This is a genomic window from Acidobacteriota bacterium (assembly GCA_039028635.1).
Classification (GTDB): domain Bacteria; phylum Acidobacteriota; class Thermoanaerobaculia; order Multivoradales; family JBCCEF01; genus JBCCEF01.
Map to the genome: position 1 here is coordinate 1 of JBCCHV010000008.1, position 57,671 is coordinate 57,671.

The 57,671-nt window shown below is 65.7% G+C and carries 46 protein-coding genes and 1 pseudogene (1 of these 47 running past the window's edge); 13 read left to right on the forward strand and 34 right to left on the reverse strand.

Annotated features, from left to right (window positions below):
- Nucleotides 1–127: 127 nt before the first annotated feature.
- Both AAF604_05165 and AAF604_05170 read left to right on the forward strand, forming a co-directional pair.
- Nucleotides 128–1,201, forward strand: a complete 1,074-nt coding sequence (locus AAF604_05165; GenBank protein MEM7049024.1) for an L-dopachrome tautomerase-related protein — start codon at nucleotides 128–130, stop codon at nucleotides 1,199–1,201.
- An 80-nt stretch (nucleotides 1,202–1,281) separates the two neighbouring features.
- Nucleotides 1,282–1,863: a hypothetical protein gene (locus AAF604_05170; GenBank protein ID MEM7049025.1), complete on the forward strand. Its 582-nt coding sequence runs from the start codon at nucleotides 1,282–1,284 to the stop codon at nucleotides 1,861–1,863.
- Nucleotides 1,864–1,881: 18 nt separating this feature from the next.
- Here AAF604_05170 and AAF604_05175 read toward each other — a convergent pair whose 3' ends face one another.
- Nucleotides 1,882–4,149: an ABC transporter substrate-binding protein gene (locus AAF604_05175; protein ID MEM7049026.1), complete on the reverse strand. Its 2,268-nt coding sequence runs from the start codon at nucleotides 4,147–4,149 to the stop codon at nucleotides 1,882–1,884.
- Between the two features lie 159 nt (nucleotides 4,150–4,308).
- On the opposite strand from AAF604_05175, the gene AAF604_05180 reads away from it, so the two are divergent.
- Nucleotides 4,309–4,713 carry a PIN domain-containing protein gene (locus AAF604_05180; protein MEM7049027.1) on the forward strand — a complete coding sequence of 135 codons (405 nt, stop codon included), beginning with the start codon at nucleotides 4,309–4,311 and terminating at the stop codon, nucleotides 4,711–4,713.
- A 66-nt stretch (nucleotides 4,714–4,779) separates the two neighbouring features.
- Here the strand turns inward: AAF604_05180 and AAF604_05185 are convergent, their stop codons facing one another.
- A complete protein-coding gene (locus AAF604_05185) occupies nucleotides 4,780–7,212 on the reverse strand; it encodes a DUF305 domain-containing protein (GenBank protein ID MEM7049028.1) in 2,433 nt (810 codons plus the stop codon).
- A gap of 152 nt (nucleotides 7,213–7,364) precedes the next feature.
- On the opposite strand from AAF604_05185, the gene AAF604_05190 reads away from it, so the two are divergent.
- Nucleotides 7,365–8,378, forward strand: coding sequence for a spondin domain-containing protein (locus AAF604_05190; GenBank protein ID MEM7049029.1), 1,014 nt, complete (start codon nucleotides 7,365–7,367; stop codon nucleotides 8,376–8,378).
- Nucleotides 8,379–8,512: 134 nt separating this feature from the next.
- On the opposite strand, the gene AAF604_05195 is transcribed toward AAF604_05190, so the two are convergent.
- Nucleotides 8,513–9,403 (reverse strand): hypothetical protein, encoded by an 891-nt coding sequence (locus tag AAF604_05195; GenBank protein MEM7049030.1) that lies wholly within the window; start codon nucleotides 9,401–9,403, stop codon nucleotides 8,513–8,515.
- A 304-nt stretch (nucleotides 9,404–9,707) separates the two neighbouring features.
- Between AAF604_05195 and AAF604_05200 the strand changes: the two genes are divergently transcribed.
- The gene (locus AAF604_05200; protein ID MEM7049031.1) at nucleotides 9,708–11,642 is read left to right on the forward strand and encodes a hypothetical protein; all 1,935 of its coding nucleotides are present in this window, start codon (nucleotides 9,708–9,710) and stop codon (nucleotides 11,640–11,642) included.
- A gap of 29 nt (nucleotides 11,643–11,671) precedes the next feature.
- On the opposite strand, the gene AAF604_05205 is transcribed toward AAF604_05200, so the two are convergent.
- Nucleotides 11,672–12,706, reverse strand: coding sequence for a hypothetical protein (locus AAF604_05205; GenBank protein MEM7049032.1), 1,035 nt, complete (start codon nucleotides 12,704–12,706; stop codon nucleotides 11,672–11,674).
- Between the two features lie 223 nt (nucleotides 12,707–12,929).
- Nucleotides 12,930–14,087 carry a cyanophycinase gene (locus AAF604_05210; protein ID MEM7049033.1) on the reverse strand — a complete coding sequence of 386 codons (1,158 nt, stop codon included), beginning with the start codon at nucleotides 14,085–14,087 and terminating at the stop codon, nucleotides 12,930–12,932.
- Nucleotides 14,088–14,286: 199 nt separating this feature from the next.
- Here AAF604_05210 and AAF604_05215 point away from each other — a divergent pair, with 199 nt between their 5' ends.
- From AAF604_05215 to AAF604_05230, 4 genes are read left to right on the forward strand one after another with little or no spacing between them, the layout of a single operon-like run.
- The gene (locus AAF604_05215) at nucleotides 14,287–15,150 is read left to right on the forward strand and encodes an FAD binding domain-containing protein (protein ID MEM7049034.1); all 864 of its coding nucleotides are present in this window, start codon (nucleotides 14,287–14,289) and stop codon (nucleotides 15,148–15,150) included.
- Nucleotides 15,150–15,659 carry a (2Fe-2S)-binding protein gene (locus tag AAF604_05220; GenBank protein ID MEM7049035.1) on the forward strand — a complete coding sequence of 170 codons (510 nt, stop codon included), beginning with the start codon at nucleotides 15,150–15,152 and terminating at the stop codon, nucleotides 15,657–15,659. Before AAF604_05215 ends, AAF604_05220 begins: the two co-directional genes overlap by 1 nt.
- Before the next feature lie 13 nt (nucleotides 15,660–15,672).
- Entirely contained in the window at nucleotides 15,673–17,940 is a 2,268-nt protein-coding gene (locus tag AAF604_05225) for a xanthine dehydrogenase family protein molybdopterin-binding subunit (protein ID MEM7049036.1), read from the forward strand.
- 19 nt (nucleotides 17,941–17,959) lie between these two features.
- Nucleotides 17,960–18,388 (forward strand): DMT family transporter, encoded by a 429-nt coding sequence (locus AAF604_05230; protein MEM7049037.1) that lies wholly within the window; start codon nucleotides 17,960–17,962, stop codon nucleotides 18,386–18,388.
- Nucleotides 18,389–18,394: 6 nt separating this feature from the next.
- Here the strand turns inward: AAF604_05230 and AAF604_05235 are convergent, their stop codons facing one another.
- Together AAF604_05235 and AAF604_05240 are read right to left on the reverse strand one after the other, a co-directional pair.
- Entirely contained in the window at nucleotides 18,395–18,781 is a 387-nt protein-coding gene (locus AAF604_05235; GenBank protein ID MEM7049038.1) for a PIN domain-containing protein, read from the reverse strand.
- Nucleotides 18,778–19,068, reverse strand: a complete 291-nt coding sequence (locus tag AAF604_05240) for a prevent-host-death protein (GenBank protein ID MEM7049039.1) — start codon at nucleotides 19,066–19,068, stop codon at nucleotides 18,778–18,780. Before AAF604_05240 ends, AAF604_05235 begins: the two co-directional genes overlap by 4 nt.
- A gap of 134 nt (nucleotides 19,069–19,202) precedes the next feature.
- On the opposite strand from AAF604_05240, the gene AAF604_05245 reads away from it, so the two are divergent.
- Complete coding sequence (locus AAF604_05245) at nucleotides 19,203–20,138, forward strand: hypothetical protein (protein MEM7049040.1); 936 nt, start codon at nucleotides 19,203–19,205, stop codon at nucleotides 20,136–20,138.
- Nucleotides 20,139–20,186: 48 nt separating this feature from the next.
- Here AAF604_05245 and AAF604_05250 read toward each other — a convergent pair whose 3' ends face one another.
- The 4 genes from AAF604_05250 to AAF604_05265 form a co-directional block, all read right to left on the reverse strand.
- Entirely contained in the window at nucleotides 20,187–23,780 is a 3,594-nt protein-coding gene (locus tag AAF604_05250; GenBank protein ID MEM7049041.1) for an amino acid adenylation domain-containing protein, read from the reverse strand.
- Nucleotides 23,777–25,945: a CRTAC1 family protein gene (locus AAF604_05255; protein ID MEM7049042.1), complete on the reverse strand. Its 2,169-nt coding sequence runs from the start codon at nucleotides 25,943–25,945 to the stop codon at nucleotides 23,777–23,779. The genes AAF604_05250 and AAF604_05255 overlap by 4 nt, the downstream gene beginning before the upstream one ends.
- Before the next feature lie 143 nt (nucleotides 25,946–26,088).
- On the reverse strand, nucleotides 26,089–27,372 hold the full coding sequence (locus AAF604_05260) for a hypothetical protein (protein MEM7049043.1): 1,284 nt from the start codon (nucleotides 27,370–27,372) through the stop codon (nucleotides 26,089–26,091).
- A 55-nt stretch (nucleotides 27,373–27,427) separates the two neighbouring features.
- Nucleotides 27,428–27,892, reverse strand: coding sequence for an N-acetyltransferase (locus tag AAF604_05265; protein ID MEM7049044.1), 465 nt, complete (start codon nucleotides 27,890–27,892; stop codon nucleotides 27,428–27,430).
- A gap of 1,140 nt (nucleotides 27,893–29,032) precedes the next feature.
- Between AAF604_05265 and AAF604_05270 the strand changes: the two are divergent.
- Nucleotides 29,033–29,674, forward strand: a pseudogene (locus AAF604_05270) (right-handed parallel beta-helix repeat-containing protein).
- Between the two features lie 879 nt (nucleotides 29,675–30,553).
- Here AAF604_05270 and AAF604_05275 read toward each other — a convergent pair.
- The 15 genes from AAF604_05275 to AAF604_05345 form a co-directional block, all read right to left on the reverse strand.
- A complete protein-coding gene (locus AAF604_05275; GenBank protein ID MEM7049045.1) occupies nucleotides 30,554–31,870 on the reverse strand; it encodes an ATP-binding protein in 1,317 nt (438 codons plus the stop codon).
- A 3-nt stretch (nucleotides 31,871–31,873) separates the two neighbouring features.
- Nucleotides 31,874–33,238 carry a sigma-54 dependent transcriptional regulator gene (locus AAF604_05280; protein ID MEM7049046.1) on the reverse strand — a complete coding sequence of 455 codons (1,365 nt, stop codon included), beginning with the start codon at nucleotides 33,236–33,238 and terminating at the stop codon, nucleotides 31,874–31,876.
- A 56-nt stretch (nucleotides 33,239–33,294) separates the two neighbouring features.
- Nucleotides 33,295–34,488 carry an FtsX-like permease family protein gene (locus AAF604_05285; protein MEM7049047.1) on the reverse strand — a complete coding sequence of 398 codons (1,194 nt, stop codon included), beginning with the start codon at nucleotides 34,486–34,488 and terminating at the stop codon, nucleotides 33,295–33,297.
- Nucleotides 34,489–34,492: 4 nt separating this feature from the next.
- Nucleotides 34,493–35,737: an ABC transporter permease gene (locus AAF604_05290; protein MEM7049048.1), complete on the reverse strand. Its 1,245-nt coding sequence runs from the start codon at nucleotides 35,735–35,737 to the stop codon at nucleotides 34,493–34,495.
- 8 nt (nucleotides 35,738–35,745) lie between these two features.
- Entirely contained in the window at nucleotides 35,746–36,411 is a 666-nt protein-coding gene (locus AAF604_05295; GenBank protein ID MEM7049049.1) for an ABC transporter ATP-binding protein, read from the reverse strand.
- Nucleotides 36,408–37,661 carry an efflux RND transporter periplasmic adaptor subunit gene (locus AAF604_05300; GenBank protein ID MEM7049050.1) on the reverse strand — a complete coding sequence of 418 codons (1,254 nt, stop codon included), beginning with the start codon at nucleotides 37,659–37,661 and terminating at the stop codon, nucleotides 36,408–36,410. The genes AAF604_05295 and AAF604_05300 overlap by 4 nt, the downstream gene beginning before the upstream one ends.
- Nucleotides 37,662–37,828: 167 nt before the next feature.
- The gene (locus AAF604_05305) at nucleotides 37,829–39,940 is read right to left on the reverse strand and encodes a winged helix-turn-helix domain-containing protein (protein ID MEM7049051.1); all 2,112 of its coding nucleotides are present in this window, start codon (nucleotides 39,938–39,940) and stop codon (nucleotides 37,829–37,831) included.
- A 445-nt stretch (nucleotides 39,941–40,385) separates the two neighbouring features.
- Entirely contained in the window at nucleotides 40,386–40,907 is a 522-nt protein-coding gene (locus tag AAF604_05310) for a hypothetical protein (GenBank protein MEM7049052.1), read from the reverse strand.
- 100 nt (nucleotides 40,908–41,007) lie between these two features.
- Entirely contained in the window at nucleotides 41,008–41,814 is an 807-nt protein-coding gene (locus AAF604_05315; protein MEM7049053.1) for a hypothetical protein, read from the reverse strand.
- 16 nt (nucleotides 41,815–41,830) lie between these two features.
- The gene (locus AAF604_05320) at nucleotides 41,831–42,583 is read right to left on the reverse strand and encodes a hypothetical protein (GenBank protein MEM7049054.1); all 753 of its coding nucleotides are present in this window, start codon (nucleotides 42,581–42,583) and stop codon (nucleotides 41,831–41,833) included.
- Between the two features lie 99 nt (nucleotides 42,584–42,682).
- A complete protein-coding gene (locus AAF604_05325; protein ID MEM7049055.1) occupies nucleotides 42,683–43,024 on the reverse strand; it encodes a hypothetical protein in 342 nt (113 codons plus the stop codon).
- Between the two features lie 45 nt (nucleotides 43,025–43,069).
- The gene (locus AAF604_05330) at nucleotides 43,070–43,549 is read right to left on the reverse strand and encodes a hypothetical protein (GenBank protein MEM7049056.1); all 480 of its coding nucleotides are present in this window, start codon (nucleotides 43,547–43,549) and stop codon (nucleotides 43,070–43,072) included.
- A 501-nt stretch (nucleotides 43,550–44,050) separates the two neighbouring features.
- The gene (locus tag AAF604_05335; GenBank protein MEM7049057.1) at nucleotides 44,051–45,505 is read right to left on the reverse strand and encodes a hypothetical protein; all 1,455 of its coding nucleotides are present in this window, start codon (nucleotides 45,503–45,505) and stop codon (nucleotides 44,051–44,053) included.
- Nucleotides 45,506–45,509: 4 nt separating this feature from the next.
- The gene (locus AAF604_05340; GenBank protein ID MEM7049058.1) at nucleotides 45,510–47,600 is read right to left on the reverse strand and encodes a cache domain-containing protein; all 2,091 of its coding nucleotides are present in this window, start codon (nucleotides 47,598–47,600) and stop codon (nucleotides 45,510–45,512) included.
- Nucleotides 47,597–48,373: a hypothetical protein gene (locus tag AAF604_05345; protein ID MEM7049059.1), complete on the reverse strand. Its 777-nt coding sequence runs from the start codon at nucleotides 48,371–48,373 to the stop codon at nucleotides 47,597–47,599. Before AAF604_05345 ends, AAF604_05340 begins: the two co-directional genes overlap by 4 nt.
- A 611-nt stretch (nucleotides 48,374–48,984) precedes the next feature.
- Between AAF604_05345 and AAF604_05350 the strand changes: the two genes are divergently transcribed.
- A complete protein-coding gene (locus AAF604_05350) occupies nucleotides 48,985–49,221 on the forward strand; it encodes a hypothetical protein (protein ID MEM7049060.1) in 237 nt (78 codons plus the stop codon).
- A 526-nt stretch (nucleotides 49,222–49,747) separates the two neighbouring features.
- Here AAF604_05350 and AAF604_05355 read toward each other — a convergent pair.
- Nucleotides 49,748–50,428 (reverse strand): response regulator transcription factor, encoded by a 681-nt coding sequence (locus AAF604_05355; GenBank protein ID MEM7049061.1) that lies wholly within the window; start codon nucleotides 50,426–50,428, stop codon nucleotides 49,748–49,750.
- A gap of 9 nt (nucleotides 50,429–50,437) precedes the next feature.
- Nucleotides 50,438–51,145, reverse strand: a complete 708-nt coding sequence (locus AAF604_05360) for an ATP-binding protein (protein MEM7049062.1) — start codon at nucleotides 51,143–51,145, stop codon at nucleotides 50,438–50,440.
- A gap of 181 nt (nucleotides 51,146–51,326) precedes the next feature.
- Here AAF604_05360 and AAF604_05365 point away from each other — a divergent pair, with 181 nt between their 5' ends.
- Nucleotides 51,327–51,779, forward strand: coding sequence for a helix-turn-helix transcriptional regulator (locus AAF604_05365; GenBank protein MEM7049063.1), 453 nt, complete (start codon nucleotides 51,327–51,329; stop codon nucleotides 51,777–51,779).
- Between the two features lie 348 nt (nucleotides 51,780–52,127).
- Here the strand turns inward: AAF604_05365 and AAF604_05370 are convergent, their stop codons facing one another.
- The 6 genes from AAF604_05370 to AAF604_05395 form a co-directional block, all read right to left on the reverse strand.
- Nucleotides 52,128–53,375 carry a mechanosensitive ion channel gene (locus tag AAF604_05370; protein ID MEM7049064.1) on the reverse strand — a complete coding sequence of 416 codons (1,248 nt, stop codon included), beginning with the start codon at nucleotides 53,373–53,375 and terminating at the stop codon, nucleotides 52,128–52,130.
- A gap of 127 nt (nucleotides 53,376–53,502) precedes the next feature.
- Complete coding sequence (locus AAF604_05375; protein MEM7049065.1) at nucleotides 53,503–53,889, reverse strand: PKD domain-containing protein; 387 nt, start codon at nucleotides 53,887–53,889, stop codon at nucleotides 53,503–53,505.
- A 3-nt stretch (nucleotides 53,890–53,892) separates the two neighbouring features.
- On the reverse strand, nucleotides 53,893–54,288 hold the full coding sequence (locus AAF604_05380; GenBank protein MEM7049066.1) for a hypothetical protein: 396 nt from the start codon (nucleotides 54,286–54,288) through the stop codon (nucleotides 53,893–53,895).
- A gap of 284 nt (nucleotides 54,289–54,572) precedes the next feature.
- Complete coding sequence (locus AAF604_05385; protein ID MEM7049067.1) at nucleotides 54,573–56,015, reverse strand: PASTA domain-containing protein; 1,443 nt, start codon at nucleotides 56,013–56,015, stop codon at nucleotides 54,573–54,575.
- 25 nt (nucleotides 56,016–56,040) lie between these two features.
- A complete protein-coding gene (locus AAF604_05390) occupies nucleotides 56,041–56,607 on the reverse strand; it encodes a phage tail protein (GenBank protein ID MEM7049068.1) in 567 nt (188 codons plus the stop codon).
- Nucleotides 56,588–57,671, reverse strand: the end of a protein-coding gene (locus AAF604_05395; protein MEM7049069.1) for a putative baseplate assembly protein. Its footprint extends 1,496 nt past the window's final position; only the last 1,084 of its 2,580 coding nucleotides appear in the window; its start codon lies beyond the right edge, outside the window — the gene reads right to left on this strand; the stop codon is at nucleotides 56,588–56,590. Before AAF604_05395 ends, AAF604_05390 begins: the two co-directional genes overlap by 20 nt.

The following is a 57,671-nucleotide window of genomic DNA, read 5'->3' on the forward strand; positions in this document are numbered from 1 at the left end:
CCCCCACCCCCACCCCCTCCTCGGCGCGAATCCGCCTTTCACCTCGCCGATTGAAATCCCCTTGCTGGCCCCATAGGCTTCGCCTCGTGCCATCGCCCGGACGATCTGACGCCTCCAGGAGCCCGACATGAAGCCGATTTTTCTCGCCGCCCTCCTCCTCGTTGGCCTCACCCCGGCCACCGCCAGCGACCTCGAGCTGGTCGCCGGTCTCGGCGCCGAGACGCCACCGGGCAATATCGCCATCGGCCCCGACGGACGCATCTTTCTCAGCGTGCACGGCTTCTACGGCCAGCCGATCAAGGTGGTGGAGCTACTCGAGGACGGCTCGACCCGTCCCTATCCCAACGCCACCTGGGCCTTCGCGCCCAAGGACGGTGGCAACGGCCTCTATGGGGTGCTGGGTCTCAATGTCGATTCGAAAGGCATCCTCTGGCTCCTCGACACCTCTGGCGAGAACCGCGCCGGGCGTCTGATCGGCTGGGACACTCGCGCCGAGAAGCTGCACCGCATCGTCTACCTGGCGGCACCGGTGATCCGCCCCGAGTCCTTCCTCAATGACCTCGCCATCGATGCCGAGAACGGTTTCGTCTACATCGCCGACACCGCCGGCGCCGACACCGCCGCCCTCGTCGTGGTCGACCTCGACACCGGCCAGGCGCGGCGGGTCCTCGAGGGCTCGCGGTACACCGTCGCCGAGGACATCGACATGGTGATCGACGGCCGCACCATGGAGCTCGGTGGAGCGCCGGCGCGCCTCGGTATCAACCCGATCACCCTGTCGCCGGACAACCAGTGGGTCTACTTCGGGGCCATGACCGGCACCAGCCTCTACCGGGTCCGGGGCGCAGACCTGCGCAATTCCAAGCTGACCTCGAAGCAGCTCGCAGAACGCGTCGAGCGCTACGGCGACAAGCCGATCTCGGACGGCATCACGGTCGACGGCGGCGGCAACGTCTACATCACCGCCATCACCGAGAACGCCATCGGCGTGGTCGGCAGCGACGGCGAGTACCGGCAGCTCTTTCAGCGCCAAGATCTCGCCTGGCCAGACGGCTTCGCCTACGGCCCCGATCATCAGATCTACGTCACCGTCAACGAGCTCCACCGCTCGCCGGTGCTCAATGGCGGCGAGAACGGAAGCCGGGGTGAGCTCAAGGTGATGCGCTTCGACGCCTTGGAACAGGGCAAAGTCGGTCGCTGAGGGCGAGCTCATCCTTTCGCGCGAGGACTCCGTAGTCCCCCCGAGTCACGATCCACAGAGCATTCGGGAAGGAGACGGAGATGGCAGGAAAAAAGGACGACAAACCCAAGGGTGGCGACAAGCCGAAAGGTGGCGGCAAGCCGAAGATCAAGACCGTCGAGCGGCCGCGGTGTGAGCGCAGTCAGAGGGGTCGCCTGCTGGTCTACGGAGATGCTGCCCTCCCACCGAAGAAGCGGCCTCAGAAGCTCAACAAGGGCGCCCTGAGGCCAGCCCGGTTTCGTATCGAAATCACCGTCATCAGTCAGTCCGACTGCGACCCCGCGGAGCCCAAGCGCTGCGAGTACAAGTACCGCGCCATCGTCGAGCTGCAACAAAAGGTCGGCCGCAGGTGGCAGCGGTTCAAAGGAGCCACGGCGGTCATTCAGAGCCTGAAGATCGGCGCTCCGGTCAACCTCACCGCAACGCCGGAGAAGAAGGACCGAACCCAGATCAACGTCGGTACCAACCTGCCCGTCGCCCCGAAGATCGCCAAGGTCGACGTCACCGCGCTGGTGCGGGTCACCAACGGCCCCGGTGGCACCGAGTCGGCGGTCGGCTCGCTGATGCTGGTGGTCCCGGGGGACGTCGAACCCATCTGCCGGGGCAAGGGAAAGAAGAAGTAGGGCTGACGCCGGTGATCGCTAGAGCTTGAGCTCGGAGTAGCGACCGGAAGCGTCGAGGACGGTTCCCCAAACCTTCGAAGAGGCCTGATGGCGCTCGGGCCCGAAGGCCAGCTCGGTTCCGATCCCGGGATCGAGCTGGAGGGACTCGATGGCGCTCAAGAACGACTCCATCGAGAGGGACTCGTCGCTGCGCCGCAGGGCTTCGGCGAAGACCTCCGCCGCCAGGTAGCCCTCGAGGGAAACGAAGCCGGGCTGCTCCGCCGGGAAGTGACGCCCCAAGAGCTCGCGGTAGCGAACCACGCCCGGGGCGAGGGACTCCGGATGGGGCACCACCTGGCTGACGATGACCCCTTCGGCATAGCGACCCCCGAACCCGGCGAGCTCTTCCGCCAGGGCCCGACTGCCGACGAAGGAGAGGTTGGCGAAGGCCGGCTCGAGGCCGAGATCGACGAGGCGCCGGATGAACTCCGCCGCCGGCCGGTAGGTCGCCGCCATGACGATGCCGGCGATCTCGCCGTCGTGGCGCTCGATGCCGGCCACCGCCGAATCCACATCGCGAGTGTTGCGCCGGTAGCCGACGCGCAGGGTCGGTCCCTCGTAGCCGCGCTCGGCGAGGGCGGCACGCACGCCTTCATAGCCGGCGTCGCCATAGCCGTCGTCCTGAGCGAAGACGGCGATCTGCGAGGGCTCCAAGCCGCGCCGATCGAGGAAATAGGAAACCAGTGCGGCGGTCTCTTCGGCATAGCTGGCGCGGTAGTTGAAGACATAGCGATCGGGGGGCTGGCGCCGCAAGAGATCGGCGCCGGAAAAGGCACCAAAGAACGGCACTCCCTGCTCAAGAGCCAGCGGCACCGCCACCGCGGCGGTGGGTGTGCCGACATTGCCGACGACGGCGAAAACCTGTCGCTCGAGCAGCAGATCGACCATGTTGCTCACCGCCCGATCCGGCTCGTAGGCGTCGTCGAGGGCGATCAGCTCGAGCTCGCGGCCGTGAATGCCACCGTTGGCGTTGATCTCCCGAAACGAGGTCTCGATGCCGGTTTGCATGCCCCGGCCGAGCTCCTTCGCCGGACCCGAAAAGGCTGCGCTCATGCCGATCGCGATCTTGCCCTCTCGGACTCCGCGCGTCGCCACCTCACCAGCCGTCGCCGCCTCGTCGCTGGCCGGGCCACGGGAGCTGGACCACCAGAAGAGTCCGCCCACTAGCACCAAAGCCAAAACCAGCAAGGGCACCGCCAGGCGACCAGCCCAGCCCTTGCCAGAAGACTCGGTCACGCCACCGCCCTTCTGCATCAGAACTGTTGGGGGAATCTCGGAGCCAACACTCGAGCTCGGATGGCTGGGACCGTCACCGACCGCCTCATCGAGAGCCGCCACCAGCTCCCGCGTTGAAGCGAAACGGTCTTCCGGCCGGATCGCCATCGACCGGGCGATCACCTCGGCCAACGCGGGGTGCCGCGACAGCAATCCGAGGTCGAGCTGCGGCGGCTTCTGCATCTGCTGTACCAACACCGAGTGAGGCGTCTGCCCGGAGTAAGGCCGGTACCCGGTGACCATGAAAAACAGAATGGCGCCGAGAGCGTAGATATCCGAACGCGGGCCGGCGTCGGCCGGCGATTCGATCTGTTCCGGAGCGATGAAACCGGGGGTCCCCATCAGCAGACCGACCTGGGTCAAGCGCGTGGCATCGCTCTCCTCGAGGGTGCGCGCAATCCCGAAGTCGAGCACCTTGAGGGTTTCGGGAGCGCCGGTCCGCGAGGAGACGAAGAGGTTGTCGGGCTTGAGGTCGCGGTGCACCAAACCGTTCTCGTGCGCCGCCCCGACCCCGGCACAGGCCTGGCGCATCCAGCGCACCGCGTCGCCGAGGGGCAGGCCCTGCTGCTTCGGCACCAGGGTGCTCAAGGGCTGGCCGGTCAAGAACTCCATGACCATGAAGATCATGCCGGTGTCGGTGTTGCCGAAATCGATGATGCTGACCACGTTGGGGTGGTTGAGCTGGCTCAGCACCCGCGCCTCCTGGAAGAAGCGCGAAATCATCGACGGCATCGCCTGCACCGAGGGCAGCAGCACCTTGACCGCCACATTGCGGCCGAGGGGCATCTGCTCGGCCCGGAAGACCGCCCCCATGCCACCGGCGCCGATCTGCTCCTCGAGCCGATAGGTGTCTTTGAGGACGGTGCCGATCAGCGGATCCGAGTCCTGCTGTGCCTGCACCAGCACCGTGCCGTCGCCCGGGCACCGCTCACCGTCTTCGAACTCTTTGCCGCACAGCGGACAGTACTTCACGCCTAATCTCCGAGTTGTTCCCGACCGGGCCGATTCTAGCCCTACCGCAAAAGGCGCCGAACTCGGCACCGATGTCTCAAACTGGTAGGGGAGGTCCCGGCCCACTCGACAAGCACGATCGAGGCAGTTCCGCGGCGGGCTGGCGAGCGAGCGCTGACCATGCAGATCGGAATCGACACGTCGGTCGTCGTACGAATCCTGGCAGGGGAACCTCAGCACCTCGCCATGGTCGCCCTCGAATTCGTACTCCGCAACTTGCGGACCGGCAATCGAATCCTGGTCTCGAATCTCGTGCTTGCCGAAACCTACTTCGCCTTTCAGCACCATTACGGCGCAGCGAAAGCTGACACGCTCGACGCTCTGACGAATTTCGTTTCGAGCCCCGGCGTCGACGTCAGTCCCGGAGCTCTCGAAGTACTACAAACGCCCGGCCTCGCGACCGCAAAGCCCGGATTCGTCGACCGCTTGATCCTCTCCGAATACCGTCTCGCGCAGGCTGAACAGGTGGCGACTTTCGAGCAGAGCGCGGCTCGCCTGCCGAAGGTTCGAGTCTTGAAACCCTGAGGCGGTCCGCTCTCGGCCCGATCAACTCAGATCGGCCTGCGAGGCGTCGCGGAGAGGCCCAGGTCCTCACCTCAAGCGGGCCGCAATCCCTCCCAGCACGTCACCGAGGGCCGACCGGCGGTGCTCGGTGGCGTCCTTGTCGTCGCCGGACGATTCCCGCACGCTGGCGGCGAGGGCTTCGAGCTCTCCAGCCAGGGAAGCGTTGACGGTTTCGCTGGCGAGGGCTTCGTCGGCACGATCGAGAGCCTTCTTCAGACGCGAGCCCAGGGACTTCGAGAGTGTTTCGCCACGGCCGAGCTGATCGATGTAAGCCCGCGCCACCACCGGCTCCGCCGGCCAGTCGACGCGGAACTGTTGTTGCGGATTGAAGATGTCGCCCTGATCGGCGATCGCCGCGGCGGCGATCTCGTTGGCGCTCAGATACTCACTGGGGGTGAGCGCCAGCACGTCGAGGCCGCGCACCATCTCGGTGCCGTAGATCTTGTCGCCGTACCAGTAGGTCGACCAGAAGCCACCGACGATCATCTCGTCGACGTCGATCGGACCGCGGTCGAAGTAGGCGATCTCCACCGCCTGGGCGGAGTCGGTGAAGTCGATCACCGACAGGCCACCCTGATACCAGGCCTGCACGAAGATGTCGCGCCCCGGAACCGGCACGATCGAGCCGTTGTGGGCAACGCAGTTCTCCTCCTCGAGCTGCGGCGCCGGCATCTTGAAGTAGCCGCGGAACTCGAGCTTCCTGTCGACGATGTCGTAGATGGCGTCGGCGCCCCAGGTCATGGGATCGAAGGAGCGACAGCGCGGCCGCCCGCCACCACCCCACTCGTCCGTGAATAGAACCTTGGTGCCGTCGTTGTTGAAGGTCGCCGAATGCCAGTAGGCAAACCCCTTGTCGACCACCACATCGATGCGCTGTGGGTTGAGGGGATCGCGGATGTCGAACAGGATGCCGTTGCCGGAGCACGCCCCGGCGGCGATCTTCTTCTCGGGGAAGACGGTGATGTCGTGGCAGTGGTCGGTCTGGTTGGTTTCCTGCGTGTCGTCACCATGATCGCCGCCGCGCCACAGGCCGGCGAGGACGCCCTCGTCGGGATCAGCGAACACCGCCGGGCTGGCGACGATGCGAGCCTGGGAGGGGTCGGCCACCGGAATCTCGACGACATCGATGCGGAACAGGGCGGTGCGGTCATCGCCCGGGGACTCGTCGAAGCAGCCCTCGAGCTCGTCCGCCTCGCGTACCGAAGCCGTACCCGAGTTGTAGACGACGATCTTGCCGTCCTCCCCCGGACCCGAGACCACCGAATGAGTGTGGGATCCGCGGCAGGTCTGCACGGCGCCGACCTGGCGCGGGCGGGTGAGGTCCGAAATATCGAAGATGCGCAGACCGCGGAAGCGCTCGGTGCTGACGTCCTCGGAGACCCCTTCGAGGCCACAGTCGAGACGCCCGCGGGTCTGCTCGACGGACATGATCAGCAGATCGCCGACGATCGAAACATCCCCCTGGCCGCCAGGGCAGACCACCGAGCTGAGGTGATTCGGCAGGCCCGAGGCGTCCAGCCGGTAGACGTTGAAGCCGTGGTAGTTGCCGGCCACCAGCACATCGCCCGAGAACGCCATGTCGGAGTTCGAGAAGCTGAGCAGCGGATAGCGGTCGTCGTCCTCGTCGCCGCTTTCTTCCTCCCCTTCCTCCTCCCCCTCTTCACCTTCTTCACCCGGCACCTCAGGAGAAAGGCCGGCCGGATTCGCCGGATCGAAGAACCCCGGCGGCTTCGCCAGGGAGGCCACCAGCTCGAGGTTGAGAATCGCCTGTTCGGCATCGAAGAGGCCCGCCTCGAGACCCGCCCGCGGGTCTTCCGACAACCCCACCATCAGCGCGTTCATGCGCTCGATCTCGGTGGTCTGATCGTTGACGACGTCGGAGGTGAACTCGAAAAGCACCGGATCGTAAGCCGAGCCCGGTTGCTCGTGCAGCTCGTCCACCATGGTGACCGCGCCCTCGTGGTGGGTGATCATGAGCTCGAGGAAGAGGCGGTCGAAGGCGATGCCCTCGGCCGCCCCCAAAGCCGTCATCTGCTCCGGCGTCGCCATTCCCGCCATCGTGTGGTGGGTGTGCATGGCGTGGTGGGCGGAGGGTTCCGGCACCTCTTCACCGCGCTCCCGCAGCCATTGCTGCATGAACTCGATCTCGTCGCCCTGGGAGGCGTTGATCCGCCCGGCCACATCGAGCAGCTCGGGACGATTGGTGCGCTCACCCACCAAAGCCGCCATCTCGAGCGCCTGGTGATGATGCGGAATCATGTCCTGCATGAAGCGGACGTCGGCCGGCGAGTAGCTGGTGTCGGCAATCTCGACCGCCTGCTCGGCACTCAGTTGGCGCGGCGCCTCACCGGGGGCTCCCGGCTGGATGATCGGCGCCTGGGCCAGGGAAGGACTGGCCAGAGGCAACAGGATGAGGGCACAGCAAAGGGAACGAAGTGGATCTCTGAAGATGGTGGTCAAGGGGCTTCCTCCGCCGAGCTCGGCCTGGGTCCAACCGGTTGATCGAAGATTATCAATCTACCAAACGGGCCACAGCACCGAACCAGCGCGTCGTCCGTATAGGCTTCGCGAGAGGGAACCTGCCGTTCTGCGCTGCCCAGGAGGAACTGACCATGACTCGAGACCGAGCCCCCATCAACCCGCTGGCCAAGGCCCTACCCCTGGTGCTCGCCTGTGCTCTCCTCGGCCCGCCGGCCTCGGCCGAGGATTCAACCGCTCAGTACACGGTGCGCTTCGACGCCACCTGGTCGTCTCGTACCCATCCCGGCGGCTTTCCACCAGGGCCCCATTTCTCGCCCTTGATCGGCGCCACCCACGATGAAGCGACGAAGTTCTGGCAGAACGGCACCCTGGCGAGCCACGGCATTCGGCGCATGGCGGAGGAAGGGCGCAGCAACCCGCTGGCCAATGAGGTGCGGGACGCCATCGCCGCCGGCCAGGCCGACCAGGTCTTGCAGGGCGGGGGCATCTTCCCGTCGCCGGACTCGATCGAGCTTGATTTCGAGGTCGACGCAGCGTTCCCGGCGGTGACCTTGGTGTCGATGATCGCGCCCAGCCCGGACTGGTTCGTCGGCGTCTCGGCCGTCTCCCTGCGCGAGGAAGACACCTGGGTGAGCCGGAAAGTGGTAGAGCTCTTCGCCTACGACGCCGGCACCGACAGCGGCACGACCTTTCTGGCAGACGACGTGGTGACCTTCCCGGCGGTTCCGGTCTCCCGCATCGCAAGCGGCTCGCTCGGCAACGGCGTCCCCCTGGGCACTTTCACCTTCACCCGCACCGACGCTCCGGAGCCACCGCCGCTGGCGCTGCGCGACGGCCGCTTCGAGATCCGCATCGGCTGGGAGCGCCCGAACGGCGAACGCGGCGTCGCCACCGGCACGGCCCTGAGCGAGGACTCCGGCACCTTCTGGTTCTTCGACGCCAAGAATGTCGAGCTGCTGGTCAAGGTGATCAACGCCTGCGAGGAGTTCGACCGTTACTGGTTCTTCGCCGCCGGCCTGACCAACGTCGGGGTCGAGATCGAGGTCGAGGACACCGAGCGCGGCGTCCTCCAGCGCTGGGTGAACCCGGTCGATCAGGCATTCCTGCCGATTCAAGCCACCGAGGCCTTTGCGACTTGCCCCTGAGGGCAGAGGCGCTGGGAAGGGGGTTCTGGCGGGGAGAGTCGAGCGCTCGATGGCAGGCTGCCGGAGCCGAAGGCGAGGGTTGAAGAGGCTCCGGGTCGAGCGGCAGACCCGGTCCCTTCGCTAGCGGAAGCTAGCTAGTTGAGAATGGGAATGGTGTGGGGCTCGCCTTCCACCGGGTCGACCGGCTCCACCTCGACATCCGGATCGTCCGGGCAGTCTTCGCAAGGCTCCGTCTCGTGCTCGGCACAGTTGTTCGAGAACTCGATGTAGTTGATTTGCTCGGGCGTCGGTCCCTGGCTGTAGCCGGGGTGGAAGCTGCCCGAGAATCCGGGATGGTTGTTGATGTAGTGGGTGTTGCTCGCCTGGATGGTGCTCGCCGGCACGCCCGAGTTCGGATCCCCGACGTCCAGAATGAGGTTCCCACCGCCAGAAATGCGCGTGAAGGTGAACTTCGGAACCACCGTCAGGCTGCTGTCGAAGGTGCCACCGCCGGAGTAGGTCTTGGTCGCGGTCAGCGAGCCCCAGGGCTGAGGCGCCTCGTCCGACAGGCCGACATGGACATCCCAAAGATCCCAGGACGAACCACCGAAGTACGTCACCGTGATCGGGTTGACCGACACCAGGCTGAGCCCGTGAATCTTGATCGCCACCGTGTCGGAATCTCCAACGCTGCCCGGATTGGGATCCTTCTTGCGATGGATCGAGGTGTCGGCGATCGCCGGCAGGCCCTGTCCCGCGCCCGGTCCGAAGGGTTCACCGGTGCAGTCGATGACGTAGGTCTGGGCGTCGGAGCCCGGACCGAAGAAGCCCGCCGGCATGTCGAGCGTGACGCTCGTGTTGCCCGAAGTCTGCCAGTAGTCGTACTTCTTGTTCAGCGGCAGATAACGGACCGGACCCACCGGGAGCGTCGTCGTGGTGGTGGTCGTGACGGTGGGCCGGAGCTGGGCGACAGACTCGCTCGGGACCGCCAGAGGTACCGACAGGACCATCACCATGACGAGCGCCAGCCGAAGTAAACGATTCATACAACTTCCTCCTTGTTTTTCCCCGAGGCTCGGTTATCGAGCCTCTACTCAGAAGAAGCGAGAAACGGCGACGGTATGAAGTCCCGCGGCAAACAGAAGTTTCTTTGCCGATTGTCGAAAATGGCGCGAAAGGGCTCGTTTCTGTCGATCTTGGCTCCCAAGCCGGTCTTTTGAATCCCTAGACTGCCGCTATCGAACGGGCATCGAAGGACTGCCGTGAGATGCACTCCTCTCGGCGCGCGCAGAGCGCCGAGTGGCGATAGCAATCCATCCAAGCCGAGGCGATTCATACGGGAGCTTCACCATGAGAACCAGCCTGCGCGTAGCTTTCACTCTGTTCATCATCGGATTGACGATCTCATCCCCGAGCCAGTCGCAAGTTCTTCTCGATACGCAAACCGACGGAATGAGTCGGGTCGTTTCCTTCGACGATGGCTCGTTCGTCACTCTCTGGCAGCGCGACCAGAGCTTCGAGGGCTGGCAGTTGATGAGTCGTGCCGTCACCGACTCGACCCCGGGGACACCTTTCGCGATCGGTGTACCGATCACGATTCCAGGATTCGCCGCGGCCGCCGGACCGGACGAGATTCTGGTCGTCTGGCAGGACGGCGCCGGCCGACTGCGGGGCCAGATTCTCGATTCGAAGGGTGAGCCCGTCGAGCTCGAATTCACCATCGACAGCCCTTCCCAACCGCTCCGCAGCGTCGCCGTCGACGGCCACGACACGGGATTCACCGTCGCCTGGACGAACTTCTTCGGATCCGTCTTCGCTCGGCACTTCGACCTCGGGGGTGACCCGACCAGCGAGCGAGTCCTGGTCTTCGAGGGAGCAGTCGGCCAAAGTAGCGAGAATCTGGCCGACAGAGCCGAGATTGCAACCCAGGGTTCCACGTCGCTGGTCGCCTTCACCAGCTCTAGACGTAGCATCGATGCCTTCGAGAGCTTCCTGATCACGCGGCCGATCCTCGCCGACGGATTGCTCGGCGCTTCGACGACCCAACTGCGAGGTACGACGCCAATCCGTCATCCCGAGATCGCTGCCCTACCGGAGGGTGGCTTCGTTCTCACCTGGAGTCGCCAAGGCGCGGAGCCAGAGGGAGGGATTTGGGTCCAGAAGCTCGACCCGGACGGCACGACGGCGAGCCCTGCCCAGCGCATCGCCGCCACGGCGAACGGCGACGACCTGAGGTTTCCCCGAGCCGCCGTCTCGAACGCCGGCCCCGTCCTCGTGACCTGGGAGGATCACACCGGGACTTTCGCCGCCGGCAGCTTCCCGAAGGTGATCGGCCGATTCCTCGACGCCGCGCTGGCTCCGCTCGGCGAGATCTTTCCGGTGGAGCCTTCGAGGAACTCCAGCGAGACCGGGGCAGACGCCGCCTTCACCGCGACGAACGAGGCCACGATCACTTACTTCGCCGACGCACCCCAGCCGCAGTTCACCGTCCCCCTGCCCGAAGTCGAAACCGGCCTGCTCGCCCGACCGGTCCGCACCGCCTGCCAATCCAATGTCCACCAGGCCTGTTTGATGGACGGTCGTTTCTCCGTTCGGATCGAGATCGAGGGCGAAGAGTCCCCTGGCGCGGCCACGGCACAGCCCCTGACTCAGAACACCGCCGGATTCTGGTTCTTCAGCGCCGACAATCTCGAGGTCCTCGTCAAAGTCCTCGACGGCCGCCCGGTCAACGACCACTACTGGGTACTCTTCGGATCGATCTCCAACTTGCCCTACTCGGTAGTCGTCGAGAACACTGCAACTGGCCAGGTGCGGCGCTTTTCGAATCCCGCCGGAACCCTCGCCAGCCAGGCCATCACGAACGCTTTTCCCGACGATGGCTCTGCCCTCGATTCGCCCCGGCCGCAGCTCGACGTGCCAGACGGCAACTGCAGCGACGAACCGACGGCCGCCCTCTGCCTGACCGACACCCGCTTTCGAGCGACGGCCGAGTGGATGGATCCCCGCAGCGGTCGAACCGGAATCGCCACCGGCCGCCTGATCTCAGAAAACAGTGGTGCCTTCTGGTTCTTCGGGCCGGAGAACCTCGAGATCATTCTGAAAGTCCTCGATGGCCGCAGCTCGAACGGCCACTTCTGGACCTTCGTCGGCTCCCTGACCGATGTCGAAGTCTTGCTCCGTGTCGAGGACATGGTCACCGGTGGAAACTGGACCTATCGCAAGCCGCCCTTCGTGCTCGAGAGCCACGCCGACACCGAAGCGCTGCCGGCACCAGGCCAGAACTGACGGCGCTCCGACAGCGCCGTCAAGCCCCTCTAGTCGCCGACTCGAGCCTGGGTCAAGACTTCGTCGCTCATCAAGCTCACCCAATGGGCCAGGCGCTCGGCCAGGCCGTGGCCCAGGCTGAGGGCGTTCGGCAAAGGACTGGTGAAGGTGACCTCGGTGCCGTTGAGGCTCTCGCCGGAAGATAGCCGGATCTCGAAGTCGATGGCATTGCGATACTGGTTCTGAACCATCACCGCGCTGCCGTGATCGCCGACCGTCGCCGTCGCCGAGGAGCGGTTGGTGAGCCCCGCCCGGGCGGCGGTGATCTCGATCACGATTTCCGCCGCCTCGGCCGTCTCGGACCAGCGCAGGGAGCTGCGATGCTTTTCCTGAGCGGCCTGCCGGAATCCCGCCACCGCCAGCTTCGGCTTCATGGCACGCCAGCCTCCCGGCGAGGTTTCGGGATCGCGGGAAAAGAGATGGACCGTCCGCGCCCTCGCAACCACCTCGAGCTGCCCTTGGACCGCTGCTGGAAGCTCTACCGGAGCCGTCGCGGCGGCGACGCGGGCGGGGTTCTTCTTGGCCCATTTGTCCGCCCGTCGAGCGATCGCGGTGCCGAGGTTCGACCACCAGCATCCACCCTGCGTTCCCACCACGGCGCGCAGCGTTTCGTCGAAGCTCGCGGACCACAGGCGAGCTTCGAGGAGACAGTGGTCCGTTTGCAGCGTTTCGCTGGTCGCGGTCGCCGAAGAGCCCCTCGAATTGACCGTCGTCGAGACCTGGGTCGGTAGCTCGGTGGCGAAGCCGTCGGCTCGACCGAGCCCCCCGAGGGCGAGGAAGAGACGCGCTTCTCCGGGATCCGAGACCACCCGCAGACGTTTGTTCAACTTGCGCTCGAAGAGCTCGACGGCGGCATCCCGCGCCTGGTAGCGATCGGCCACTTCGAGCGCCACGACCCCCGAGTCCTCGGCATCGACATAGACGAAGATCGGCACCGTGTTCTGAGACTTGCGGGCGGCGTCCAGCGGCGCCGCTGCGAGCAGTAAGAAAAGACCCAACGCAATCAACCCACCGAGACGATTCATCGCACGTCCTCCCAGTTCCGCTTGACGGTCCATGGCAGCGCTGCCGTCGAGGAGCGCTTCGCTGCCAACGGGTTGCAAGGCAGGAGCCAAAAAGAAACGCCTTGAACTTCAGTGGGCCGGGGCAGAGTCGCGGACACCAGCGCGCATCCCGGCGAGAAGAAACCGAGCATTTCGCGCGCCAGCGAGCAGCGGTGGTCCGCCCAACCCGGACTGACGTCGCGGACTAGGGCGAATCGACCCGGGTCAGAACTTCCATCCCATCGCCGCGCCCGAGCCGGAGCAGCGTGGCGCCTTCATCGCGCTGCAGGAAGCTCAGCCGCTGACCGTTGGCGGCATCCAGGAAGGTGCTCTCCGAAGTCGCCTCGAGGGGGCGCCGGGCACGGCGTACGGACTCGAGATGAAGCTGGCCGTTCTCGATCGCGATTTCGAGCTGGCGTTCGCCGGCCTTGTAGGTGCCCACCCAACGCCGCAGGAGAGCCGGCTCGACCTCGACCTCGACCTCGAGCTGCGGTAGCCAAAACTCCTGCGGTCCCTCCGAGGAGCGGGTCGCCACCCGGCCGGCGAGCTCGAACTGGTCACCCGGAGCCAGGAAGTAGAAACCCTTGTCGGAGCGCCCCCGGGCGGCGGTCGAGCGGCGCCCGTCGTAAATCGCCACGTAACCTCCCATGACCTCGAAGCGGTCGCGCAAGACGACGATCGCCGCCCCTTCGTCGAGGCCGATGCCGAGAACCTCGGGATGAGCCTCGACGATCTCCAGGAGATCGAAATGGCGGTTGCGGCGCAGCAGATGCTGATCGATGGCGACGTCCTTCAAGTAACCCAATCCTTCCTGGTGATCGCCCATCATGATCATGTTGCCGCGCGTGTCACCGCGCGCCAGAAAGGAGCCCAGGATGGTCGCCCCGGCCGAGGAGCCGCCGATCACCCCACCGCGTTCGAGAACGCCGCGCAAGGCGGCTTCGCTCTCGGTCCCCATGTAGAGGTCGACCAGACGCCACTGACGACCGCCACCGAAAAAGACGCCGGCGGCTCGCCGAATCACCTCGACGAACTCTTCCGAGTCGGCCTCGGCGCGATCCTTGGCGTGCAGGAGCCGAGTGTTGGTGGCACCCGCGGCCTGGAAGCCGGCGAGAGCCCAGCCGGCGAAGTCCGGCCCGTACTCCGGCAGGCCGACGGCCGAGGGAATGTAGACGATCGGAGCATCGCGGCCACCGGCGAGCTCGATGAACTTGCGGTAGATCTCAGGCGAGATCTGACCGCCTCCGATGGCCACCAGCGAGCCATTCGGCGGTCCCACCGATTGCCCCTGGAGGGTCGCGGGGCCCAGCCAAGGGGCGAGGGTCATGGCGAGCGTAAGAGCGATCTGAAAGCGACCTGTCATGGCGATTCTCCTCTCGAATCGGTCGGGCCATCGACTCCGCAATCGGTTCCAAGCGGTGCCTGCGCTGAAGCCCTTGGCGACCCTAACAGGCGCTTCCGAGCCCGCGCCCACCGGCCGGGCGCAATGCCCCGAATGATAAAGTTCGGCAGGAGCTCGACATGCCCAAACCAGGGAAACGACACGATCGACGAGGTTTCGCATGCTAGGAGATCCCTCGTTTCCCGCCGCCTCTCAGCGCTTTTTTCAGCCCAGCAGCATCGCCGAAGCGCTCGCCCTCAAGGGGCGCTTGGGAAAAGCCGCGAGCTTTCTCGCCGGCGGCACGGATCTGGTGGTGGGGGTGCGCAAAGGTCGTCGCCAGCTCGACACCTTGATCGATCTCAGCCGAGTCCGCGGCCTCGATGAGCTCGAGCCCAGCGGGGACCGCCTGAGGATCGGCGCCATGTGCCGCCTGCGCAGGCTCGAAAGCTGCTCTGTCGACGCCCTGGCTGCCGCCTGCGCCACCGTCGGCGGACCTCAGATTCGCAATCTGGGGACGATCGGCGGCCAGCTCGATACGGCCTCGCCGGCCGGCGACGTCTCCACCGCCCTGATCGCCCTCGAAGCCGAGGTCGAGCTGGCATCCGTCGACTCCGGTTCCCGACGCCTCCCCCTCGCCGACTTTTTCCTGGCGCCCGGCAAGACGGATCGCGCCGACGACGAGATGATCGTCGCCGTCGAGGTGCCGACGAACCGGCGCTCGTCTTTCTACAAGATCGGCAAGCGCAACGCCGTCGCCATCTCGCTGGTGATGGCCGCCGCCTCGATCGGCCCGGCGGGCGACGTCGCCCTCGGCCTCGGCTGTGTCGCGCCGAAGCCGCTACGACCGCGCCGGGCCGAGGCTCACCTCCGGCAGGCCGCGGTGATCGACTCCACCGCCATGACAGAAGCCGCCCGCCTGGTGGGCGAAGAAGTGAGCCCGATCGACGACCACCGCGGCGGCGCCGAGTACCGCCGCTCCATGGCCGTCACCTTGACCCACCGATTGCTCAGTGAGCTGATCGACATCACCCCGGGAAACGCCTGATGCTCGAGACCGCCCCCGACGTCCGTCGCGACGACACCTCGACCTGGACCCTGCGCTGCCGCATCAACGGCGAGCCGGTCGAGGTCGAGATCGACCCCCACGAGACCATCTACGACACCCTGCGCGAGCGCCTCCGCCTGACCGGCACCAAAGGCGCCTGCCTCGAAGGCGAGTGCGGCAGCTGCACCATCCTGGTGGAGGGTGAACCGGTCACCTCCTGCCTGGTGATGGCGCCGCAGATGGAGGGTAAATCGTTGGTCACCATCGAGGGCCTGGCCGAGGGCGACCAGCTCCATCGGGTCCAGCTGAGCTTCGTCGAAGCCGGAGCGGTGCAGTGCGGCTACTGCACTCCAGGCCTGCTGATGACGGCGGCCGCCCTGCTCGAAGCCAATCCGCGCCCCAACGCCGACGAGGTGCGCGAGGGGCTCGCCGGCAACCTCTGCCGCTGCACCGGCTACGCCAAGATCATCGACGCCGTGATCGCGGCCTCCGACACCGGCGAAGCCTGAAGCCCGAACCATCGTGAACCACCCCGCGCCCTCCTGGATCGGACAGTCCGTCCTGCGCCGCGACGTCGCCGGCAAGGTCAACGGCGAGACCCGCTACGGTGGTGATCTGAAGGGCCCCGAGGTGCTCAGCGTGGCGGTCATCCGCAGCCCCCACCCCCACGCCGAGATCCGGTCCATCGACACCCGGGCGGCGCGCCGCGCTCCCGGTGTGCTCGAAGTGCTGGGGGCGGACGACCTCGGCGGGGTCAATCTCCACGGGCTGATCCATCGCGACCAGCCGGTGTTCTGCGACTCGCGAGCCCGCTACCTGGGAGACGCCCTCGGCATCGTCGTCGCCGAAACGCCGGCGCAAGCCGCCGCCGCCACCCTCCTGGTGGAAGTCGACTACCGACCGCTGCCGATTCTCGCCACCATGGACGACGCCCTCGCCGAGGGCGCACCGGCCATCCATCCCGCCGGCAACATCATGTCGACCCAGTTGATCCGCAAGGGCAACGCCGACGCCGCCATCGCCACCGCCGATGCGATCGTGCAGACCCGGCTCAAAACGCAGTGTGTCGACCACGCCTTCCTCGACATCGAGGCGGGATACGCCCGCCTGGTGGACGACGTCGTCGAGATTCACGCCTCCGGCCAGTGGGTGCACGAGGAGCGCCGCCTGATCGCCCTTTCGCTAGGCCTGCCGGTCGAAAAGGTGCGCCTCATCCAGCCGCCGACGGGCGGCGCCTTCGGCGGCCGGGAAGACATCTCGATCCAGATCTACCTCGGCCTCGCCGCCCTGCGCTTCGGCCGGCCGGTGCGCATTCAGTACACCCGCGAGGAATCGATGGTGGCGCGCCACAAGCGCCACCCGATGGAGGTCGAGTACACCCTCGCCGCCCGCGCCGACGGCACCCTGACGGCCGCCCGGGTGACCATCCGCTGCGACGAAGGCGCCTACGCCTCGACCGGGCCGGCGGTGCTGCGCAAGGCGGCGAGCCACGCCACCGGCCCCTACCGCGTGCCCAACGTCCACGTCGACGCCATCGCCGTGTTCACCAACAACAACCCCACCGGCGCCATGCGCGGCTTCGGCGCCTGCCAGATGGGTATCGCCTACGAGAACGCCCTCGCCGCCCTGGCCCGGCGCCTCGACATGGATCTGGTGGACCTCAAGCGCAAAAACCTGATCCGTGACGGCGACGCCGTCACCACCTCGCAGATCATTCCGGTGGCCAGCCCGATTCACTGCCTCGAGGCGGCGGCCGAACGCCTCGACTGGGAGAACCGCAGCTACGACCAACCGGCGCCACACCTGCGGCGCGGCTACGGCATCAGCGCCATCTGCTTCGGCGTCGGCTACGGCGACAGCTACCCGGATGCCTCGCGGGCGCGCGTCCGGCTGCTCGCCGGCGGTGGCGCGGAGGTCTTCTCCGGCGGCGTCGAAGTCGGCCAGGGCCTGCACAACCTGATGGCCCAGATCGTCGCCGAAGAGCTCGGTCTGACGCCGGACGAGGTCGCGGTCACCGCCTCCGATACGGCCGAGACTCCCGAGTCGGGCTCGTCGTCGGCGACCCGCCAGACGGTCTTCACGGGCAACGCCGTCAAGCTCGCCGCCGGCGAGGTGCGGCGCCAGCTCCTCGACGTCGCCGCCGCCGAGCTGCACCTGCACTGGGAAGAGCTGAAGGTGGAGGACGGCTGGGTGATGGCGGTCGCCGACGGCGGGCCCCGCATCACCCTCGCCGACCTGGTGACCACCGCCCACCGCCGCGGCTACGACCTCGACATGACTTCCGTCTACCAGCCGCGCACGGTGAAACCGGACCCCGACACGGGCCTGTCGCCGCGCGCCTTCATGACCTACATGTTCGCCAGCCACGCCGCCGAAGTGGTGGTCGACCTGGAAACCGGAGAGGTGGTGGTCGAGCGTCTGATCGCCGTCCACGATGTCGGCAAGGCGATCAATCCGCGCGAGGTGGCCGGCCAGATCGAAGGCGGCGCCGCCCAAGGGCTGGGAATGGCGCTGATGGAAGAGGTGATCACCGACCAGGGCGAGATCAAGAACGCCAGCTTCACCGACTACCTCATTCCCACCATCGCCGACGTCCCCTGGATCGAGTCGATCATCCTCGAACGTCCCGACCTCGAGGGTCCCTATGGCGCCCGCGGCGTCGGCGAGCCGCCCTTGATCGGCACCGTCCCGGCAGTCCTGGGGGCGATCAGCGACGCCATCGGGGCACCGATCAGCGAGACTCCGGCCACCGCCGAGCGGGTCTGGTCGGCGATCCATCGCAGAGCCTAGCCCCGGGAAACCCATCGCCATGTGGATCGCCTTGCTCCTGTCGATCATCGTCGGCACCGCCATCGTGGTGCAGAACGGCGCCAACGCTCATCTGATGAAGAACAGCAGCCTGTGGCTGCTGCTGGCCGTCGGCAATCTGGTCGCGGCGGGACTCTCGGCGGCGTTTTTCTTGACTCAGCGCAAGGGCGAAGTGCTGGCCGACCTCTCCCGCCTGCCGCCGCTGGTGTTGGTGCCGGCAGTCTGTGGCTTTGCGATCACCGCCGGCATGCCGCTGGCGATCGAGCGCCTCGGCGTGTTCAAGACGGTACTACTGGTGATCGCCTGCCAGATCCTCGCCGGCATCGCCTGGGATCGCTTCGTCACCGAAACCGCCGTCGCCGGCAACCAGCTCTTCGGTGCCGCCCTCATCCTCGGTGGCGTCCTGCTGGTCCTCAAGCCGGCCGGGTGACTCGCCTCACAGCGGATTCAGCGCGAATCCCAAGGCCCGAGCGGCCTGGGCAAACCTCTCATCGTAGGTCGCAATCTCGACCTCGAGCCCCCGCCCACGCAGGAAGTCGGCCGAAGCCAGGTGCAGGGCGTCCGAGGTTCGCAAGGCCGCTGGAAAGGGCTTCAACGCACGTTCCAAAACCGGCGCGCTGAGCTCGAGGAAGGCGAGCCGAGCGGTCAACTCCGCCGCCAGCTCGCCATGGCTGCTCTCCAGACCACGGGCGTGAAGACGAGTCCAGAGCTCATACTCGAGCAAGCGACTCGCCACCAGCGTCTCGCGCCACAGCGCATCCGGCGGCGACCGGTCCTCAGCGAGCAGATGAGCCAGAGCAACCGATGTGTCGAGGTAGATCAACGATCGGACCGATCGTCGGCCAACTCCGCAAGGAGTCTCTCGAGCGGCGCCACCGGAAGGCGTCCAGGGATCTCGCCGAGCTCACCCACCGGGGCCGTGAGCCAGCCTTGGCGAACGGCATCGGCCAGGACCGCATCCGATAACTCGCGACTACGCGACGGGCGAGGTGGACTCAGTTCGGCAACCACCTTGTCTCGATCGGTCACCAGGACCGTTTCACCGCTGGCCGCCAAGCGCACGTACTCGCTCAGCCGGTTCTTGAGGACTTTGATTCCTACGGATCGCATCCTCCAATAGTAGCCACCAGTAGCTACTTTCAGCAAGGGGCGAGCCGGTCCGAGCGGAGAAACATCCCCGCCCCCGCCGACGTTCTGAAGTCGAAAGGGACCTCTGACATTGGATTGCAACGGGAGATTCTCCGATGGTTCTTCGACGCTCGCTTTCCGCCCTCCTGCTCGCAGGCCTCGCGCTGACCGCCGAAGGCGAAATCCTCGGGGGCTCGTTCCCGGGAATCGACTTCGGTGACACCGAGAAGTCCGTCCGCGCTGCCCTGAAATCGGCCTGCACCAAGCTTTCGACCGTCGCGGTCGAGCCGCCGAGCCTGCCGATCGCCGAGACCTCCGAGAGCCATCTCGTCTGTCTCGGCTACCAGTCCCAAGGCGTCGAGCTCGGCGAGGTCGCCTTCACCTTCGCCGATGACGGGCTCGCCCTCATCGAGGCCCGCCGCGGCGCCATCGAATCCTTGCTTCCCAAGGCCGGCGAGCACAACGCCTCCCTCGGCGGCTATGACGCCTATCTCTCGACCTGGACGGTCGCTCATGCGGACGAAGACGCCGTCTGGGCCTTGACCGAAGCGGCGGCGCGCTCCTATCTCTTCCTGTGGCGGAATCCGGACCTGCCTTCCAACCCCGAGCCTCGCTCCAGCCACCGCCCGAGCATCGCGGCCCCCAAGATCCTCGAGTTCGGCGCCGACCTCGAGACCATGACCGAACGCTTATCGGCGGCCTGTCAGGGCATCAGCACCGAGGAGATCGCCGAGCCTTGGCTACCCTCGAAGCCTCGGCGCCAAACTCAGATCAACTGCTTCGGCCACCGCTTCGCGGGCTACCCGAGGAAGATCGAAGCGGTCTTTGGGGACGGTCGCCTCGAGCTGGCCTGGATCTTGACCGGCAAGGGCGAGGAAGACCGCATCCGCCAGGCGCTGATCGCCGCCCACGGCCCGGCCGAGATCGTCAGCCAGAACTACGAGGCCTTCGCCGGCGGCCGCATCGCCCTGCGCAAAGACAAACCGGAGGTCTTGCTGCTCTCGGAGCCGCTGGTGCCCCTCTATCAGGCGACCTTCGCCGGCGACGATTAGCCCGACCTCAGGGCGAGCCCACGGCAGTCGGCGCGGAAGCCTGAAAAATCAGCCCACGCCAACGGTGGCCGGCTCCGCAGCACCCGCCGTCCAGGCATCGTGCTGCCCGGCGGCCAGTCTTCCGATCAACCAGATGAAGGGCTCGGTGTGGCCGTCCAGAACGCAGGAGCCGGTGCAGACGCTCTCGAGAAGCCCCTGGACATCGCTCGAGCATAGGGCCGCGATGGCCTGAGGATTGGTGAGGCGCAGCGAGCAGAAGGGCGCCCCCGCCCTGGCTCCACCAGCTCCCAAGGTGACCTTGCCGGCCTCGATTCCGATCGAGATCGCCTCCCCTTCGCCGGCATCACCGAGCGAGATGGCGAGGCTCGGGGCTCGCACCGTGGCCGTCGCCAGGTCCGCCTCCAACTCGGCGCTGAATCTCTCGGCCCATTCCTCCAGACGAGCTCGTTCCCGCCGAGGATCGCTCGACGCTGCCGCTGGACGGCCACTGTCACCGGACTCGGCCTTCAAAGCCTGGTCGACCTCACGCTCGGCGTCGAGGAGAGCCTCGAGGGTCCTGTCGACATCCTCGCGGGTGTGAAACGCCGAGCAGATGAACCGCAGACGACCGCGGCCGCTCTCCACGATCGGGTAGGTCACGGCCGCCGTGTGAACGCCCCGCTCGTACAGACCGCGAGCCACCGCGTAGAGCCTGTCCTTGTCGGCGAAAAGCGGCGTGACGATCGGACCATCGCCGGTGCCGAGGTCGTAGCCGGCGTCGCAGAAACGCCGCCGCATGTAGCCGGTCGTATCCCAGAGCCGCTCGCGGAGCGCATCTTCCTCGCGCAGCCGACGCAAGGCGGCGAGGGCGGCCGCGATATCCGCCGGGCTCACCGAGGCCTGAAAGATGTAGGCCCGCGACGACGACTTCAGCAGGGCGACGTGCTCGGCGCTGGCGGCCACCACCCCGCCGAGGCTGCCGAGGGCTTTGCTGAGGGTCGTCATGATGAAGTCGACCTTCTCCGTAACCCCGCGAGCGGCGCAGAGGCCGGCACCTCGCGGACCGTAGAAGCCGAAGGAGTGGGCCTCGTCCACGTAGACCAGGGCACCGTGCTCCTTGGCCGTTCGCACGATGTCCGCCAGCGGTGCCGCCCCCTCGCCCATGCTGTAGACGCTTTCGATCACCACCAGAACGGTGCGGTCCGGCGCCACCTCGGTGCGCAAGACCGCTTCCAGATCTATCCGGTTGTTGTGCTGAAAGGTCCGAATCGTCGCCCCACAGAGTCGAGCGCCATCGACCAGCGAGGCATGACAGAGCTGATCCATCACCACCACATCGTTCTCGCCGAGCAGCGTTGCCACCACTCCCAGATTGGCGGTGTAGCCGGTGGGAAACAGGCAGGCGGCCGGCTTGCCGACGGTCGCCGCAAAAGCACTCTCGAACTCGAGGTGGAGATCGGTCACTCCGGAGGCCGCGGCGGATGTCCCCATGCCCGTCCCGAGCTGCACCAGGGCTGAGCCGGCGGTCGCGATGACCTCCGGATCTCTGTTGAGGCCGAGGTAGAGGTTGGTGGTCCAGATGATGGCGTCGCGCTCTTCTCGAGTCGCGGCGACGGCGACGGTGCCGCGGGTGGCGCTGCCGGTGCGGAGCAACTTGCCCGCGGGGTCGCCGCCGGAACGGCGCGCCAGCTCTTTGAGCTCGCGCACCAGGGTGCTCTTGTCGCTGGTCGACCAAGCGGCCGCCTTCGCCGCCAGAAACGGTGGATGGCTGGTCGCAAGCTGGGCCTGAAAACGCGCCAGGGAGGAATCCTTCAACGCCCTGCTCGAGTCGGGTATTTCGTCGCTTCCCGCCCTTGGGCCGAGGGCCAATTCGACCGCCGCCGCCGCCGTCGAGCCCTCGATGACCAGCGACGCCGGCAGCGACCGGCCAGTGATCACCGCCAGCCGACGTCCCAGCTCCACCGCCGTCAGCGAGTCGACGCCGAGATCCTCGAGGGGCCGATCCGCCGGCACCTGCTCGGCATCCCCCAGTCCCAGCAGGGTCGCGATCTCGCCCTGAAATGCTCTGAGAACCGCCACCGCAGGCTCGTCCTCCGACCGCTCGGAATCCTTCTCCACCTGGCGGCGAGCGGGGGCAAGGGGTGGCGGCTCCAAACTCGGCAGTCCTTGGCGGTCGAGCTTGCCGTTGGGCAGCCGAGGAAGCGCCTCGAGGCGCACCACGACCTGCGGCACCATGTATTTCGGCAGGCGCTCGCCGAGATAGGCACGCACCGCTTCCGGCGCCACCGCGTCGGCCCGCCCCACCGCGTACACCGCCAGACGCTCATGACCAGCATCGCCCGCCACCAGCGCCGCCGCGGCACCGTCCACCCCGGGCATCGACTCGAGGGTCGATTCGATCTCTTCGAGCTCGACCCGAAATCCCCGAACCTTGACCTGTTGATCGACTCGGCCCAGGAAATCGAGCGCGCCATCGGCCCGCCAGCGCGCCAGATCGCCCGTCTTGTAAAGGCGCTCCTCTGGAATCGCCACGCTCGGGCGGGGCTCGAGGAAGCGCTCCCTGGTGAGCTCCTCATCGTGCAGGTAGCCGCGCGCTAGCTGGTTTCCGGCCAGGTACAGCTCTCCCGCCACCCCGACCGGCACCGGCTTCAGGGACTCGTCGAGGACGTAGGACCGGGAGCCCGTCACCGGCTTGCCGATGGTGATCGTCTCGACGTCCTCCGGGACCTCCGTCGCCGTCGAAAAGACCGTGTCTTCGGTCGGCCCATAGAAGTTGAGGATGCGCAGCCCGGATTCGAGCCCATGGAGCCGCTCGACCAGCGACTTCTTGAGCACCTCGCCACCCAGAACGAGACACTTCAAACGCGGCGGCATGGGCCCCGCCACCAGCAACGCTTGGATCGCCGACGGCACCGTCATGCATGTCCGGACGCGCTGGGCCGCGGGCTGCTGCGGGAGCTGCAAGAGATTCTCCGCCAGCACCACCGTACCGCCCAGCGACAACGATCCCAGAATCTCCATGACCGACGGATCGAAGCACACCGAAGTCGTCGCCGCCACCGCCGATAGCTCGTCGTCATCCAGCAGCTCGCCGAGGGCCTGGCTCAACGCAACCACGCTGCGGTGCTCGACGGCCACCCCCTTGGGTCGCCCCGTCGAGCCCGAGGTGTAGATAACGTAGGCCAGATCCTGCGCCGAGGGCCCGGCGAACCCGGACTCCCCGTCCGCTCCGATCTCCTCGAAACACAGGGCTGGCGACCCCGCCGAGCCAAAGTCCACCGCCTTCTCATCGTCCACGATGACGGCGGCCGCGCCGGCGTGCTGCAGCATGTACCGCAACCGCTCCTGGGGATAGGCAGGGTCCAAGGGCACGTAGGCGCTCCCCCCTCGCAAGATCCCGACGAGGGCCGCCACCAGCTCCCAGGATCGGCCCATGCACACTCCGACCAGCGAGCCCGGCGCCACCCCTTGAGCCAGAAGTCCTCTCGCCACGGCGTCGGCACGATCCACCAGACGGCGGTAGGTGACCTCGGTTTCGCCATCGTGGATGGCGGTGCGCTCCGGGTGGGCAAGCGCTCGCCGCTCGAGCATCCTCGAGAGGGTCTCGTTCTCGTTTCGGGCCACCGTCGGCGAGGAGTCTCGCCCCCGGCGCGACGTCGTCATGCCCCCTCCTCCGGGTGAGGAGGCGATGCCTCCTGCGCCGGCTCTACCGTCTCTTTTCGGGAGCCCTTCGGGACGGCCGCCTGAGTGCTGGCAGCAGAGGCTCCACCAAGGTCGTCGGCACTCGCCACGAAACGCTCAGCGAGGCTCGGAGAGAGCAGGTCCCGGCTCCGCAACTGCTCCACGGTTTCGGTCAGGCAAGAGCGGTACAGCGCTCCGTCCAGCTTCGCATCGCAGGGAATCTCGGGAAAGACGATGCGCTCGCCAGCTCGCACTCCATGGAGGCGATTGACGATTCCGCCGGGCCACATCACCTCGACCGTGGCGGTCGCCGCCCGGCCCAAGCCAAAGAGTTGCTCCGGAGCATTCTGGGAGGCGAAGCTCGAACCACCGGTCACCGGACGCAAGGAGGTCCGGCCCCCTTGCGGAGTCACCCGAATGACGGCACCGACGCCATCGCGATTGACCCGACCCGCCGGCAATACGCCAACCATGCCCAGCAGCCGCACTTCGACCCAGTGGTTGTCGTTGCCGTTGTTGATCTCGACCGCCAGACGCCCGTCCGGGAAGTCGAGGCCATTCCAGGTGAAGGCACTCCGTCCCTCCGGCGCAAAGGCCTCGACGAACCAAGCGCTGGCGTCGAAGGGACTGTCGTAGTCGACCGGATAGGGCTGAAGGGGAACGTCATCCGGAATTCGGAAGGAGGAGGCGGTCACCAGATCGGGAAAGCCGTCCCGGTTGAGATCACCGGTGGCGCCCCCATGGACGTTGCGCCGGGTGTGGTCGACGGCGAGAGCCTCGAGATCGGCCTCGAAGTCGGCCGAGCAACCCGGGTTGAGGAGGACGGCTCCGGGATTGTCGGCGGTGATGGTGTGCATGGCGCCGTCCAGGCCACCGAAGAAGACCACGTCCGCATCGCCGTCGTTGTCGAGGTCCGGCGCCATCACCGACCAGCCGAAGGGCGTTGCCCGGAGTCCCCCGGGACCGGCGTCTTCGAAGGCACCGCGAGGGGTGCCGAAGAAAGCCCGCGAGGAGAGCTGCCCGCGGATGAAGGGCATGCCGATGGCCGAGAAGGCATAGTCGCCCATATTGGTGGCGAAGAAGTCCATGTGGCCGTCGCAGTTGAAGTCGGCGAAGGCGAAGCCCATCCAGGAAGTGCCCGGCAGGTCCGTGCCGACTCGATCGGTGACCGCAGTGAACTGACCAGTGCCATCGTTGTTGAGGACCTGGATCAATCCACGGCTCGCTTTTTCGGGCGGAATGCCACCCTGGTCGTCGGCCTGCAGCAGGTCGAGATCGCCGTCCTGGTCGTAGTCCACCAGGGCCAAAGCCCAGGTGACGGTGGCGGCACCGTCCTGCGGCGGCTGGAAGCCATTGAGGTCCAAAATGCCGGAGCTCGCGCTGACATCCCGGAACCGCAATCCGCCCTGATTCAGGAAGAGCTGATTCGGGTGATTGTGGTCCCAGGGCTCCTCCAGGGTGGCGACCCGGCGGCTCCAGTCGTAGGAGTTGGCGATCGCCAGATCGAGCAGGCCATCGCCGTCCACATCGCCCACCGAGCAGTCCGTGTGGCCGAAGTCACTTTCGCCCACGCCACTCTCGGCGGTGGCGTCCCGAAAGGTGCCGTCGCCGAGATTCTCGAACAACCGGTTGGGCTCCGAACGCCCGAGCACGACCAGGTCCGGGTCGCCATCGTTCTCCAGATCTCCGAAGCAGACGCCGGTGGAATCCTGCTCGATGGCGGCAACCCCCGCCGCCACGGCGACGTCTTCGAAGCGCAGCGTTCCGGTCTCTTCGAGTCGACTGGCGTAGAGACTGTTGGCGGCGCCGGGACCGTTGGTCACGTAGAGGTCGAGGTCGCCGTCACCGTCGAAGTCGAGCACCGCCACTCCCGGCGAGCCACGGGGCTTCTCCGGCGTGTCGACGATCAGCGGCATGGTGTAGCGCGGCTCGGTCTTGATCTGCTCGTAGGCCGCATTGGTCACCGACGGCACGCGCCTGTAGTCGATCCCGGAAGCTTCGTTCGCGGTCAAATCGAGGAACGTGACACCGGCCCCGTCGTCAGCGTCAGCCGGCAGATCCGCACCGGTCGTCGTCCGAGAAGGGCATCCGGTCGAGGCCAAGCCGACGAGGGCCGCGAGCAGAATCGTGGCGGTAGGGTGGAGCATGGGTCATCTCCCTTGGGCTGCGCTTGATGAATAGATTCATTCGAATCTTACTATATTTAGAGCACAGGCAATCCCGAGGCGAGGGCGCTCTTCGGGTCGAAACGACCGCGATCCTCGATGGATCCGAGAAAAATAGTCGGCCGTCAGGCCGGAGGCCGCGAGTCCACCTGGTGCCAAAGGGCCTGCACCAGCCCCCAGCCCACCAGGCCACCGAGCAGGGGCCGCCAGGGCTGTTCGGACAGCAGGTCGGTGACCGAGATCGACCAGAAGGCCGGGACCGGCTCGACAGCGGCACAGAACTGCACCGCGAAGCCGGCGATGAAAAGCAGTTTGAGGGCCACAGCGAAGAATCCTCCGCGCTTCAAGGCCTGCTCCGAAAATCCGGTCAGCGGCACCGTCAGGGCGGCCAGTCCCGGCACGATCAAGCGCGGCCCGAAGCCGCTGCCACCGCGCCAGTCGACCCACCAGGCACTGACCAGGAAGTAGGCCAAGAACGCGCCGCCAGCCCACAAGGACTCCGGCGAGCGGCCGCGGCGCGAGGCGACGACCGCCACCAGGGCGCCGACCACCAGCAGCGGCGCGAACCAAAGGGCTCCCCGCTCGGCATCGACTAGCAGACCCTGCACTCCCGCCGCCAGGGAGCCCAACCGATAGGGTTGAAAAGTGGCGAACGGCTCACCCACCAGCAGCAGGTTCTTGAGCCCGAAGAACACCGCGAAGGCGAGCGGCCCCAAGGCCAGGCGAGCCGCCGCCCGCGGACCGCGCCGCCAGACGGTGACCCCGATCACGGCCACCACCAACAGAAGACCGGTCTCTTTCATCGCCAGGGTCACCGCGAGCAGCACGGCGGCCAGCCAATAGCTCCTCGCCACCGTCGCGGCCACCGCCAGGGCGGCGAAGGCCCAGGTGTAGGGCTCGGTGAAGAAGGTGCGGCTGTAGAACCACAGCGGCGACGAGAAGTAGCCACCGAAGACCGCGATGGCCGCCAACCGCGCATCGTCGGTCCAGCGCCACAGGGTGCGATAGGCGACGACGAGAGCCACCCAGGTCAGGGTCAGGGTCAGCATGCCCAGCAGGATGTCGGGCGCGGCTCCGGGAGAGAGGAGCTGCTGGCCCCACAGCAGCGGCGCGGCCAGCAAGGGTAGCCCGACAGGGTGGCTGAAGACGACGCGATCCTCGACTTCGAGGAGGTGACGGTCGAGCTCTTGTCCGGCCCGTTTCTTACCCGCCCAGCGGGCCCCCGCGGCCACTTCATCGTAGTCGTCCCGCAGGTCGAAGTCGCCATCGACGGCGAGGGAGTGGGCCATCAAGGCGTAGTGCGGCTCGTCTCCTCCGATCAGCGCCGGCCGCACCGCGAAGGGCAGCACATGGAGGAGGAGCAGAACGACGAACAGTCCGCGGGGAAGGGCAAGCCGCTGCGGAGTCATGGCGTCGGAGCCTATCGCGCTCCGACGCCTCAAAATTGCTCCTGCCGAGATCCTCCTACAGGTGCTTCCAGAAGACGACCTTGTCGCCGCCGGCTTCGTAGAAGTCACGGATTCGCGCCTCCTCGACGTAGCCGTTGCGGCGATAGAAGGCCCGGGTGCGGGCGAGCTCCGGCGTGCCCATGGTCTCGACCAACAAGACGCGCGCTTGGCGCTGGCGCAGCCGGTCCTCGAGATAGGCCAGCATCGCGGCGCCGATCCCACCGCTCTGGCGCTGCGGCGAGACGCCGATCGCCAACAGGTTCCAAGTTCCGGAGGTCATGCGCTCGGGTTCACAAAAGCCAAAGCCGGCCACTTCACGGGCCAGCTCGGTGACGAACCAGAGGTCCGCCTTCGAGCCCTCCAGGTAACCGGCCATCATCGGCTCGAGCATCTCCGAGGGGAACAGCTCGGTGGCCTCGGCGATGATCTTGATCTGCGGAATGTCCTGCGCATCCGCCGGGCGGATGAGTCGCTCTGTCATGGGGTTCCATCCTCTCTTCCTGCCGCGGCGACAGGCCGCACGAATCCTGGGCCGGTCGACGACAGGCAGTCTTCCTGATCCAACGATGAGGTCCGAGGGTCGCGCCTCGCGGAGGGTGTTCCGCATCGCGACGCCTCTCGAGCACCGGGTCGGGGTCTAGGGATGGGTTCCAATCGTCTGCAAAAAGCCTCCAAGCATCTGGAAAGGAGGGAAGGCGGTTCTTCAGACCCTATCAAGCGGGCTCCAGGGACGCCCAGGCTCCAGGGTGGATGCCGCGAGGAGCACAGCCCCGGCCCCGCATGCAGGTGAGTCGCCGAGCGACATTCCTGCGCTAGGTGCCAGTAACGCCCCGCGGTTCCGAGCCCATCACGGACAACTCGCCATTTCGGCTCATCAGCACCACGGATCTGCATTCGAAAGGAAACGGTCGTGCCTCGCAAGCTCCACTCCATACCCTGCGCTGTCCTCCGCCTCGTGACCTTCCTGGGGCTCGCCTTGCTGCCGGCCACGGGCTGGGGCCAGGAGACCTTCTGGGTCGCCCCGAACGGCGACGACGACAACCCCGGCACTTCCGCCCTTCCGCTGCGCACCTTCGGGGGCGCCGTCGAGCGAGTGCGAGGCGTGCTCGACGGCAGCGGAAACGTGGTGGTGAACTTCCGCAGCGGTCGCTATGTCTTCGACCAAACGGTGGTCCTCGGCCCGGCCGATTCGGGCTCGACCCAGCAGGCGGTGACCTACCGCGCCGCGCCCGGGGCCCGCCCGGTGTTCACCTCCCTCGTGCCGGTCACCGGCTGGACCCCTTTCAGCGGCCCGGCGCAACGGGCTCCCTTGCCGGCCGGCGTCGCCCACCCTCGCTTCCTCCACGACGCCAGCGAAGGCTGGATGCCGCGCTCCGCGACCGCTGCCTTCGCAGCCGCCGAGACCGGCTTCTGCGTCGAGTGCACCTGGGACGACCCGGCCTTCCAGGCCAATAAGTCGAACCTGCGCTATCCGAGCACCTTCGCGGCACCGAACTGGGCGCGAGCCCGCCAGTACGACCTGCGCCAATCGCAGCACGCCTGGACCCAGGAGATCCTGCCGATCGCTTCCGTCAACCCCGCCCAGCGACGCATCTTCACCACCATTCCGGCCCTCTACGAAATGCGCCGGGACACTTCCGAAGAGGACATTCCGAACCGCAATTGGGTGCTCAACAGCCTCGAAGGCATCACCGAGCCCGGCGAGTGGGCGAGCCTCGACGGCTACCTCTATCTCTGGCCACGCAGCGGCACCGACGACCTCGCCGTGCCGCGGCTGGTCGAGCTCGTCAGAGTCGACGAAGGCACCGTCGACGGCAACGCCGCGATCACCGCTGCGGTCGAGAACCTGCACTTCGAAGGCATCACCTTCACCGGCGGTGACTTCTACGTCATGCAAGCGCAGGACGCCACCGTGCAGCACGACTGGGCGGTCGTCGACCAGGCCACCGCCTTGCTGCGCTTGCGCAATGCCCGCAACAGCTCCGTGCGTCGCTGCACCTTCGAGAAGAGCGGCAGCACCGGCCTGCGCCTCGACCGCTACGCCCAGAACATCGTCATCGCCGACAACACCTTCCGCCACCTCGGACGCGAGGCGATCGTGTTTTCGGGCCGCGCCCCGAGCCGCGGCGACGTGCACCGCAACAACACCATCCGCCGCAATCACATCTCCTACACCGGGCGCGAGAAATGGACCGCTCCGGCGATCGTGATCGATCAGAGCTCGAACAATCTGATCGCCTCCAACTACATCGAAGAAACCGACTTCAGCGCCATTGTCCTGACCGCGCCACGGCAGCTCGCCATGCTCTCCCACGGCGAAGCGGAGGGACCCGCCGTCAGCACCGTGCGCGAGTTCCACTACCAGGACATCCCAACCTCGGTGGCCGACTTCGTGGCCGACTACGGAGACCTCGGAGCCGGATCCCGAGAGGCCATGCAGTTCGTCTACAACCGCGACAATCGCGTCGTCGGTAACGCCCTGGTCAACACCTGCAAAGGTCGCGGCTACCTGGTCAACGGAGACATCTACGTTTCGGGCTTCCAGCGCCACGGCACCAACGTCATCGAGCGCAACTACATCCACGATCGCCGCGACTTCGAGCAGAACAACATGGCCTTTTACAGCGACAGCGACGAGGACAACTGCGAATACCTCGGCAACATGGTCTACGGCGTCGAGATCGGCGACGCACCGGCGGGCTTCCCCCTCTTCCTGACCCTGGCGCAGTGGCCCGACAGCGAGCCCGATACCCCCAGCGGTCGAATCCTGCTGCGCGCCAACGCCACCTACGGCTCCACCTTCGCCAGCCACATCGAGGGCGAGTATCTGCAGCTCGAGGGCAACGTCGTCGACGGCGTCGGAGCCCAGGCCGCCTTCACCGATCTCTACCGCCAAATGGTGACGACCCTGTGTCCGGATCCCGCCATCCCAGGCAGCCCATGGCCCGGCGCCGCCGTCATGCGAGACCACCTCGAGACCGTCCTCGACGATCTCGGTGGCAGCTCGCCGGGCTGCGACCGGATCTTCGCCGACGGCTTCGAGTCAGGAGATGTCGAGGCTTGGTCGGGAAGCGGCGGCCTTGCCGCCGCCGGGCCCACTCGGGCCCGGTCGCAGGTTGCCGACGAGTTTTTCAGCAACCTGCTAGCGACCGCGCGGTACCCGCATCAGGAAACGGGTGCGGCCGTCCTGCGCCGGCTCGAGGCCGAACTCGAAGCCGTGCTTGCGCAGCACCTCCTTGGCGAGGGTCAACCCCAGGCCCTGGCCCTGCTCCTTGGTGCTGAAGAACGGGCTGAAGAGCTGGCTTTGGATTCCGGGGTCGAGACCACAGCCATCGTCGAACACCTGCAGCTCGACGAGCTGACGGTCGACCCGCAGATGGATCTCCAGGGTGCCGTCGCGGCCGATCGCTTCGATGGCGTTCTTGACGATGTTGATCAGGACCTGCTCGATCTGCTCGCGATCGAGGGCCACCTCGGGAGTGGTCTCGGCGCCGCTGCGCAGCCAGCGAATGGAGCGCTCCTCGCAGGGCACCCGGAACATCACCTCGAGAGCCGCCACCAGCTCTTCGAGGCGACAGGGCCGGAGATCCGGCTCGGGCAGCTTCACCACCTGGGCGAAGTCACTCATGAAGCGGTTGAGGCTCTCGTTGCGCTCGATCACCACCCGCAGAGCATTGGAATAGTCGTCACGGTCGGCGGCCCCGATCTGCGGCGCATAGGTGGCGCAGGACTGCAGCAGTGAGTTGGTCGCGGCGACCGTGTTGTTGACCTCGTGGGACATCAGGCGGATGAGCTTTTCGTAGGCGGCTCGTTCCGAATCGTCGATCACCCGGGTGAGCTCCTCCAGCACCAAGAACTGGCGCGAAAAGCCGCGGTCGACGAAGGCCATTTTCTCGAGCCGCAGGCGCCGCACGCTGCGCCAGGTGAGCAGCCGCCGTTCGCCCACCGCCAGCTTCGTCATCTCGCCGGCGAGGCCCGAGGGCAGGCGGGACAGCTCCTGCCCCATCAACTCCGCGCCATCGACCTCGAGCAAGCGTTCCGCGCTCGGGTTGACCAACGCGACGCGCCCGTCATAGTCCAGAATGACCACGCCCAAGGGGGAGGCGTGGACGAAGCGCTCGAGAAAGCCCCGCTGCTCGCCGAGCCGCTGGCGTTCCTCGTAGAGGGTGCTCAGCATGCGGTTGTAGAGGGCGATGAGCTGATCCATCTCCTTCTGCCCCACCGGCGAGAAACGCACCGCGAACTCGCGCTCGTGGAGCAGATCGGAAAAGGAGCGCACGAACTCCAGCGGCTGCAGCGAGCGCCGCGCCAACCAAATGCCGAAGGCCCAGGAGATCACCACCGCCGCCTCGATGGCGAAGAACCACAGGCCGAGGGCCGAGTAGTTCCAGGCGGTGATCACCAGAATCACCAGGTGGATCACCGCCAGGTGGGCGAAGTAGCTGCTGCGCAGGCGCATCGGTCAGGCCGACAGACCGTGCTTTTCGAGGCGCCGGTAGAGGGCCGCCCGACTGAGACCGAGATCCGCCGCCGCCCGCGAGATGTTGTTGTCGTGCCGCTCCAGGCTCTTTTCGATCATCAGCTTCTCGACCTGATCGAGGGTGAGGTGATCCCAGCCGCCGACGGGCCTCGCCGTCGCCACCTCTTCAACCACCTCCGGGTCGACGAAGTCTTCGCGCCGCAGGCGGCGGCGCCCGGACATCAGCACGGCCCGCTCGATGGTCTGCCGGAGCTGGCGCACATTCCCGGGCCAGGGCAGGCTCTGGAGCCAGCGATAGGCGCCGTCCTCGATCACGATCTCGTCGCTGCCATAGAGCTCACGCACCCGCCGCAGATGGTGGTAGGCGATCTTCGCGATGTCGCTACGGCGCTCGCGCAAGGGGGGCACTCGCAGGGTGATCAGGTTGAGGCGGTAGAAGAGATCCTCGCGAAAGGTCTCTGCCTGCACCATTTCGGCGAGATCGCGATGAGTGGCCGAGATGACCCGCACATCGGTCTGCTCGGTCGCCGACGAACCGACCTTCTGAAAAGTCCGATCCTGCAGCACCCGCAGCAGCTTGACCTGCGACGATTTCTCGAGATCACCGATCTCGTCGAGGAAGATGGTGCCGCCATCGGCGAGCTCGAAACGGCCCTGGCGGTCGCCCTTGGCATCGGTGAAGGCACCCCGCACGTGGCCGAACATCTCGCTTTCGAAGAGCGACGCCGGAATGCCCCCGAGGTTGACCTTGACGAAGGCCTGGGTGCTGCGCCGGCTGTTGCGGTGGACGGCATCGGCGATCAGCTCCTTGCCGGTGCCGCTCTCGCCGAGGATCAACACCGGAGCATCGGTGGTGCAGACCCGCGCCACCCGGTTGAGCAAACGCACGACGGCCGAGTGCTCGCCGATGATGTCGCTGAAATCGAAGGCTTCGTCGAGCTCGTCGCGGCTCTCGCCCGCACGGTCCTCCTCTTGCGCGAGGGAGAGGGCGGTGCGCACCACCTGCAGCAGGTGCTGGTTGTTCCAAGGCTTGGTGACGAAGTCCGAAGCACCCGCCTGGATGCCCTTGACGGCGAGCTGGATCGAGCCCCAGGCGGTGATCAGAACCACCGGCACACGGGGCGCTCGCCGCCGAATCTCGGCGAGCAGCTCGAGCCCCTCTTCGCCGGACGTCCGGCGCGAGAAGTTCATGTCCTGGAGGACCAGCGAAACGCGCTGCCGATCGAGGACCTCGAGGGCTGCCGCCGGGCCGTGGGCGAGCTGCGACGGCAGGCCGGCCTGCTTGAGGAGCAGCGACAGAGAGGCGGTGACCGAGCGATCGTCGTCGACGATCAGAATCGGCGCCATGGGTTGCCCGGCATCACTCACGAAACGACCATACCAAGCACAGCATTCGCAACCGCTCACTCATAGTGCAGCGCTTCGGCCGGCGACGGCCGCGAAGCCAACCAAGCCGGATAGAGAGAGCAGATCCCGGCCAAGGCGAGAAGGGTCACGAGACCGAGGCCCATGCCCGTCAGGGAGGCTCGCCAGTCGAGGGCCGGAAAGGCTCCGGTGACCGGAAACTGGATCGCCACCACGCAGGCCACCAACGAGGCGAAGACCGCGATGGCCAGCGTCTCGACCACAATCAAATGGTAGATGCGACCTTTCGGGGCACCGAGGGCACGGCGCAGACCGAGCTCGTCGGTGCGTCGAGTCACGCTCTGCCAGAGAACACCGAACAGACCGAAGGCCACCATCAGGAGCAAGAAAGCGGCGATCCAGAAGGCCACCATCAAGGGCAGCACCATCTCGCGAATGCGATCCGCCCGCAGACGCTCGAGGGGCGTGACGGTCACGCTCCAAGTATCGGCCTCGGCCCCCACCAGCTCCTGCAGCTTCTCTTCGAAGGACACCGGCGTACCGGCCTTGAGGCGCACCTGAAGGGTCGAGATGCCTTGGGTGAGGTCCTCTTTCGGGAAGCGAGCGATGAGGTAGGGCCGTACGGCGCCCAGCTCACCCTGCTGACGAAAAGCACGGAAGACTCCGACGGCGATCCAGCTAGGCCGCTCTTCGGAATCGTCCCGCAGTCGAATATCCCTTCCGGGCTCGAATCCTCGCGGAAAGATCGCCGCCGCCACCTGCTGGTCGATGAGGACCGGAATGCGATCCGGAGTCGCGTCCGTTTCGGCGAAGAACCGTCCTTCGAGAAGCTCGACACCGAAGTCTTCGGGGGCACCATCGCTCATCCAGTTGACGTTGACGCCGACCTGCCGCTCATCGAGCCCGACGCTGGTGCGCCAGGCCCATTGGCGGAAGGGGGGAAAGGAATGGTGCACCCATTCCACTTCGGGCTGATCCTCGAGAGTCGACACCAGTGCCCGGGCCCGCCGGCCGTCCTCCTCGGACCAGGATTGCCCGACGAGGGCCTTGCTGGGCAGGATCTCGAGAGTGTTGCGCCATTCGAAGCCCAGCGGCTGATTCCAACGATGCAGGAAATGGGCTCCGACGGCGGCGATGAAGAATACGACCAGAAACGCCAGGGCGAGCTCGGCGATGATCAGGGCGTTGGCCCGTTTGCGGTTCCAGATCAGCTTGAAAACATGCATCAACATGGGCTCATCCTCCTCGCAGCGCTTTCACCGGGTGGAGTCGCGCCATCTTGAGCGCGGGATAGACACCGGAGACGAGGCCGAACACCAGCATCGCCAAGAGGGACAGGCCGAAGACCCCGAGATCGATCTCGAACTCGGCATAGGGAATCATGCCGCTCTCTTCGACCAGCCAGAGAAAAAGCCTCCCGAGGAGGTAGCCGAGGCCGCCGCCGAGCAATGAGAGCACCAGGTTCTCGATCAGAAACTGTCCCACCAGATCCCGGGACGACGCTCCGAAAGCGCGCCGGACGCCGATCTCCGAAGATCGCTCGAGGATTCGGCTGACGTTGAGATTGATCAGATTGATCGAAGGCAACAGCATGAACAGCAGGATGCCGCCGATCAGCACCGCCACCAGTTGCCCGACACCGCTGTCGCGTTCATTGCGCCGGTCGAGCAGCTCCCGGGCCAGCGACGCGAGCTTGCTGTTGGCCGGCGCCGAGGCGAGCTGAAAGGTCTCCGGGTCGTCGTGGACAAAACTCTCGAAGGAGGTCCACACCTCCTTTTCGATCACCGGCAGGCGAGAGCGGTCCTCGGCATAGAGAAAGACGTTGAAGGACCCCATCCAATCGCGCCGAAAGTTGCTCGACGGCAGCGTCGAGAATGGAATCCAGATCTCGGAGAAGGCATGGCGACGCAGCACCGGCACGTCGGCGACCACGCCGATGACCTCGAAGCGTTGTCCATTGGCGACCAAGGACCGGCCGAGAGCGTCGGCGCTGCCGAAGATGTTCTCGGCGGTGGTGCGATTGAGCACCGCCACGAAGCGCCCCTGCTCGACGTCGTCCGAGGAAATACCGCGACCGCTCAGAAACTCGAACTCCATGATCTTCCAAAAGTTGGCGTCGGTGGCCGCGATCTGAGGCATCAGCTTGCGCCCGTCGACGAACACCGTACCTTCCGACGAGCGCTGCACGAAGGCCACCAGGTCCGGTTCCTGAAGCGGCAGGAAATGGCGCTCGATCATGCGATAGCCGGGACTCGAGTGCCAGTTCTGGCTGCCGTCCTCGGCGGCGAGCTCGGCGTTCTCGACCGCCAGGTAGTGGTCGCTCCGGCGTTCGACGCCGATCGGCTGGAGGAGGTTCTGCAGCAAGGCGAAGACCACCGTCAGAACGCCGATCGTCAGAGCGATCGCAAACAGGTTGACGAAGGTGAAGAACTTGCGCCGCAGCAGCACCTTGTAGGCGGTGAGGAGATAGTTGCGCAGCATGGGATGAGCTAGGCCACCAGACGGCCGTCGAAAATGCGAATGGTGCGCTCCGTCTGGCGAGCCTTCTCGGGGTCGTGGGTGACCATGACGATGGTGGTGTTCTCGTCGCGGTTCAATCCTTCGAGAATCGCCATGATCTCGTCGCCCATGTGACTGTCGAGATTGCCCGTCGGTTCGTCCGCCAGCAGGACCCGCGGCGCCGCGACGATCGCCCGTGCGATCGCCGCGCGTTGCTGCTGCCCGCCGGAAAGCTGCGTCGGGAAGTGGTCGACGCGCGACGTCAGGCCGACCCGCTCGAGCGCTTGCAGCGCCTTGCGCCGCCGCTCCTGCCGCGACAGGCGCCGGTAGAGCAGCGGGATCTCGACGTTGTCCGCCACGCTGAGATCCGGAATCAAATGAAAGCTCTGGAAGACGAAGCCGACGAGCTTGTTGCGCAGCGCGGCGAGTCTCCGATCGCCGAAATCGGCCACCCGCTCGCCAGCCAAGCGCACCTCGCCTTCGCTCGGCGCATCGAGCAATCCCATGAGATTGAGCAGAGTGCTCTTGCCACAACCGGAAGGCCCCATGATGGAGACCATTTCTCCGGTCTCGATGGTCAGCTCGACGCGATCCAGGGCCAGCGTTTCGATACGCTCCGAGCGATAAATCTTGCTCACATTCTTCAGTTCGATCATGACTCTCCCTTGACGCGCACGCGTTGCAAGTGATCGATGTCTCGGGTGTCCGAGAGAATCACCTCGTCGCCCTCTTCGAGGCCGGCGAGGACCTGGACCCGTTGCGGGCTCGCCATGCCGAGCTCGACCTCGGTGCGTTCGGCGAAGCCGTCTACGATTCGATAAACGATCTGGCGACCATTGCTGCCGATGGCGGGACCGTTCTTCAGACCCAGACCGTCGGCCACCCGGCCGGTGACCACCTCGACGTCGACCCGCAGCTGCGGCCGGAGGCCCGAGTGGCTGGGGTCCTCGAGATCGACCTGCAGCTTCATCTGGCCTCCCTCGACGGTCGGCAGGATCGCCGCGACCTCGCCTCCCAGGGTGATTCCGCCGGTCGAGACCTCGACCGGCAAGCCCGACCGCAGGGTCGAGGCATAGAAGTCCGAGACCTGGGCTTCGATCCGGAAGGTCGAGAGGTCGGCGAGACGAGCCAAGGCGGCACCGGTAACCGCCCGGGTCCCGACGTCGTCGAGGACCCAGGTCACCACTCCGGCACGCGGTGCCCGCACCGTGCAACCGGCAAGCTGGCGCTCCTTTTCCGACCGCTGGCCGCGCAGAATCGCGGTCTCGAGATCGATCCGCTCGAGCTCCGTCTCGGCGCTCTCGGCGGCGTGGCGCATGGCGCGCTCGAGCTGAGCGATCTCGACCGAGGTGCGAGTGACGTCGAGCTCCGCCTCGTAGAGCTGATCGCCGGAGATCACCCCCGCCGCCGCCAGGGTCACGAACCGAGTGTGCTTGGTCTGCCGACTCTCCAGATCGATCTTGAGGAGCTCCAGGCGCGAGCGCGAGGCATCCTGGGACTCTTCGAGCCGCAGGCGCTCGGCGCGCCGCAGGTTCTCCTTGAGGGCGAGCTGTTCTCGCAGCTCGGCGATCTCGAGCTCGAGGCCACGACCGTCGAGGCGCACCACCGCCTGCCCGGCGGTGACCTCGGCCCCCACCGGAGCCAGCACCTCGAGCACCTCCGAGTCGACCAGAGCCGATAGCACCTGCTCTTCCAGCGGCACCACCTGGCCCGCCGCCGAGATGCTCGCCGTGACCTCGCCGCGCTCGACCCGAGCGGTGCGAATCGCCTCGCGGTCGATGCTCGGCCGGATCCAAGATCGCAGGCCGAAGACGGCGACCAGAAAAGTCGCCACGATGGCCAACCCCGCGAGGCGGCGGCGACGGCTGCGACGGGCGAGATCGGCGGCGGAGAGGGCGCGGTCCATACCCGGTGACAGAGCAGGACCGATGCCAACCCCGGCGAGCAACCGGGAGAACCGGGCAAAGCGCTACAGATCAAACACTTGCAAGGGTCTCACCGACAAGGTGACCAGCTCCTGGAGCTGTTCGAAAGCGGACAGTCGCCAAGACTACGACCGAAGGCGGACAGCCCCTAAAGGCCCTCGAGGTCGACGGTCATCAGCTCGTCGTCGCTGTGGTCGATCATCGCGAACAGCAGCGACCGGCCGTCGGCCGAGAGAGCGAGGGCATTGTGGAAGGGGATCTGTTTCTCCGGCTGGAGGACGATCCGGGGCTCGCCGACCTCGCCGGAAGACGACGTGAACGGGATCAAGACGATCGCCGCCGGACCGCGCTGCACGTAGTAGAGGCCGCGCTCACCGACCACCCAGCTTCCCCAGTCCCAGAGCGCCAGGTTGTTCACCACCGGCTCGCCGACATCACGACCGCCATCGCGAGGGATGCGCCAGATCCCCGGCTCCGTCGGCCGCACATAGAACAGGTGGCGACCGTCCGGCGACTCCTGGCCGAGAAAGCCACCCTCGAAGGTCACCTGGGCGGCTTCGCCGCCAGCGGACGGCATCGACCACAGATCCCATTGCCCGCTACGGTCCGAGGCGAAGTAGAGTCGCCGCCCGTCGCGAGAGTAAGTGCCATTGCGCTCCTCCGAGACTTCGTCCGTCAAACGGCGAGGATGACGGCTGCTGCGATCGACCGTCCAGAGATCGCCGTGGCCCTCGGCGGCGGCATCGAAGACCAGGTCCCGACCGTTCGGAGACCAGGCGGGAGAGCCCGGTCCGGGGCCGGCGAAGTCCGTATGCCGGATCAGCTCACTGCCGTCCCGACGCCCCGACCAGAGCTCCCGAGAGCCGGTTCGATCGGAGATGAAGGCGACCAGATCTCCCTCCGGAGACCACGCCGGTTGCTCCTCGCTACGCGTCGAAGGCACCCGCTGAACGGCCTCGCCGGCGGCCAGACCCGAATCGTCGAGGGGCAGCTCCCAAAGATCGACCGAATCGCGAAAGGTGCGGTACACCAGCCGGCCACCGGTGCGCGCCACGCTCGGCTGCGTCACCCAGCTGTCGTGAATCGGCAGCGGCTCTGGCTCGCCGCCGGCCAGCGGCACTTTCCAGAGCCGGTAACGCCCCGAACGGTTGGAAGCGAACAACACCGCGTCGCCTGCCGAGCTCCAGTCCAAACCGCGGATGTGCCCCCAGCGATGGGAGGTCAGGAGGCGAGTGCCGCCATCGACCAGGGAAACGACGGCGACGTCCTGACGGTTGGGTCCGAACTCGCGTTCGAAGGCCAGATGCCGACCATCGGGAGAAAACCGCATCTCGATGTCGCCTCGCATCTCCGCGGCCGGATGGGTCAACTGCCGCACCTCACCGGTCGCCAGCTCGAGTAGAAAGAGCGCCCTAGGTCCCGGCGCGGCAGGGTCCGGATCCGGCGCCGCGAAGGCACTGAAGGCCAGCTGGGCACCATCCGGCGACCAATCCAGCGACCGCATTCCGGGCCAACAGTCGCCGAGGCGCTCCTCGACTCCACCGACGATCGGCAGGCTGTAAATTCCGCACGCCGAGGCCTGTGCCGAGCGCACGAAGGCGAGCCGCAAGCCGTCCGACGACCAGATCGGTTGCCGTTCCGGATCCGCGCTCTCGGTGACCCGCACCGGGCTGCCGTCACCGACCGCCTGCAGCCAGATGTCGAAGCTCTCGCCGTCGGGCTCCTGCCAGGCGAAGGCCACATAGCGCCCATCGGGCGAAAGGCGCGGCCCGAACTGCTTTCCCGGCAGGGTCACCTCGGGACGAATCTGCGCCACCGAGGCCATCGGCGCGGGCGAAGACGCCACCAGATCGCACCAGAGCTCCCAGATCACAAGGGCCGCCACCGCCAAGGTCACCGCGCCAGCAGCCAGCAGCCAGCGTCGCCGCCGAGCCGGCGCGCCATCGGCCACCGGGGCCTGCGGCTCCGGGGAAGGCGATGCCACCTCGGCGACCTCGTCCGACAGCTCCGCCGAGGAAACCGGAACCGCCTCGACGGGCGCCACCAGCCGATATCCGGTACGACTGATGGTCTCGATGTAGAGCGGCCGGTGGCGATCGTCGCCGAGCGCCTTGCGCAGACGGGAGATCGCCTGGGAGAGGGAGTTCTCGTGCACGAAGGCACCGTCCCAGACTTCGTTCAGCAGCTCGTCCCGGGTTCTCACCTCACCCGGTTGGACCGCCAGCGCCACCAAGACATCCAGCAAACGGGGATCGAGCATTCGGACCGTCTCACCCGAGACGATTCGCCGTCGCCGCGGCTCGACCCGCCACTCCCCAAGATAGAAACCTTCGCGCCTCAGGCGCTCTGAGGCGGCGGTGGACTCATCGGTCGAGGCCGCCCACTCCACGGGCTCGATACGCCCGGTCAACCGCTGGTCACTCACAATTCAAGTCCCCGGTCAGGTCTCGAGCACCGGATCCCCACCGGCTCCTTCCTCCGGTACTACAGACGCCCCGGGTGCGAGTCTACAACCAGCGATCGGGCTCGAGGACCGGCGACGGCCGACCGAGGATCCACTACCCGGATCCTCGGCCATGGCCGCAGCCAGCGGCGGACCGCTACGGCTTCATCGACCGGGAGGCTGCCGAAAATCCCCTTCCGCAGCCCCCCGCGAGCCTATGAGGGCTCGCCGGCGACGTCGACATTGAGAGTAAAGGGCGGCCTCATCCCCGCCCCCAATTGCCGCCGCCCTTCGGGACGAAGATGTCGCCCCGGGCGTACTGCGCATCACCGTGAAAGTGACAGATGAGCCCCGCATGGTTTATCCCGACGACCACACGATCGCGGTAACAGGTGGGCAGGAAGCCCTCTCCCGCCGTGCACTGAACGGTCCACATCAGGCCCTCGACTCCGACCTCGTAGTTGGTGAATCCGCGGTCGTTCATGCCGTGCCAAGGGATGATGTTCGTGGCGACGAACTGGACGATCTTCGTGATGAACGAGTCCGAAAGGCTGGTCGAAACGAAGTCGCGCGTTCCCCCTCCGGAGCGCCGACGGCAGACATCGACCGCCTGCTCTTCGCTGAGGTTTTTCTCGACACTGTGGCGCCCCCTGAACTCGGAGGTCACGAGCTCCTTCCAGTTGCCATCGGAGGCCTGCTTCTGCCAGAAACTGATCAGGTAATGCTTGACGTAGTCTGCGTAGTCCTCGGACTCGAAGTAGTTCAACAACTCGCGTTGATTCATGCTCTCTCCTTTCTAGAGGAAATCAACCCATCGGGCTCTTTCCAAGAGAGTGCACCAGGCTTGCGAGGATAGCCATGAGTCTCGCTCTTCGACTTCCCTCTTACAGGTTGCCGACCTGTGAGACCAAGCCCTTCAGCGTGGAAACAATCCCCATGATGCCGCCGACGATGTAAACGATGCCCCAGATCACCGTCAATATGCCGACCACGATGGCGGCGACGCTGTCGGTGATGCTCACTACGAAGAATGGCGGAAAGCTGAGCAGAAAGCTGACGATGATCATCGCCAAGAACGAAGTCGCCACCAGGGCGACGAAACCGCAATTGATCAGAAAGCGCCATTGGGCCACCACGATGGCGATCGCCAGAACCACCTTCAAAAACATCAAGAGACTCAAGATGGCCGCCGCCTCGCCGGTCGCGAAGTCGGCATAGAGAACCATGTAGGCGATCGTGCCGAAGGGGACCGCGAGCAGGAGACCGAACATCAGCACGACATTGGCCACGGCCTTGAGAATAGAGATCAACGCCAGCACGATCGCCACGATCCCCAGGATGAGCGACACCACCCCTTGCGCCATGGCGAGCAGCCGCGGCGGTAGAACGAGCGGCAGGGTGAACAGCAGGATGGTGGTCATCACCAACAGGTCGAGCGGCGCCAGAGACGCCACCGCCAGACCCGGAAGATCTTCGCCATCGCTCGACAACAAGCTCTCGAGGCCTTGGAAGTCCGAGGCGGGCTCCTCGTCCTGCGACGACCGGGAGGGTTTCTCGCCGCGGACGAGCTCGACCACCTGATCGCCAAAGGCCCGAAACGCACTCACCCAGGGTGCGACGGAGGCGCCCGTCTCGACAAAGACGACGAGCACAGCCGCGATCAAGGCGACGATCAGGGCAAGGGTTCGCATGCCGGCCGAAATGCGCTCAAGCTGCGTCGCGTGGCGCTGCCGGGGGAACGAACGGTCCTTCCGTCACCGCCTCGACCGTCGCCGAGCACCACGGGCTCAAGGAATAGCCCTGCTGGACCGCCTGATAGAGCACCCAGGGGCTCTCCCGCGACAGCCAGTCGAGCATTGGCCGCTCTCGAGCCTGCGCAACCTCGCGAGCGATCTGGTCGAGATTGCTCCTCCTCGCCTCCTCGGTCTCGCCGATGCCGTCCTCGCCGTCGTAGGGGTGGATGTACTGCAGTACCAGGTGCACACCGCCGGAGCCGGTCTCCTCGGCCGCCAGGACAGTGCCCCCCAGCTTGATGAAGGGACCGAACTGCGCCGGATCCCAGCCCCAGGACACCTTCTCGAGCCGTACTCCCTTCACCGCCAAGTAGTTGAGCGCATCGGCCAGCCGCATTCCCGCGCAGGCCGTGTGTGAAGGCGGCGCGATGGTCGCATAACGTTCCAGCTCATCGGGCAGGGCGTTGGCCAGGATCTCTGGCAGCTCTTCCTTCAGGCTCTCGAAGGTGTTTTTCTCCATGCTGGAAGCGCTGCCAAAAAGACGCAGAATGAAAGGCTTGTCCATCTCCTTCTGGATCTTTTCGCGGCCATCGGAGATCTTCTTCCGCACCACCTTCATGGCAGCGCCCATGGCTCCGTCATCGCGAGCCAAACCAAAGGTCGTGCTGAACAGGTAGAGCACCACCACCAGCGCCAAGAAGATCTGGACCTTCCTCTGCCGACTCACGGCGGAACCTTCAACGCGCCCGATGAGATGGCGAGGAGGCGAGCCTGCCCAGGCCAGCGAGCGGCCACGGCGCTCGAGCGGCCGACACCCGAAACCACCTCAAGCGTTGGCATGGACAAACACCTGCCCAGGAAAACGCACTCGATACTTGGTCGCGCTGGGAGGCGTACCGTCCGTCCCACCGACGACCGTGTCGAGGCACGCCGGCTTCCCCGCGATGCGGACGAGCCCGGATTTTCCCTGTTCCACCGCCAGGGTTCGGGCGCAGGGCTTGATGGTTGGGGCCACGTTCGTGCAACCGCCGATTCCCTTGCTCCCCGGATCGTTTCCCACCAGCACGGGAACTCCGGCAATTCGAACCAAGGACTGCGACGCAGAGAGTGCCACCACGCCGGTGGCGTGATCGCAAGACAACAGAGCGATCCGCGTCAGAAGCTTCATCGGCGCCCCTCCTTTCGCGCCCCCACCAACGTCGGGATGAAGGTCTCAGGGATACTGCCCGGCCCAGGTCACCCAATGCCACTCGCGCTGGCGGCCAAAGGCATGGATCAGTCCTGCGAGGTCGTCACTGGTGTTGCAGGAGTAGTAGCAATTCTGCGTCCGGCTCGCAGCCCGCTGGCGGTGATCGCGATGGCTGAAGAACCTCAGGGGCAGCTCCGGCAGCCCGACCCTTCTCAGCAGCCGAGGCACCTGAAGCAAGCAACCGTCGAGCCGGCCGCCACCGGGCATCGGCGTGCTGTCGATCTCGACGCGCAAGATCGCCTTCGGTCCTCCGGCTCGCGCCACGGCGACCGCAACGATCCCGCGCCAATAGTCGGTGGTCGAGTGGTTTCCGCCGCCGTCTCCGAAAGCGTGGACGTAAACCAACGGTATGGCGGCCAATGGCCGGGTGATGGCGTGGACCAGATGGTGAATCCCGCCGGCAGGACCATGCCAATTGGAGACGGCATGAAAGATCGCGGGCATCTTCAGGCGCGCAAAACCCAACTGGGAAGCTCCTCTTCGGGACCGTTTGCAGAAGGCCACGAGCCGATTCGAAACGATCAGCCCTTGGCACCATGCAGAGATTTTCTCCAAGCGGCCACCGGGCGACCATGAGCCTCGGTCTTGGTCTTCACGGCAGGGCCGCCGCGACGGGAGAGGAGGCCCAAGAACCACGCTTCTTGGGCCAGAGAGGGGCGCTGAGCCCGGGACGCGCAGTCAGGGGCTCGGAGCCCCTCTCGGAACAGACAGCTAGCACGTTGCTGAAAAAGTTCAGGTTCGAGGACTTCCGGCCCGCGTGGATCCCCGAGCCCAGCGGGCGAGGCGGCGCCTTCGGCGCCGAGGACGGGGCCGCCCTGGATTGGGGTGAAGGCGCGCGACATGCGCGAAGCCGGGCCGCGTAGGCCTGAGGGGGGCGCCTTTTAGCCCCCCTGAAATAAACAGCAGGCGCTGAAGAAGCCGCCACGCGGCCTTTTCAGCAGCCTGCTAGTACTGAGAAGTCAGGGTGATGACCAGACAGAAGGTCAGGAGCACCGGCCAGAAGAGCGCCCTCGGTAGGACTCGGTCGCAGGCTGGAAAGAGCTTCCAGCGAGGCTGCGAAAGCAACAGGACATTCACCACGACGGTGAGCAGCATCAAATATCCCAGGCCGTAGAAAAGATCCAGGAAGCTGGCACCGCGAAATGGCAGGCTCGAGCGCAAATCGGCCTGGAGGAGGAGCAGCATCAGCAACAAACCCACCCCGATTTTGACCACCTGAAAGGCCTGCAGCTCGAGCTCTTCGCGGCCGCTCACCAGCAACAGGCAGTAGAGCAAGATCATGCACAGAGCGAGCGGCAAGACATAGAACACGACCGGTCCCACCAGCTCGCTTCTCAGAACGAGGTCGAAACAAAGCTCTGGAACGTCGGAGATGACGGCACCGGGCGGCCCCTCCGAAGGCACCGCGGCGTCCAGCCGACAATCTTCGAGGGAGCTCGATGCGACCTTCCAGCCGGGTATCGTCAGCGCCGGATCGAGACCCGGACGCCGAGAGGACCGGTTCGCCGGAAAGCTCTCGCGGTCGGGAACCAGAATCACGCCGACTGAGGACTCCCGAGGCCAGATCCGGAGCCGAACCCTCTCTCGCCCCAGGGGAAATCGACGATCGTCGAACTGCAGCGGTACCACGGCAGAAAATCTCCAAGTGAGCAACTCCGCATCACCCTGACGCCGAGAAGAGGTTCTGAGAATCTTCATCGACCGACTATCTGGCAAAACAAAGCCGCGCGAGACATCGTCATGGACTCCGTCGCGATAACGCTGCCAGATATATCCGGAGAGCTCGATCGACCGGGGCTCTCGGATTGCCATCGACTCGAGGTAGATGCCGGTGAGCAAAGGGAGCTGTGCCAGACCGTCGGCGTCCCGGTCCGGAAGATTGATGGCTGCCTGGATGTCACCTTGCGGTTCACCCGCAAATCGGTACACCGTGACCAGGGCCACCAGGAGGCCGAGGCCACTGATCGCCGAGCACCCTAAAAGGAAGGGCCGCAAACCCCGGGAAAGGCCTTGACGCGGATCGTGCCCCCGCGACGGCGTGCGCCACCCCACCACCGAGCTCACCAACGCGAGCAACAGCATCAATGCCCCATAAGACGCCATCAACAGGCCGAGGCGCTGGCGCCGGGCCACCGCCGCCGGCGGCCCCACCTCGGCGGTCAGCCCCGACGCCGGGGCAGATTGGCCGCCACTCGCCCAGGGACTCGGAAAACCCCCGGAGGAAGCCGACTCGACCACCGCTCGATCATCCTGTGATCGGCTGCAGCGGCCCGCCTCCTCACAACCGACCAGCAAGCCCAAGGAGAGCACCGCCAGGCGCCACCATCGGGTTCCAACAGCGGCGACCAGGAGGCCACCGTCGAGACGGCGACTCCCGCCACCGCTCGGCTTCGCCGGCACACCCTCACCAGGAGAAATGCCAGAAAGTAACGACGAAGGAGAAGGCTCCGATCAGGGGCCAGAAGAGCAGCTTCGAGACCAGGTTGTCGCGATAGGAGATCACCCAATGGGGGCTGCGAGAAGCTACCCCATAGGCCACCAAGCTGATGGCCAGAATGGCAAAGTAAAGCAGGAAGTAAAACCACTCCAAGTAGCTGAGATTCTCCGGCACTTCGCTGCGCAATTGGATGTGCGACAGGATCAACACGAAGAACAAGCTGGAAACACCACCTAAAAGCGGAAGGAAGCTGAACCCCAACCAGCGATTCTGCTCGTCTTGGCGCGTGACCGTGATCAGCATGGCGAAGAGAATCACGGCGATCACGACCAGCAAGACAAAGTTCACGATCAGAGCGCCGCCGCTCTCCCGCTGCACCAAAACATTGAAATAAAGCTCAGGGAAATCGTCCTTTCCGACATAGGAACGCACGCCAAAGTCGGAGCTGTAGCTATTCCTGACGTAGCTGAAGAAGGAGCTCTGGACCTCCCACCCGGAGACCACGAGATCTTCTTCGATTCCCGGCCGGGAGTGCGAATGAATCAGGCGGTAGGAATCGAGATCCGGCACCAGCAGGACATTCCGGTCGAAGTCCCGATGCCAAATCCGAACCCAAATCCGCTTGGCATCGAACGGATAGCGGCCATAGTCGAATTCTTGCCGCAGCCTGGCTTCGAAATACCAGCCCACGACTTCATCCTCACCTTCATGGCGCCAGTAGGCATGGCGTACCCGCGAATCGACGGCCTCGGGGAAGACGAACCCCGGCAGAATCTCCTGGAGCTGACCGGAGTGATAGCGCTGCCATAGATAGCCGGTGATGTGAACATCGTTCGAGTCGACGAAGGCCAACGACTGGATGAACAACCCGGTCGGCACCTGAATCGCCTCTCCGACTCCCAGATTGGTCATCGAGATCTGGTAGTCGTCGATGTACCTTTCCAGACCATCCTGGCTGGTGAGCTCGACGACGGTGTCGAGCGGGACGGCATGGTCGTGCACCGTCAAAGCCACCAGAGCGACCGCGCCCCCGGTCAGCACCACGAAGGCCCCCATCGAGATCCAGCGTTGCCTGGCCGAGCCCGGTGGCCCCAGGAAGAGCATGAGGACCGCAAGGGCCGACACCACCGCCTGCACCACGATCCAAGGCCGCTGCCGGTGAAGCTCTCCGAGAGCTCGAGCGGTGACCTCCTCTTGGATCAGAACCACCGCCAGCGTCCAGCCGGTCGTCGGTATGGACTGATGGAACAGCCACGACTGATGATCGGTCAGCTCGTCGCGATAGCTCAGCACGCCAGAGCTTTGCCCTTCGGCCGCCTCGGCGATCCTGAGGAGACTTCCATCCCCGGTCTCTTCGGCAAGCTGTCGCAGATTCACCCCGAGGTAGGAGTCCCTGGGATGAACGATGATCCGTCCCCCGGCGGAAACCAAGAAGGCGTAGCCGGCGTCACCCAACTGGAGATCGGATATCAGCTCACGAAACTCGTCGAGGGAGAGCGAAAGGAACGCGACTCCTGCCGAATCCGAGGGGTTCTGCGGCGAGGCGAACGGACCGACGACGATGGTTTGCCAGGCCTCGCTGGCAGAACCATACTGCGGCTCCAACCAAGCGGTGGTCTGGTCCCGTAGCGTGTCGTGGTACCACTCCTGATCGACATCCTCGACATAGTCGTACTCGATCGGAATGGCCACCGGCTCCCCAGCACGCTCCAGGCAGTAGCGCGCATAGAGCTCGACTTCAGGGTCGAATCGCCTCGGCCGATATCCCAAACCGGCGCCGAACAGTTTTGGGTCTTCAGCCTGTACCTCGCAGAGATACTCTTCGAGATCGCCATCCGACCAGGACCGACTCTCCAGACGCTGCATCATCTTCCGGTGGAGCGCACCGACCTCGCTGAGCTCGCGATCGATCGCGGTCGCGGCTTCGAGCGCTTGGGCCTCGGCATCGACCAGAGCTGTCGAGCGAATCTCCGCCGCCTGCAAGAGATGGAGGCCGATCGACACGACCAACGTCCCCAACAGCAGAGCTACAACGAAGGATTTAGGAACGGCGGTCATGATCGAGGCGGCGGACACTCCGCAACCTGGAGCCCATCATCGACCCGGCCAATGGAACCCCGCAATCCGAAGACGGCGGCCCTCGGCTCGCCGCCGGAGGCGCCGTCGGAGATCCAGAGGGAACGAGATTCGGAAGCCCCTGCGATCGCCTGCACCAGGCGAAGGAAGTCCGTCACCGCTCCTCGGCCAGCGACAAGCTGCCGCCCGCGGCCGGTGCCCCGGTTGACCAGACCGAGAGCGAATCGTGCCGTCCAGGAGGCCGGACGGTCGAGGCTCAGGGCGAGCGGAAGGAGCCCGAGGCGGGCTCCCTCGCCGGCCACACCCGCAGGCGTGATCAAGACCGGGACTCCAGCGGCCTGTTCCAAAACCGTATCGAGCTCACCGCCGAGGACGGCGCCACCCAGAATCCAAAACAGACTCCGATGGCCTGCCGGGTCCGCCACCTTCAACTCGAGGCGAGCGCGGCGCACGGAGAGCTCGAGCTCCTGCCGGGCAAGCCCTGGGTTCTCCACCATCACCTCGACAACCTTCAGTCCCCGCCCATAGGCCGCACCTCGGACCACCGAGACCTGCTGCCGCAGGACCGGGACCTGGCGCGAGGAATAGACCAGTCCAAGCTGGCGCAGATCGGGCCAGTCTCGCCGCAGACGCCGCAGGAGAGCGGTGATCGACACCTCGGTGGGGTGGAAAGCCAGCAGACCCTTCGAGCTGGTTTCAAAGACGTCGAGCCGGCTCCGCAAGGCCGGACCAGAACGTGCACAGAGAGCGATCACCGGAGCTGTCGCTACCCCGGCGACCGCCGCAGAAGCGGCGGGGCCGACAACCAAAACCAAATCAAAACCAGCGGGGCCCTTCCGGCCTAGGAGCTCTGCAGCCGTCTTTAGGTCGGCCATCGGAAGCCTCGTCAACTGCGGCCGAACCCCCCGCCGGGAAAGAGTCTCCTCGAAGCTCTTCAAGGCCGGCTCGAAGGGCCGCGGATCGGCTGGCAAGAGAACCAGGATGGGTACTGGAACAGGATCGTCGGCCACGACCGGTGAACCGCCGGCCAGCACGAAGAGCGTGGCCAGACCAAGCCCGAAGACCCTGCATCGCAGAGCCAGCGGCCTACCGGACAGAGCCTGGACCGTCGTCATGGCACGTGAGGCTCGGGCTGGTCGAAAACGGAGGCCACGATCGGCGGATGCCCAGGCCGAGCACCAGACCGATGGGGCTCGCCTCGACCCGCCTTGGGACCAACCCGCCCAGACCCACGCCCAAACGACAAGCTGGTGGCAATCACCTGAGCCTGGCGCCAGCCGTCGTTGGTCTCTTGGCTGCGCAGCATCAGAAAGACACTAAAAGAACAGCGACCAGAGTCTCGCCACCGAGCCCCGATCGGTACCAGATGATTCTCGACGACCTTCCCCCACTCGTCGCCATCGCGATGGAACACCTCGTTCCAGAAGAAGACTTGCGACCAACGACCGAATGGTTGCCCCCGGCGGCCGGGCGTGAGGTCTCGAACCCCGCGGAGCTGATGACTGAAGACGAAGCGATCGGCGCCGTCCTCGACATGAAACAGCTCGGCTCGATGGCGACTATCGAAACGCCAGCGACCCACCGGCCGCGAGCGCGGAGCTAAGTCCAGGAAAACGCTGCCATCGATGTCCACGGCGCCATCGAAGTCATAACGTTTCAGACCCAAGCCGAACCACAGTCGTGGGTGGAATCGATAGGTGACCACCGGCCCCACCTGCATCTCTGAGAGGTCCGCGAGGTTATCTTCGAGATGGGTTTCCGACTCGAGACCGAGACTCCAACGCTGGCCCTGCCACAGGCCAACCGTGAGGTATGACCGAAATTGAAAGTCTCGCTCCTCCGCCGCAAGGTGCGAAGCGAATGAAATGAACCAGCTGCAGATGAGAAATAGAATCGCGAACCTTCGCACAACGTACCTCCCGAAACACTTCCCGAGCGAGAATTTCGCCCTCGACCCCGCAAGCCGGGTCCTGCGAAGAAGAACCCAACGGAGGCTCCTTTCCGTTGGGTCTCCTATGGTTTCCCGCCTCCTCGGCAAAGGCCATGGACGGGGATCTTGGGGAATGCTCTTGGAGCAGGCGGCAACGCTGCGTTCCAGCGCAGGAATGTTCGACGGCGGTCGAGCGAGCTCAGTCGCTCGCCGCGCTGCGCCCGACTCCCAAGACGTCGGCATAGCGAACCAAGCGAGCACTGGTGCGAGCTCCGAGTCGCTCCATCACCGCGTACTTGTGAAATTCGGCGGTCCGAGACGAGATCCCGAGAACGCTGGCGATCTCTTTGAGGGACTTTCCATCGGCCAACAGGGCGAGGACCTGCTTTTGCCGTCGGGTCAGCTCGAAACTGGCGGACAGGCCGTGGGCTCGGGAGTCTCGGACACCAACCAACCGCTCTCGCAGACACGGCGAAAGCGACCTACGCCCTCTCAGCGAGCGGTAGATGGCCTGCTTCAGGGAGCCGCAGCTCTCGGTCTTCATCAAGTAGGCGCAGACCCCCACTTCAAAAGCACGAACGGCGATCCGCGGATCGGCATGCATGGTCAGAATGATGATTCGTCGCGACGCGTCCTCGCGCAGAAGACGGCGACTGATCTCGAGGCCGTTGAGCACCGGCATGGACAAATCGACCACCACCACATCGGGATCCCGGCACCGCACCGCCTCGATCAGAGCGTGACCGCTCACCAGCCCATCGAGCACATCGAAGTCGATCGCCAAAAGCCTGGTCAGCCCTTCTAGAAACAAGCGATGGTCGTCGGCTAGGAGCAGGCGTGGCCTCCCCGCGGGCTCCTCCACGGTGTCTGCGGCTCGCATTGGCCAGCTTCACCTGACGAGCGCCCGGACACGCCCTTCCGCAGTCGTGCCGGTGAGCGGAGGCAGCGGCAAGGATGCCCAGACCGTGGTGCCCTTGCCCGGCGCGGTCGTCAAGCGCAGCTCGCCACCGAGGGCGGCGGCACGCTCCTCCATCGCCACCAGGCCGAGGCCTCCCCGGCGGCGCACTCGCGGTGGCTCGAAGCCGATGCCGTCATCCTCGACGCTCAGCGTCACTCGCGCTTCTTCGAGCTCCACCACCACCTGAACGCGAGCGGCTCGACCATGGCGCATCGCATTGCGCAGGGCCTCCTGGGCGATGCAGTAGAGCTCTCGCGCCGGAGCCACCGGAACCTCACGATCGACCGCCGGATCGATGATCAGCTCGATCACCGCTGCGAAGCGGTTTTCCAGCTCCCTGGCGGAGTCTTGGATCGAGCGCTCGAGACCGAGGATCTCGAAATGGGCCGGATGAAGATCGTGACCCATCCGGCGGGCTCGATCGAGCAGCCGGCGCGACAGAGACCCGAGATCCTTCAGCCGTGGAGCGAGCTCGTCGCCGGAGCCCAGGGTTTGCGCCAGCAGTTCGAGCTCCACGGCGATCAGAACCAGATCCTGGTTGAAGCCATCGTGCAGCTCACGAGCGATTCGCCGGCGCTCCGCCTCGGCGCCGAGCACCTGACGGCGCACCAGCTCACGCTCCTCCAGCGGAGTCACCATCGGCCGTCGACCTCGATTCGGGGGCCGTGACGCCACCAGCAAGCCCCCCCCCGGGCGCCAAAATCGGCCGTCGACAGTGGCCCTTTCGCCATCCCTGGGAATTTTCCCAGTTTTGATCTATCGAAAATTTGAATACCTTGTGTCTCGGATTTCATCTTTAATTCCTTTATGGGAGGCCCTCATGTGGCAGCAACCCAAGGACTTGTCACCCCGTCTACCGGAGCATGGCTTCGAACACCCATTGCTCGAGCGCTACTTCGAGTCCCAAAAGCCTGACCTCGCACGCCTACCGCGCGAGCTCCGGGAGGTGGTCTCATGCATCCACTCTTGCCTGTTCGAAACCGGATTGACGGTCAAGATCGTTCGGGACCGCTGCCGCATCCGTGACAACAACATCTCGAGTCGATTCCGCCGCGCCCTCGGTCAAGGTATGAAGAGCTATATCGACCGGCACCGCATGGCGGCCGCGGAGTCGCTTCTGTGCGGTTCCGATCTGGCGATCTTCGATGTCGCGATGGCCGTTGGCTACTCCCACGTCGAAACCTTCTACCAAGTGTTCCACCGCCACTACGCCTGCACTCCAGGGCGCTACCGGCACAAGGTCCAGCGCTCCTCGTCGGCCACCGACGGCTGAATCGCGAGGACGACGACCACCGCGGAACCCTGAAGCTGCCCCCGTCTCGATCCCCGGGCAGCGCTCCGACCGACCGAGCCCGGATCACCCCACGGGCTCCCCTGCGAGATTCGTTTTCAATCAGTGCAATTGGAGGTCATCGGTCCCGGCATGCAATGGGGCGGCCTGCAGGAACCCGTTCCCTGCAGTTGCCGCCCGGCACATACCGCTCGGGGCAACTCGCCTTTCCGGTCCCTTCTGTATCGCTGGGAGAGACGCGGGCGAGCCATCTGCCCACCCGCCATCCCAGCCGTGTGAAGCCGCGGTTCGAGTCGCGTCCAGCGACCGAGGCGTGTCGAACGGAGTTGCTCAGGAGTCCCCGCGCCGGCTTGCAATCCAGCGCGAAGCATGCTCCCGCCCCCCGAGGCCGAAGGCCAGCCCGCCGGCGATGGCGACTCCCAGAGCCGCTGCGCCAATCGCCAAGTGCAGAATCTCCGGAGCCAGGCCGGCCTGTCCCAGGGCCATCGCCCCGGCCATCACCAGAACCAGAACCCTGGCGGTGGTTGCCAACGGCGTTCCCGACGAGCCCCGCCCCTGCTCCCAGTCGGCCAGGGTCGAGGCCAACTTGCGGCTTCCCCACAGGCCAAAGGCGAAGATTCCACACGCCACCAAGACCCGGAAGGAACCGGCCAGCAGCCCCTGGAGAACCTCCGAGACGACGCTCAGTCCCAGCGAGTTGGCCGCCTGAATCGCTCCCACGAACAACATCCCAGCCAAGACCACCCAGCCGGCCGCCACCGAAGCCTTCGGCCCCGACTTGACGGTCACGCCGAGAATCTCCGGCAGGCGATCGACACCCAGGCTAGCGAGCAGCGGCACCGCCAACCGCTGAACGATGCGCGCCACGAAATAAAAAACGGTCAAGACGAACCCGGCTCCGAGCAGCTTCGGGACCAGCGACAGAATCTGTCCCACCATCTCGCGCACCGGGCTGAGGCCCTCCATCTGCAAGGCGTCGAGGATCTGAGGGAGGAAGAACAGGAGAACGAAGTAGAAGACCACATCGCTCAGGGCTCTCCCCAACAGCGCACTCTGTTTGCCACCTGCCCCATCACCCTCGCCGGCGGCCTCGCCGAGGCGATTCTCGAAAGCGATCGACTGCAGGAACGAACGGGCCATCATCCTGGCGACGCGCGCCAGGCTCCACGCAATCACCGCGAGAGTGCCGGCGGCCATCAACTGCGGCAAGAAACCCACCAGGCTGGTGATCAGATCGGTCAGCGGCTCGGTCACCATGGTCAACCCCAAGGCCCGCAGCACCTCGATCGAGACGAACAGCATCAACAGGCCGTAGACCAAGGAACCCAAGATCTTTTCGACTCCCAGATCCTTGCGTCGCCCGCCGGTCAGCAGTGACGAAAGATAGCGGTCCACTGGAGTCCGGCGGAGCAGCCGCACCAGCACAGCTCGCGCGACGCGCGCGATGATCCATCCCACCCCGAGGATCAGGAGCGCCTTGAGCACCGAGAGTCCGATCACCAGGCCTCGATCCAAGAGTCCCGCCAGATCGAGGGTATAGGCAGGAAAGGCCGATCCTTCGGCCGCTGGCGCAGCCATCGCCAACCAGCTCGCAACTTGTACAGACCCCGACATTTCGATCAACTGAGAAAGCACTTTGACCCCTCCTCTTCGAGAGAATTTCTAACGACTGGATTGCACCATCGGCCCCTTTCGGCCTCGGCTTTCACAGTGGCGAGCCCGTCCGAAAAACGTGAATCGTCTTCGTCACCTTGTCGCAGCGGACCGAATCGAGATCACTGCTCGGACAGACCTTGAGGGTCACCGGATAGCGCCTGGGGAGATCCTCCAGGAAGTAGTTGTGGCTCGGGCTGCGCTCGATGCTCGAACGGCCATCACCGAAATCCCACTGCCAGGCTCGAACCCCAGGGCTCGAGTTGTCCTTGAACTCGACCCGCGCCCCCTCTCCTGCGAAGCTGAAATCCGCTCGAATGCGCGGCTCCGTCGGCGACGAGCTGTCGCAAGCGAGGCCTCCTGAAGCCAGGATCAGGGTCAGCGTGAGCCAGAGAAAGGCAGCGGGCCCGGGCACATATCTCAAGCAATCGCGCCACATGGTCTACCTCCGTTGAATGAAGATGTCCCGAGCAACCAGAGTTTCTTGCTGAGGACCATTGAAGATTCCGATGATCGTGACGATTTGATTCTTCTTGGCGACCTCGGCCCGTCGCACCAGACCAGACCCTTCGGTCACCAAGACCTTCCGCGATTGCTCTTCACAGGAATGACCGATGACGGCGAACCTGAAACTGACTCCGATGACGATCCCGTCGCTGCTCTCGAGGGGTTCGGGCACGGTGCAAACGATGCCTTCTCCGCGATAGAACTCACTCATCATTCGGGGTCCCACGAGATCGAACAGAGAGCGAGTCCCCCGAAACATGCAGCCATTGGTCAGAAGTGCGAGAACAAGAAGAGGTAGAGCGAGAATCAAACGGACACCTTTTCGCTTCATGCCAGAGGCCCTCGTAGCGGTGTGCTGCCTGCAGGGACCAGGACCCAGCGGAGCACGATCGGGAGTGGTTGTCATCGACAATGAGAGAACTCTAAGACTGGGACCAGCCCCCCACCATGGCCTAAAATCTTTGTGTTTAATCTTGATTAAATTACTTCGAATTGTCCGAATAATTAGAGCCAAATTCAGGGCAGCGAGCATCGCGCCTGGCGGACCGAGAGTCCGCCGGCGGCACCCTCCTGGCCCCTGTCCGGGAGCCATCACGAGCCGTTGAGAAATCCGGGCTACTCCGGAAAGGCGGTGACCTTCATCGAGCAGCATCGGCCCTTCCAGGCCTTCTGGGAACTATCGAGAGTCAGGCTCGTCAGGTAATGTCCAGATGCACAGCGCAGGGGGCCATAATCGAATCCCTTGGCGCTGACTTCGTCGCCGCAAGAGGTCCCTCTCTCGAAACTCGGACTGCGCATCGAGCGAGCTCGCTGTCGCTCGAATCCCCGCCCGCCGCTCAGCGCCCTGCCCTTGAATTCGAAGCCGTCGAGAAAGGTCTTGCTCGATGTCGCTTCGAAGCGAGCCGTGTCCTTCCATTCCGGACGCTTGGTGACCGAGTCTTCATCCAACCAGGGAAGGTAGGGGCAACAGTAGACCTGAAACGCCGCACAGGACTTGCTGACACAGGAGAAACCCGCGGCGGCCGCTCCCCGGCGGCAATTCATCGGTCCGAACTCTGAGGAAAAGGGATTCGTCCAAGAGCAAGGACCCTGAGCAATCGTCAGATCGATGGACGTCCCTGCCGGCGCGGCCATCTTTGGCGCGGCGCTTTGCTCACTGACTCGGCCGGGTTCTTGGCGAGCATTCGCCGACAGGCTGATCTTGCCTCGCGACAAGCCGGCATCTTGCAACAGCTCTTCGGCCTCCGAAAGCTCTCGCCCGACCAAGCTCGGAACCAGGGTGCGGAGGCCGAGGGAGATCGTGCCGCCCTCCGCAACGAAACCACCGGGCCTCGGAACCTGCTCGCCCACCGTCATACAGGCCAGCTCGAGCCATTTGCTGGGCTCGACCACCAGGCCGAGAGACTCCGCCTTCTCGACCGCCTGGCCGGGAGAAAGCCCCATCAGGTTCGGGGCCTCGAAGCCGATCACCGGCGTCCCGCCACCGCCGCCGGATCCGCCACCACCGGCGGCATCTGCGCGGGTGCCCGCTCCGCCGCCGCCGGCGCCAGCTCGATCACCGCCACCACCACGACGAAGCGCTTCCGTGGCTGAGCCCCGGCTCCCCTCGGCCGCCCCATCGCCGTCCTTGCCGCCCCCCATCACCACCAGCAAGACGCCGACGAGAGCGATCAGCACGACTAGCGAGACCGCCAAGAGAATCCACCACAGGCGCCGCGAAGGCGCCGCCTTGGTGAGCGTGATCGTCGGCCCCTCCGAAAAGTCTTCATCCGGGTTGAGCTCGGACACGACATCGATCCGAAAGCGATGCTCGCCCGGGGGCACCTCCCCGGGGACCTCGACCGCGAGCTTGAACTCTTCCGGTTGATTGGCGCTCAGCTCGCGCTCGCCGTCCTCCACCGACAACCAGCCTTCGTCCGTTTCCTCGAGGGGAACCAGCACCACCCGCCCGGCCACCGACTGCGCCAGGTTGGTCACGACGAAGGTCAGCTCGCCCTTTCCCTCTTTGTCGAGGGCGACCTTCTCCGCCGACGAAACGATCTGAAAAATCTTGGCCATACTCGCCTCCTGAAAACCCGACGGTTCAGGTTTTGGGCCCCTCGAAGCTCAGCTCGAAGGTCACGTGAGCCGGTTTCTCTTCATTGATGATTCGTTCGATCAGAGTGCGATGCCGCTCGGCACCCGGAGCGTGGACCCGCACGTGGTAGGGCAGCGGTCGGCCATCGGGCCCCGGAACCCTCTCCACCACCTCGAAGCCACTCTCACCGGTGGCGAGGGCCAAAAACCGACACAGGCCGCGCGAGGTACCGCGCCAACGGCTGAGCTCCGAAGCCGCCAGGATCAGATCGCGCAACCGCCCGATGCCGCAGGAAAGCTGACGAACGTCGGCGGCGGTCTCGACCGGGCGCCCGATGGACGAGCGCCCCTCGACCTGCCAGAGCCAATCGAAGTCGACCCAGATCGCGAGCATCGGCACGAAGGCGTCCGGCGCGCCGTGGGGCGAGAAGTAGGAAGGCAGCCGGCGCAGCACTTCCTCGACCGGCTGTTGCGCTCCGGCCATCGCCTCGAGCAAAGCCGAGAGCGGGGTCCCGGCACCGGCGGAACGCTCGAAGACCCGCGGCAAGAGCCGCTCAATCGCTGTCCGCTTCATCCTCGGTCACCACGTCGATCTCGTGCTCGCCGGAGCAGAACAACCAGGTTTCGGGCAGCGTCACCTTGTCGAACTCCTGCTTCGAAAGGGCTTCGTACTGCTCCCCGCCGTCGCGGCTGCGGAAGACCCCTTCCGGGCCGGCGGCAAAGATCCAGCGGTCCTCCGGATCGACCGCCACGGCATAGACCGGAACCAGCCGGCCGCGGTCGCGCATCGGCAGGCCCGACGACGCCACCACCGAGGCTTCCCAAGTCGGCTCCGAGGCGCTGGTGTCGAGGCGCATCGCCCCGGCGCGGTGGGAGGCGGCCACCGCCCGCGTGCCGTGAAAGGCGAGATCGTGGCAGCTGCCGGCCGTCCAGCCGGCATCGAAGGCGCGCCAGCCCTCGGGACTGAACTCGGTCAAGTACCAGCGATAGCAGCCTTTGCCTTTCTGGTTGCCGGCCGCCGCCACCGCCGCCCACAGCCAGGCATTGGGGCCATCGGTCTGAATCGACAGCCGACGGATGTCCTCCCCCTGGAGCCCGATCAGGCGAAAGGACTGCCCTTGCCCACCCTGACGGCTGAGGTAGACCCCGCCGGTGCGCTGCGCCGCGGCGGCGACCAGCACATTGCCGTGAACATCCACCAAGGCCACCACGGAGTAGAAGCCGGGGCGCTCTCCGGTGCCGGTCTGCACCGGAATCTCGGCGAGCTCCGGACCATCCCGCTCCATCGAGACTTGGTAGAGACCGGCATCGCTGGCCAGCAGCAGGGTTGGGTTCTTGCGCCCCGGAAGCCAGGCGATGCCTTCGACCTCGAAGGCCGTCTCCGCCATCAGGCTCCAAGACTCACCACAATCCTCGCTCAGATACAGGCGCGCGTCCCGGGCGTTCTTCGGCCGCGTCGCCACCGCCACCAGGCCGGGCCGACTGGGGTGCGAGGCGACATCCCGAAGGACCTCGTCGCCGAAGTTTTCGACCACCTCCCAGCCGGTGCCTTCGTTGACGGAACGCAGCAGGGACGACCCGCTGGAGGCGTACCAGGTGCGCGGTTGAAAGCTATCGGCGACCAGAGCGCGAGTCTCG

Coding starts and splice junctions, on each gene's coding strand:
- AAF604_05275 (MEM7049045.1), bottom strand. CDS start 31,870: ATGCGCCTGCGCAGCAGCTACTTCGCCCACCTGGCGGTGATCCACCTG.
- AAF604_05205 (MEM7049032.1), bottom strand. CDS start 12,706: ATGAATCGTCTCGGTGGGTTGATTGCGTTGGGTCTTTTCTTACTGCTC.
- AAF604_05305 (MEM7049051.1), bottom strand. CDS start 39,940: ATGCTCGATCCCCGTTTGCTGGATGTCTTGGTGGCGCTGGCGGTCCAA.
- AAF604_05220 (MEM7049035.1), top strand. CDS start 15,150: ATGCTCGAGACCGCCCCCGACGTCCGTCGCGACGACACCTCGACCTGG.
- AAF604_05325 (MEM7049055.1), bottom strand. CDS start 43,024: ATGAAGCTTCTGACGCGGATCGCTCTGTTGTCTTGCGATCACGCCACC.
- AAF604_05375 (MEM7049065.1), bottom strand. CDS start 53,889: ATGTGGCGCGATTGCTTGAGATATGTGCCCGGGCCCGCTGCCTTTCTC.
- AAF604_05385 (MEM7049067.1), bottom strand. CDS start 56,015: ATGGCCAAGATTTTTCAGATCGTTTCGTCGGCGGAGAAGGTCGCCCTC.
- AAF604_05230 (MEM7049037.1), top strand. CDS start 17,960: ATGTGGATCGCCTTGCTCCTGTCGATCATCGTCGGCACCGCCATCGTG.
- AAF604_05260 (MEM7049043.1), bottom strand. CDS start 27,372: ATGACTCCGCAGCGGCTTGCCCTTCCCCGCGGACTGTTCGTCGTTCTG.
- AAF604_05350 (MEM7049060.1), top strand. CDS start 48,985: ATGATTCTCGACGACCTTCCCCCACTCGTCGCCATCGCGATGGAACAC.
- AAF604_05215 (MEM7049034.1), top strand. CDS start 14,287: ATGCTAGGAGATCCCTCGTTTCCCGCCGCCTCTCAGCGCTTTTTTCAG.
- AAF604_05280 (MEM7049046.1), bottom strand. CDS start 33,238: ATGGCGCCGATTCTGATCGTCGACGACGATCGCTCGGTCACCGCCTCT.
- AAF604_05360 (MEM7049062.1), bottom strand. CDS start 51,145: ATGGTGACTCCGCTGGAGGAGCGTGAGCTGGTGCGCCGTCAGGTGCTC.
- AAF604_05245 (MEM7049040.1), top strand. CDS start 19,203: ATGGTTCTTCGACGCTCGCTTTCCGCCCTCCTGCTCGCAGGCCTCGCG.
- AAF604_05300 (MEM7049050.1), bottom strand. CDS start 37,661: ATGGACCGCGCCCTCTCCGCCGCCGATCTCGCCCGTCGCAGCCGTCGC.
- AAF604_05315 (MEM7049053.1), bottom strand. CDS start 41,814: ATGCGAACCCTTGCCCTGATCGTCGCCTTGATCGCGGCTGTGCTCGTC.
- AAF604_05310 (MEM7049052.1), bottom strand. CDS start 40,907: ATGAATCAACGCGAGTTGTTGAACTACTTCGAGTCCGAGGACTACGCA.
- AAF604_05170 (MEM7049025.1), top strand. CDS start 1,282: ATGGCAGGAAAAAAGGACGACAAACCCAAGGGTGGCGACAAGCCGAAA.
- AAF604_05365 (MEM7049063.1), top strand. CDS start 51,327: ATGTGGCAGCAACCCAAGGACTTGTCACCCCGTCTACCGGAGCATGGC.
- AAF604_05330 (MEM7049056.1), bottom strand. CDS start 43,549: ATGCCCGCGATCTTTCATGCCGTCTCCAATTGGCATGGTCCTGCCGGC.
- AAF604_05255 (MEM7049042.1), bottom strand. CDS start 25,945: ATGCTCCACCCTACCGCCACGATTCTGCTCGCGGCCCTCGTCGGCTTG.
- AAF604_05165 (MEM7049024.1), top strand. CDS start 128: ATGAAGCCGATTTTTCTCGCCGCCCTCCTCCTCGTTGGCCTCACCCCG.
- AAF604_05240 (MEM7049039.1), bottom strand. CDS start 19,068: ATGCGATCCGTAGGAATCAAAGTCCTCAAGAACCGGCTGAGCGAGTAC.
- AAF604_05190 (MEM7049029.1), top strand. CDS start 7,365: ATGACTCGAGACCGAGCCCCCATCAACCCGCTGGCCAAGGCCCTACCC.
- AAF604_05290 (MEM7049048.1), bottom strand. CDS start 35,737: ATGCTGCGCAACTATCTCCTCACCGCCTACAAGGTGCTGCTGCGGCGC.
- AAF604_05370 (MEM7049064.1), bottom strand. CDS start 53,375: ATGGCTGCGCCAGCGGCCGAAGGATCGGCCTTTCCTGCCTATACCCTC.
- AAF604_05390 (MEM7049068.1), bottom strand. CDS start 56,607: ATGAAGCGGACAGCGATTGAGCGGCTCTTGCCGCGGGTCTTCGAGCGT.
- AAF604_05355 (MEM7049061.1), bottom strand. CDS start 50,428: ATGCGAGCCGCAGACACCGTGGAGGAGCCCGCGGGGAGGCCACGCCTG.
- AAF604_05380 (MEM7049066.1), bottom strand. CDS start 54,288: ATGAAGCGAAAAGGTGTCCGTTTGATTCTCGCTCTACCTCTTCTTGTT.
- AAF604_05200 (MEM7049031.1), top strand. CDS start 9,708: ATGAGAACCAGCCTGCGCGTAGCTTTCACTCTGTTCATCATCGGATTG.
- AAF604_05210 (MEM7049033.1), bottom strand. CDS start 14,087: ATGACAGGTCGCTTTCAGATCGCTCTTACGCTCGCCATGACCCTCGCC.
- AAF604_05265 (MEM7049044.1), bottom strand. CDS start 27,892: ATGACAGAGCGACTCATCCGCCCGGCGGATGCGCAGGACATTCCGCAG.
- AAF604_05180 (MEM7049027.1), top strand. CDS start 4,309: ATGCAGATCGGAATCGACACGTCGGTCGTCGTACGAATCCTGGCAGGG.
- AAF604_05250 (MEM7049041.1), bottom strand. CDS start 23,780: ATGACGACGTCGCGCCGGGGGCGAGACTCCTCGCCGACGGTGGCCCGA.
- AAF604_05195 (MEM7049030.1), bottom strand. CDS start 9,403: ATGAATCGTTTACTTCGGCTGGCGCTCGTCATGGTGATGGTCCTGTCG.
- AAF604_05340 (MEM7049058.1), bottom strand. CDS start 47,600: ATGACCGCCGTTCCTAAATCCTTCGTTGTAGCTCTGCTGTTGGGGACG.
- AAF604_05295 (MEM7049049.1), bottom strand. CDS start 36,411: ATGATCGAACTGAAGAATGTGAGCAAGATTTATCGCTCGGAGCGTATC.
- AAF604_05285 (MEM7049047.1), bottom strand. CDS start 34,488: ATGTTGATGCATGTTTTCAAGCTGATCTGGAACCGCAAACGGGCCAAC.